General features: G+C 58.0%; 41 protein-coding genes and 1 riboswitch (1 of these 42 running past the window's edge). Of the genes, 20 read left to right on the top strand and 21 right to left on the bottom strand.

What is annotated here, in order from left to right; all coding sequences use genetic code 11:
- Positions 1-302: 302 nt before the first annotated feature.
- Together murI and btuB are read right to left on the bottom strand one after the other, a co-directional pair.
- Complete coding sequence (murI, locus tag ABLU95_RS24965; protein WP_044520945.1) at positions 303-1,154, bottom strand: glutamate racemase; 852 nt, start codon at positions 1,152-1,154, stop codon at positions 303-305.
- On the bottom strand, positions 1,099-2,937 hold the full coding sequence (gene btuB / locus ABLU95_RS24960; RefSeq protein WP_032454489.1) for a TonB-dependent vitamin B12 receptor BtuB: 1,839 nt from the start codon (positions 2,935-2,937) through the stop codon (positions 1,099-1,101). The genes murI and btuB overlap by 56 nt, the downstream gene beginning before the upstream one ends.
- A gap of 64 nt (positions 2,938-3,001) precedes the next feature.
- Positions 3,002-3,189, bottom strand: a riboswitch (cobalamin riboswitch).
- A 114-nt stretch (positions 3,190-3,303) separates the two neighbouring features.
- On the opposite strand from btuB, the gene trmA reads away from it, so the two are divergent.
- Entirely contained in the window at positions 3,304-4,404 is a 1,101-nt protein-coding gene (gene trmA, locus ABLU95_RS24955) for a tRNA (uridine(54)-C5)-methyltransferase TrmA (protein WP_348880461.1), read from the top strand.
- A 50-nt stretch (positions 4,405-4,454) separates the two neighbouring features.
- Here trmA and ABLU95_RS24950 read toward each other — a convergent pair whose 3' ends face one another.
- Positions 4,455-4,814 carry a YijD family membrane protein gene (locus tag ABLU95_RS24950; RefSeq protein ID WP_004203691.1) on the bottom strand — a complete coding sequence of 120 codons (360 nt, stop codon included), beginning with the start codon at positions 4,812-4,814 and terminating at the stop codon, positions 4,455-4,457.
- Positions 4,815-4,829: 15 nt separating this feature from the next.
- Positions 4,830-5,465: an HTH-type transcriptional repressor FabR gene (gene fabR / locus ABLU95_RS24945; RefSeq protein WP_004151856.1), complete on the bottom strand. Its 636-nt coding sequence runs from the start codon at positions 5,463-5,465 to the stop codon at positions 4,830-4,832.
- 196 nt (positions 5,466-5,661) lie between these two features.
- On the opposite strand from fabR, the gene sthA reads away from it, so the two are divergent.
- Positions 5,662-7,062 (top strand): Si-specific NAD(P)(+) transhydrogenase, encoded by a 1,401-nt coding sequence (gene sthA / locus ABLU95_RS24940; RefSeq protein ID WP_002883016.1) that lies wholly within the window; start codon positions 5,662-5,664, stop codon positions 7,060-7,062.
- On the opposite strand, the gene oxyR is transcribed toward sthA, so the two are convergent.
- The 4 genes from oxyR to argC all read right to left on the bottom strand — a co-directional run bounded on the left by oxyR (position 7,045) and on the right by argC (position 11,483).
- Entirely contained in the window at positions 7,045-7,962 is a 918-nt protein-coding gene (gene oxyR, locus ABLU95_RS24935; RefSeq protein ID WP_002883015.1) for a DNA-binding transcriptional regulator OxyR, read from the bottom strand. The two genes, sthA and oxyR, sit on opposite strands and share 18 nt — an antisense overlap.
- 259 nt (positions 7,963-8,221) lie before the next feature.
- On the bottom strand, positions 8,222-9,595 hold the full coding sequence (argH, locus tag ABLU95_RS24930; protein WP_044520936.1) for an argininosuccinate lyase: 1,374 nt from the start codon (positions 9,593-9,595) through the stop codon (positions 8,222-8,224).
- A 100-nt stretch (positions 9,596-9,695) separates the two neighbouring features.
- Complete coding sequence (gene argB / locus ABLU95_RS24925) at positions 9,696-10,472, bottom strand: acetylglutamate kinase (RefSeq protein ID WP_348880460.1); 777 nt, start codon at positions 10,470-10,472, stop codon at positions 9,696-9,698.
- Positions 10,473-10,478: 6 nt separating this feature from the next.
- Positions 10,479-11,483: an N-acetyl-gamma-glutamyl-phosphate reductase gene (argC, locus tag ABLU95_RS24920; protein ID WP_025710967.1), complete on the bottom strand. Its 1,005-nt coding sequence runs from the start codon at positions 11,481-11,483 to the stop codon at positions 10,479-10,481.
- A gap of 113 nt (positions 11,484-11,596) precedes the next feature.
- Between argC and argE the strand changes: the two genes are divergently transcribed.
- Together argE and ppc are read left to right on the top strand one after the other, a co-directional pair.
- The gene (gene argE, locus ABLU95_RS24915) at positions 11,597-12,748 is read left to right on the top strand and encodes an acetylornithine deacetylase (RefSeq protein WP_023291537.1); all 1,152 of its coding nucleotides are present in this window, start codon (positions 11,597-11,599) and stop codon (positions 12,746-12,748) included.
- 258 nt (positions 12,749-13,006) lie between these two features.
- Complete coding sequence (gene ppc / locus ABLU95_RS24910) at positions 13,007-15,658, top strand: phosphoenolpyruvate carboxylase (protein WP_023291536.1); 2,652 nt, start codon at positions 13,007-13,009, stop codon at positions 15,656-15,658.
- A gap of 47 nt (positions 15,659-15,705) precedes the next feature.
- On the opposite strand, the gene zinT is transcribed toward ppc, so the two are convergent.
- Positions 15,706-16,356, bottom strand: a complete 651-nt coding sequence (zinT, locus tag ABLU95_RS24905) for a metal-binding protein ZinT (RefSeq protein ID WP_023291535.1) — start codon at positions 16,354-16,356, stop codon at positions 15,706-15,708.
- Between the two features lie 69 nt (positions 16,357-16,425).
- Here zinT and ABLU95_RS24900 point away from each other — a divergent pair, with 69 nt between their 5' ends.
- The 3 genes from ABLU95_RS24900 (at position 16,426) to ABLU95_RS24890 (ending at position 19,393) form a co-directional block, all read left to right on the top strand.
- On the top strand, positions 16,426-17,367 hold the full coding sequence (locus ABLU95_RS24900) for an AraC family transcriptional regulator (RefSeq protein WP_241515741.1): 942 nt from the start codon (positions 16,426-16,428) through the stop codon (positions 17,365-17,367).
- A 205-nt stretch (positions 17,368-17,572) separates the two neighbouring features.
- A complete protein-coding gene (fsa, locus tag ABLU95_RS24895; protein WP_348880459.1) occupies positions 17,573-18,235 on the top strand; it encodes a fructose-6-phosphate aldolase in 663 nt (220 codons plus the stop codon).
- A gap of 54 nt (positions 18,236-18,289) precedes the next feature.
- The gene (locus tag ABLU95_RS24890) at positions 18,290-19,393 is read left to right on the top strand and encodes a glycerol dehydrogenase (protein WP_032454483.1); all 1,104 of its coding nucleotides are present in this window, start codon (positions 18,290-18,292) and stop codon (positions 19,391-19,393) included.
- 87 nt (positions 19,394-19,480) lie between these two features.
- Here the strand turns inward: ABLU95_RS24890 and metF are convergent, their stop codons facing one another.
- Both metF and ABLU95_RS24880 read right to left on the bottom strand, forming a co-directional pair.
- Positions 19,481-20,368: a methylenetetrahydrofolate reductase gene (gene metF, locus ABLU95_RS24885; protein ID WP_023291532.1), complete on the bottom strand. Its 888-nt coding sequence runs from the start codon at positions 20,366-20,368 to the stop codon at positions 19,481-19,483.
- 194 nt (positions 20,369-20,562) lie between these two features.
- Positions 20,563-21,504 carry a LysR family transcriptional regulator gene (locus ABLU95_RS24880; RefSeq protein WP_087849051.1) on the bottom strand — a complete coding sequence of 314 codons (942 nt, stop codon included), beginning with the start codon at positions 21,502-21,504 and terminating at the stop codon, positions 20,563-20,565.
- Between the two features lie 91 nt (positions 21,505-21,595).
- Here ABLU95_RS24880 and ABLU95_RS24875 point away from each other — a divergent pair, with 91 nt between their 5' ends.
- Entirely contained in the window at positions 21,596-21,967 is a 372-nt protein-coding gene (locus ABLU95_RS24875) for a carboxymuconolactone decarboxylase family protein (protein ID WP_023291530.1), read from the top strand.
- A gap of 38 nt (positions 21,968-22,005) precedes the next feature.
- Here the strand turns inward: ABLU95_RS24875 and ABLU95_RS24870 are convergent, their stop codons facing one another.
- Together ABLU95_RS24870 and metB are read right to left on the bottom strand one after the other, a co-directional pair.
- Positions 22,006-24,438 carry a bifunctional aspartate kinase/homoserine dehydrogenase II gene (locus tag ABLU95_RS24870; protein ID WP_241515732.1) on the bottom strand — a complete coding sequence of 811 codons (2,433 nt, stop codon included), beginning with the start codon at positions 24,436-24,438 and terminating at the stop codon, positions 22,006-22,008.
- Between the two features lie 2 nt (positions 24,439-24,440).
- A complete protein-coding gene (gene metB, locus ABLU95_RS24865) occupies positions 24,441-25,601 on the bottom strand; it encodes a cystathionine gamma-synthase (protein ID WP_004203678.1) in 1,161 nt (386 codons plus the stop codon).
- A 267-nt stretch (positions 25,602-25,868) separates the two neighbouring features.
- On the opposite strand from metB, the gene metJ reads away from it, so the two are divergent.
- Positions 25,869-26,186, top strand: a complete 318-nt coding sequence (gene metJ / locus ABLU95_RS24860; protein ID WP_002882924.1) for a met regulon transcriptional regulator MetJ — start codon at positions 25,869-25,871, stop codon at positions 26,184-26,186.
- Positions 26,187-26,287: 101 nt separating this feature from the next.
- On the opposite strand, the gene rpmE is transcribed toward metJ, so the two are convergent.
- The gene (gene rpmE / locus ABLU95_RS24855) at positions 26,288-26,500 is read right to left on the bottom strand and encodes a 50S ribosomal protein L31 (RefSeq protein WP_002882922.1); all 213 of its coding nucleotides are present in this window, start codon (positions 26,498-26,500) and stop codon (positions 26,288-26,290) included.
- 252 nt (positions 26,501-26,752) lie between these two features.
- On the opposite strand from rpmE, the gene priA reads away from it, so the two are divergent.
- The 7 genes from priA to rraA all read left to right on the top strand — a co-directional run bounded on the left by priA (position 26,753) and on the right by rraA (position 34,738).
- The gene (priA, locus tag ABLU95_RS24850; protein WP_065883459.1) at positions 26,753-28,948 is read left to right on the top strand and encodes a primosomal protein N'; all 2,196 of its coding nucleotides are present in this window, start codon (positions 26,753-26,755) and stop codon (positions 28,946-28,948) included.
- Between the two features lie 150 nt (positions 28,949-29,098).
- Complete coding sequence (gene cytR, locus ABLU95_RS24845; RefSeq protein ID WP_004203676.1) at positions 29,099-30,127, top strand: DNA-binding transcriptional regulator CytR; 1,029 nt, start codon at positions 29,099-29,101, stop codon at positions 30,125-30,127.
- Between the two features lie 93 nt (positions 30,128-30,220).
- A complete protein-coding gene (gene ftsN, locus ABLU95_RS24840; RefSeq protein ID WP_348880458.1) occupies positions 30,221-31,204 on the top strand; it encodes a cell division protein FtsN in 984 nt (327 codons plus the stop codon).
- A gap of 91 nt (positions 31,205-31,295) precedes the next feature.
- Positions 31,296-31,826 (top strand): ATP-dependent protease subunit HslV, encoded by a 531-nt coding sequence (hslV, locus tag ABLU95_RS24835; RefSeq protein ID WP_002882918.1) that lies wholly within the window; start codon positions 31,296-31,298, stop codon positions 31,824-31,826.
- A 9-nt stretch (positions 31,827-31,835) separates the two neighbouring features.
- Positions 31,836-33,170 (top strand): HslU--HslV peptidase ATPase subunit, encoded by a 1,335-nt coding sequence (gene hslU, locus ABLU95_RS24830; RefSeq protein ID WP_002882917.1) that lies wholly within the window; start codon positions 31,836-31,838, stop codon positions 33,168-33,170.
- Positions 33,171-33,239: 69 nt separating this feature from the next.
- Entirely contained in the window at positions 33,240-34,160 is a 921-nt protein-coding gene (gene menA, locus ABLU95_RS24825; protein WP_004203673.1) for a 1,4-dihydroxy-2-naphthoate polyprenyltransferase, read from the top strand.
- A 92-nt stretch (positions 34,161-34,252) separates the two neighbouring features.
- On the top strand, positions 34,253-34,738 hold the full coding sequence (gene rraA / locus ABLU95_RS24820; RefSeq protein WP_002882913.1) for a ribonuclease E activity regulator RraA: 486 nt from the start codon (positions 34,253-34,255) through the stop codon (positions 34,736-34,738).
- Positions 34,739-34,799: 61 nt separating this feature from the next.
- Here rraA and pfkA read toward each other — a convergent pair whose 3' ends face one another.
- From pfkA to cpxP, 3 genes are all read right to left on the bottom strand, one after another.
- Positions 34,800-35,762: a 6-phosphofructokinase gene (gene pfkA / locus ABLU95_RS24815; RefSeq protein ID WP_002882911.1), complete on the bottom strand. Its 963-nt coding sequence runs from the start codon at positions 35,760-35,762 to the stop codon at positions 34,800-34,802.
- 196 nt (positions 35,763-35,958) lie between these two features.
- Positions 35,959-36,861: a CDF family cation-efflux transporter FieF gene (gene fieF, locus ABLU95_RS24810; RefSeq protein WP_008807873.1), complete on the bottom strand. Its 903-nt coding sequence runs from the start codon at positions 36,859-36,861 to the stop codon at positions 35,959-35,961.
- 158 nt (positions 36,862-37,019) lie between these two features.
- Positions 37,020-37,523, bottom strand: coding sequence for a cell-envelope stress modulator CpxP (gene cpxP / locus ABLU95_RS24805; protein WP_023291526.1), 504 nt, complete (start codon positions 37,521-37,523; stop codon positions 37,020-37,022).
- Between the two features lie 149 nt (positions 37,524-37,672).
- Here cpxP and cpxR point away from each other — a divergent pair, with 149 nt between their 5' ends.
- Both cpxR and cpxA read left to right on the top strand, forming a co-directional pair.
- Positions 37,673-38,371 (top strand): envelope stress response regulator transcription factor CpxR, encoded by a 699-nt coding sequence (gene cpxR, locus ABLU95_RS24800; protein WP_004203671.1) that lies wholly within the window; start codon positions 37,673-37,675, stop codon positions 38,369-38,371.
- Positions 38,368-39,741 (top strand): envelope stress sensor histidine kinase CpxA, encoded by a 1,374-nt coding sequence (gene cpxA, locus ABLU95_RS24795; protein ID WP_008807874.1) that lies wholly within the window; start codon positions 38,368-38,370, stop codon positions 39,739-39,741. Before cpxR ends, cpxA begins: the two co-directional genes overlap by 4 nt.
- A 113-nt stretch (positions 39,742-39,854) precedes the next feature.
- On the opposite strand, the gene yiiM is transcribed toward cpxA, so the two are convergent.
- Together yiiM and sodA are read right to left on the bottom strand one after the other, a co-directional pair.
- Positions 39,855-40,529: a 6-hydroxyaminopurine reductase gene (gene yiiM, locus ABLU95_RS24790; protein WP_044520917.1), complete on the bottom strand. Its 675-nt coding sequence runs from the start codon at positions 40,527-40,529 to the stop codon at positions 39,855-39,857.
- A gap of 72 nt (positions 40,530-40,601) precedes the next feature.
- A complete protein-coding gene (gene sodA, locus ABLU95_RS24785; RefSeq protein ID WP_004203668.1) occupies positions 40,602-41,222 on the bottom strand; it encodes a superoxide dismutase [Mn] in 621 nt (206 codons plus the stop codon).
- A 289-nt stretch (positions 41,223-41,511) separates the two neighbouring features.
- Between sodA and rhaT the strand changes: the two genes are divergently transcribed.
- Positions 41,512-42,546, top strand: coding sequence for an L-rhamnose/proton symporter RhaT (gene rhaT, locus ABLU95_RS24780; RefSeq protein WP_023291524.1), 1,035 nt, complete (start codon positions 41,512-41,514; stop codon positions 42,544-42,546).
- A 32-nt stretch (positions 42,547-42,578) separates the two neighbouring features.
- Here rhaT and rhaR read toward each other — a convergent pair whose 3' ends face one another.
- Complete coding sequence (gene rhaR / locus ABLU95_RS24775) at positions 42,579-43,424, bottom strand: HTH-type transcriptional activator RhaR (protein ID WP_004203666.1); 846 nt, start codon at positions 43,422-43,424, stop codon at positions 42,579-42,581.
- Positions 43,425-43,497: 73 nt separating this feature from the next.
- Positions 43,498-44,334 (bottom strand): HTH-type transcriptional activator RhaS, encoded by an 837-nt coding sequence (gene rhaS / locus ABLU95_RS24770; protein ID WP_004203665.1) that lies wholly within the window; start codon positions 44,332-44,334, stop codon positions 43,498-43,500.
- A gap of 310 nt (positions 44,335-44,644) precedes the next feature.
- On the opposite strand from rhaS, the gene rhaB reads away from it, so the two are divergent.
- On the top strand, positions 44,645-44,836 hold the start of the coding sequence (gene rhaB / locus ABLU95_RS24765) for a rhamnulokinase (protein ID WP_032454471.1). It continues 1,275 nt past the right edge of the window; the window shows 192 of its 1,467 coding nt (coding positions 1-192); it begins with the start codon at positions 44,645-44,647; the stop codon falls past the right edge of the window.

The raw sequence follows: 44,836 nt of genomic DNA, 5'->3' as shown, positions 1-44,836 counted from the left end.
ATGTCACTTTGAGTGCCCACACAGATTGTCTGATAAATTGTTAAAGAGCAGTTGCAACGCGGCTTTCAGCTCACCGTTGCGAGGTCCCGTATAATACGTTTTCCTCATTCAGAGTCAAGCCCTTATTTTGCTTTTCTCTGTCGGTTTTCAGCGCTGAACTTCATCGCCGAAACCCTGCTGACCCGGCGGCTTGCTTGCCGTTGTTCCGTGTCAGTGGAGGCGCATTATAGGGAGTTCTGAGGCGTTGACAAGCCCTGTTTTCAAAAAATTATTCAACCGTCTCTTTTTTGTGCAAAACGCCGTTAAAGCGGTAATTTTTCCAGCGTCGAGAAGCCATAGCGATGCAAAACGGGTAAAAGTTGTTCCGTTTCTGCCGTCAACGCCATGCAGAATGCTTTATTCTCGTCGCTGGACTTCGCGTCCGGCGCTTCATGCTCTAACAGCCAGGCGGTGCGACGGGCAATCGCCGCGCCGGAATCGATCAGCCGCGTGCCCTCGGGCAGGACGCGCTGCAGCTCCTCCTGTAAAAGAGGAAAGTGGGTGCAGCCCAGCACCACCGTATCCGGCGGCTCCTGCATCCGCAGCCACGGGCGCAGGATACGGCGCAGTTCTTCTAACGGCACAGGCTCGCCGTGCAGCTTCGCTTCCGCCAGCTCCACCAGCTCCGCCGACCCCAGCATTTCAATCCGACATTCATTGGCAAAGCGGTCGATCAGCTCACGGGTATAAGGACGCTTTACGGTGCCGCGCGTCGCCAGCAGGCCGACAATGCCGTTCGCCGTTAAGCGGGCGGCGGGCTTGATCGCCGGCACCACGCCGACAACGGGGAAGGCGAACTTTTCACGCAGAGCAGGCAGGGAGACGGTACTGGCGGTATTGCAGGCGATCACCGCCAGCGCCAGGGGATAACGCTGCTGGACAGCGGTGACGATTTCCACAACGCGCTCAACGATAAACGCCTCGCTCTTCTCGCCATAGGGGAAGGCAACGTTATCGAAAGCATAGATGTAATGCAGATTCGGCAGCAGCTGCCGAATCTCATTATAAACCGACAACCCACCGACGCCGGAATCAAACACCAGCACGGTGGGACGTGGATCAGAAGGTGTAGCTGCCAGACAAGGTGTATTCCCGTCCTGCAGATTGGTAGCCATAAACTGTCTCGTAATCTTTATCGAACAGGTTGGCTATTTTACCACGAACTGTCAGGTGTGAGGTGACGGGATACGATAAACCGACATCCCAGAGGCTCAACCCACCCATATTGACGGTACGCGAGTTGTCGTAATCATAATCGTAGCGCTTGCCGATGTAGTGATACGTCACATCCCACCCCAGATCGTAGACCTGGCCGTTCAGCTCGTATTTCACCTGCTGCTTCGCCCGGCGATAGAGGATCTTGTTAGTTTCATCATCGCGAGGGTCAACATACTGCAGCGTCAGATGGTGCTCCACCGGCCCTGTGGTGACATTCCCCGTCCACTCCAGCCCCTTGATTGTCGCAGACTTGACGTTGTAATAGGCGTTGTTGTCGTAATCAATGAGGTTTTGAATCTCATAGCGATACGCGGAGAGACGCCAGTCGACCGGCCCCGTCAACCCTTCGAGGCCCGCTTCCCACTGCTTCGACTCCTCTGGCTTCAGGTTCGGGTTAGAGGCGATGCCAAAACGTTCTGCGCCGTACTGCTGTCCGAGGGAGGGGGCGAGGAATCCTGTACCGTACGAGAGCGTTGTCCGATAACCCTCGATAAATTCCCAGCCTGCCGCCGTCTGCCAGGTACCGTGCCAGCCAAACTGCTCGTCATGATCCTCACGGCCGGAAGCTTCCAGCGTCACGCTGTCAATCTGCTGCTGGCCCGTCAGATAAAGACCGGTGGTATCGCGCTTATACACGTCGGTACTGGTCGTTCCGCTGGATTTCAGCTTCTCCTGTTTCCAGTCTACGCCACCGCTCACTGCGCCATGGCCCACCACAACATTATTTCCCCATTGGATATAGCGTTGTTCCATATCATCCAGGGTGGTGCCCGCGGCATAGCGGCCAGCGTCGCTGCTGTAGTTGTAATCTTTAATACGCTGATAGTTCGCAATCAGCTGGGAGGAGTAAATTCCGGAATGGTAGTGCAGACCGGTGTCCCAGGATTGGGTATAGGACTGATCTTCATCGTTTCCACCTGCGTAGCCCCAGTTACCCTGGTCATAGTCAGCATTGGCGGAATAACCATAGCCGCGGAAGAACCCCGAGAAGTTGTCATCGAACTGATGCTGTACCCCGCCCCATAGCATTTTATTGCGGTAGCCGTCGCGATCGCTGTCGCCGCTATAAGAGGAGTTCGGCTGGACGTTAAACCCTTTGGTGGTCTGATAGGCGCCGGCAGCGGTAACCAGCGTATCGCCAAACCGCTTGTTAAAGGCGCCATCGTAGGACTGATAGCCGTTCGTTCCCGCGCCGGCGTTGATCTGCGAACGCTCAGCATCGGTCATGGTGATGATGTTCACCACCCCGCCGATCGCCCCGGAGCCGTACACCGCGGAGCGCGGGCCGCGAATGTATTCCACCCGCTGGACCAGAGAGATAGGGATCTGACTGATATCCACGCCGTTGGAGATCCCCGGACGCGCCATCGGCACGCCGTCGATCAGCACCAGCACGTGGCGAGCCTCCGTCCCCCGAACATACAGCGAAGCGCTCTGCCCCATGCCGCCGTTGCGGGCAATATCGACCCCGGGAAGACGACGCATGACATCGTTTAAATCTTTGGACTGCCAGCGGTCGATGTCATCGCGCGTCACTATATCGGTCGGCGCCAGCACGGTATTGACCGGCTGTTGAAAACGGTTTGCTGTCACCACCAACGTGTCTGAATTGCTGTCCTGCGCCCAGCCGGAAAATGCCGTGACGGATAAGGCCGTCATCAGCGAAGCTTTTTTAATCATTGTAAAAGCATCCGAAACAGAAAAAGGATGCCGCAGGTTTTATCAGTTGCTCGCGACGATAAAACCCAGTGCGACGTATTCCGGCAGGTCTTCGGGCTTGGAGGCTGTTTCAAGAAATAATGACTTCCCACGGCTAACCGCAGTGTCTGCACCGAGTGCGCTCATTTCTCACCTTCCTTACCGCTGCGCGTCAGCCCCAGATTTCCACTGGGTTCCCTTTTAACTCACAGGACCGGTAGGCGAATGCTACAATCAGAAACATATAGATGTCCAGACTGCTAATTATATTTCCCGCGGCATTCGAGGCTGGACATCCCCGGCGCTTTCCCTACAATCCCCGCGTACTTATTTTATTCAGGATACATCATGACCCCCGAACACCTTCCTACCGAACAATACGAAGCGCAGCTGGCAGAAAAAGTCGTCCGTTTGCAAACCATGATGGCGCCTTTCGCCGCGCCGGTTCCGGAAGTGTTTCGTTCGCCGGTCAGCCACTACCGTATGCGCGCCGAGTTCCGTCTGTGGCACGATGGCGACGACCTGTACCATATTATTTTCGATCAGCAGACCCGGTCGCGGATTCGCGTTGACAGCTTCCCGGCCGCCAGCGCGCTCATCAATCAGCTGATGACCGCCATGCTGGAGGGCGTGCGCAACAATCCCGTGCTGCGCCATAAGCTGTTCCAGATTGACTATCTGACCACCCTCAGCAACCAGGCGGTCGTCTCGCTGCTGTATCATAAAAAGCTCGATGATGCCTGGCGTGAGCAAGCGGAGGCGCTGCGTGATGCCCTGCGATCCCAGGGGCTCAATGTGCATCTGATTGGTCGGGCGACCAAAACTAAAATCGAGCTCGATCAGGATTATATAGATGAACGCCTGCCGGTTGGCGGTCGGGAGATGATCTACCGTCAGGTGGAAAACAGCTTTACCCAACCGAACGCGGCCATGAACATTCAGATGCTGGAGTGGGCGCTGGATGTCACCAAAGGGGCGACCGGCGACCTGCTGGAATTGTACTGCGGCAACGGTAACTTCTCGCTGGCGCTGGCGCGTAATTTCGATCGCGTACTGGCCACCGAAATCGCCAAACCGTCGGTGGCGGCGGCGCAGTACAACATCGCCGCCAACCATATCGACAACGTGCAGATTATCCGCATGGCGGCTGAAGAGTTTACTCAGGCGATGAACGGCGTGCGTGAGTTCAACCGGCTGCAGGGTATCGATCTGCAAAGCTATCAGTGCGAGACTATTTTCGTCGATCCGCCGCGTAGCGGGCTGGACAGTGAAACGGAGAAAATGGTGCAGGCCTATCCGCGCATAATGTACATTTCGTGCAACCCGGAAACGCTGTGCCGTAATCTGGAAACGCTAAGCCAGACGCACAACGTTACCCGGCTGGCGCTGTTCGACCAGTTCCCGTATACCCATCACATGGAGTGCGGCGTTCTGCTGACCCGGAAATAGGCCAAAAAAAACCGGCAACGTCATATTGCCGGTTTTTTATCACTGGCGGCTTATTCAGCGGCGGTATTTTTGCGGTTACGCATCTTGTAGCCGATCCAGAAGACCATCGCGACGGACAGAACGGCCGGGAAGAAGTTAGAGCCGATATCCGGGTACTCCGCACGCACGACGGTGCTGTACAACAGCACCCCGAGAATAAAAAAGGCGGCGGCCAGGCCCGGTAGCCCGACGGGCATACTGCGGTTCTGATAGCGCTGATGCAGACAGTAGACCGTCAGCAGCAGGGATAAGATGGGGAAGACGGAAAACGGAACTATCGAACTGAACAGCGCCGCAAAGGCGCCATTAATAGATAACCCGGCAATCAGCGCCAGCAGCAGCGTACCTTTATCTTGAACTGAGTGTTTCATTGCTCGTCCTTCACGTTATTCGGAATGATGTGACATTTTTTCTTGTTCACGGCGATACCAGTAATACGCGCCTTTAGAGATCATTCTAAGCTGCAGTACCAACCGTTCTTCCAGCTGTCGGCGCTGTTCAGGGCCGACATCCAGCGCTTCCGCGCCAGCGCTAAAAACGATGGTGACCATAGCTTCAGCCTGCGCTTCGGTAAAGGCGCGCGGCATATGGTTTTCGAGTTCTAAATAGTCGGCGAGTTCCGCAATAAAATGCTGGATTTCGCGTGCGACGGCGGCGCGAAACGCCGCAGACGTTCCCGAGCGCTCGCGCAGCAGCAGGCGGAAAGCGTTCGGGTTGTTACCGATAAACTCCATAAAGGTCGAGACCGAGGTGCGGATCACGCTGCCGCCTTTGGCAATCCGCTGGCGCGCCTGGCGCATCAGCTGGCGCAGCATCAGTCCGCTCTCATCGACCATCGTCAGGCCTAACTCATCGACATCGCGAAAATGACGATAAAAGGACGTCGGCGCGATCCCTGCTTCCCGCGCCACTTCACGCAAGCTCAGGCTGGCGAAACTCCGCTCAGCGCTAAGTTGGCTGAATGCCGCTTCCACCAGCGAACGGCGGGTTTTTTCTTTTTGTTGTGCTCTTACGCCCATCACGATGTATGAATCCTTCCAATAGCCCTGCTGGCACTATACCAGAGATTAAAACTAATCGGTTTGCCCTGGATTGTGAATGATTGTTTACGAGCCGTTTCTGCTTTTATGCCGCAAAAAAGCACAACGATAATTGGGTTAAAGCGCAGCGAATGTTATCATCGTGTTTATTTTATGTATAAAACAGGTGAGTAATGCCATGTCACACTCTTGGGATTATGATGCAATAGTGATTGGTTCCGGTCCTGGCGGCGAAGGCGCCGCCATGGGACTGGTGAAACAGGGAGCACGCGTTGCCGTCATCGAGCGCTACCATAATGTCGGCGGCGGTTGCACCCACTGGGGCACCATCCCGTCGAAAGCCCTCCGCCATGCCGTCAGCCGTATTATCGAGTTTAACCAAAACCCCCTCTACAGCGACCACTCCCGCCTTCTTCGCTCTTCTTTCGCCGACATCCTTAACCATGCCGACAGCGTCATCAACCAGCAGACTCATATGCGCCAGGGATTCTATGAGCGCAACCACTGTGAAATTCTGCAGGGCAATGCCCACTTCGTTGATGAGCATACTCTGGCGCTGGAGTGCCATGACGGCACGGTCGAGACGGTGACCGCGGAGAAATTCGTTATCGCCTGCGGATCTCGCCCCTATCATCCGGCGGATGTCGATTTCCACCACCCGCGCATCTATGACAGCGATTCGATTCTCAGCCTGCAGCATGAGCCGCGCCATGTGATCATTTACGGCGCCGGGGTAATCGGTTGTGAATATGCGTCGATCTTCCGCGGCATGGAGGTGAAGGTCGATCTGATCAACACCCGCGATCGTCTGCTGGCCTTCCTCGATCAGGAGATGTCAGATTCGCTCTCCTATCACTTCTGGAACAGCGGCGTGGTCATTCGCCACAACGAGGAGTACGAAAAGATTGAAGGCGTTGATGACGGCGTCATCATGCATCTGAAATCCGGGAAAAAGCTCAAAGCGGACTGCCTGCTGTACGCCAACGGCCGCACCGGCAATACCGACACTCTGGCGCTGGAAAACATCGGTCTGCAGACCGACAGTCGCGGCCAGCTGAAGGTCAACAGCATGTACCAGACCGCCCTTCCGCACATCTATGCGGTTGGGGATGTCATCGGCTATCCGAGCCTCGCCTCCGCGGCGTACGATCAAGGACGCATTGCCGCCCAGGCGCTGGTGAAAGGCGAAGCCTCAGCGCATCTGATTGAAGATATCCCGACCGGGATCTACACCATTCCGGAAATCAGCTCCGTCGGGAAAACCGAGCAGCAGCTGACGGCGATGAAAGTGCCGTATGAGGTGGGTCGCGCTCAGTTTAAACACCTGGCGCGGGCGCAAATCGTTGGCATGAGCGTGGGAACCCTGAAGATCCTGTTCCACCGGGAGACCAAGGAGATCCTCGGCATTCACTGCTTTGGCGAACGCGCAGCCGAAATCATTCACATCGGCCAGGCGATCATGGAGCAGAAAGGTGGTGGTAACACCATTGAGTACTTCGTCAACACCACCTTTAACTACCCGACCATGGCGGAAGCGTACCGGGTTGCCGCGCTGAACGGCTTAAACCGCCTGTTTTAACGCCTTGTCGAAATGGCCATCCATCGTGCCGCGGATGGCCTCAGCCAGATGTTCATAGCGGCTGCGCAGCGGTGAGCCCGGACGGTAAACCAGACCGATGGTGCGTCTTGGCTCTGGCTTAATGCACGGCAGGTAGACCACGCCATCGCGTTTTCTTTCCTGCGGCACTGCCAGCGCAGGCAGCAGGGTAATACCGCTGCCTGCCGCCACCATATTGCGCAGCGTTTCCAGGCTGGTCGCGCGGAAGTGGGTATCCTCATCCGCCCCCGCTTCAAAGCAGAAGCCCATCGCCTGATCGCGCAGGCAGTGGCCATCCTCCAGCATCAGCAGCTTTTCACCGGCCAGATCCGACATCGGCACCCGGTCGCGGTTTGCCCACGGATGATCTTCATAGATAGCCAGCATCATCGGCTCATCGAACAGCGGCACCTCGATAAAGGCCTCGCTCTCTTTGACCAGCGCCAGGATGGCGCAGTCGAGCTTACCGCTGTCGAGCTGAGCCAGCAGCTGATGGGTCTGCGCTTCGTGCAGATACATTTCCAGCTTCGGGAAGGTCTGATGCAGCATCGGAATGATGTGCGGTAGCAGGTACGGGCCAATTGTCGGGATCAAGCCGATATGCAGCGGCCCGGACATGGTTTCCCCTTGTTGGCTTGCCATCTCCTTGAGCACTTTTACTTCGCGTAACACGGTACGCGCCTGATCCACCAGCAACAGCCCCGCCTGGGTAAACAGAACCTTACGGCTGGTGCGCTCCAGCAGCATGACGCCAAGCTCATCCTCCAGCTTGCGGATCTGTCCGCTGAGCGTCGGTTGGCTCACATGGCATGAGTCAGCCGCCCGCCGGAAGTGGCGGTGTTCGGCGAGCGCTACCAGGTATTCAAGATCGCGAATATTCATTATTCATCCTCCATCGCCACGATAGTCCATGGCGATAGATAGCATAGCAACGAACGATTATCCCTATCAAGTTTTCTGTTCAATAATACGCCCATAAAGACGGTGAACCTGTGAAAACCACTGACCCGTCACACTGTTTCTCTACCCGAACAACTAAAGCCAACGTGAACTTTTGCGGACCTTGCGTCCGCTTTTTTTTTGCATAAAAAACCCGGCGTCGCTGGGCTCGGCCGGGTCAGGGAAGGCAGATATCTGTGGATTAACTCAGACGGGCCTTCGCCTCGTCGATAGCCTGCGCCACCTGCTGCGGCGAGACGCCGCCTTTTGCCGCGCGTTTATCAAGGCAGGACTGCAGCGACAGAATCGGATAAACATCGTCCGCAATCACCGGGCTGAATTTCTGCAGGTCGGCCAGGGCCAGCGCTTCCAGCGGTTTCCCTTGCGCAATGGCTTCCACCACCGCTTCACCGACAATATGGTGCGCCTCGCGGAACGGTACGCCTTTCGCCACCAGATAATCCGCCAGCTCAGTGGCGTTGGCATAGCCCTGCTGCGCCGCTTCCGCACAGCGCGGACGTTTCACCTGGATACCATCCAGCACCAGGGTCGCCATATGCAGGCAGTCGAGCCAAGTATCCAGAGCGTCGAAAAGTCCCTCTTTATCTTCCTGCATATCTTTGTTGTAGGCCAGCGGCAGCCCTTTCAGGGTCATCATCATGCCGGTCAGCGCGCCCTGCACGCGGCCGCATTTGCCACGGATAAGCTCCAGGGCGTCCGGGTTTTTCTTCTGCGGCATCAGCGAGGAGCCTGAGGTTACGCGGTCGGAAAGCTCGACGAAATTCGCTTCGCCGGAGTTAAAGAAAATCAGATCTTCCGCAAAGCGCGACAGATGGACCATGCCGATAGAGGCATCGGAAAGTAGCTCCAGAACATGGTCGCGGTCAGACACGCTGTCGAGGCTGTTGCGGGTGGCGGAGGCAAAGCCCAGCCAGCCGGCCAGCTGCTCGCGGTCGATTTCATACGCCGTCCCCGCCAGCGCGCCGCAGCCCAGCGGGCTAACGTCGAGGCGCTTCAGCGCGTCCTGCAGGCGGCTTTCATCGCGCGCCAGCATTTCGACATAGGCCAGACACCAGTGCGCGAACGTCACCGGTTGGGCGCGCTGCAGGTGGGTGTACCCCGGCATCACCGCGTCCTGGTTCTGCTGGGCCGTCTCCACCAGCGCGCTCTGCAGCTGGCGGTTCGCCGACAGCAGTTCGACAACGGTATCTTTGCACCACAGTTTAAGATCGGTAGCGACCTGGTCGTTACGGCTGCGGCCGGTATGCAGTTTCTTGCCCAACTGACCCACTTTGTCGATCAGTTTGCCTTCCACCCAGCTGTGAATATCTTCAGCATCGCTGGCGAGGATTTGCTGCGGATTGGCGCGCACCTCTTCCAGTAGCACGTTCAGCGCTTCTTCCAGCTGCTGTTGTTCATCGGCACTCAGTACGCCGACCGTTACCAGCGCTTTCGACCAGGCGACAGAGCCAACGATATCCTGCTCCGCCAGACGATAGTCGAAGCGCAACGAGTCGTTGAACTGTTTGAACCGTTGATCTGCTGCCTGTGTAAAACGCCCGCCCCAAAGTGCCATAACATGCTTCCTTTATTCGTTAGTTCCGCCGGTGGCGTTGTGCCTCCCCGGCCTACGGTCTTGTAAGCCCGGCAGACAACGCGCCGCCGGGCATGAAATCTTAAGCCAGAATACGTGTACCGATAGGCGTGCCGTTAAACAACGCCGGCAGCTGCTCGGCGTGACGCCAGGAGGCGATATCCACCGGACGGCCCAGAGCACGCGCCGCGTCGAGGGCCGCATTCACTTTGACAATCATGCCGTCAGTGATAATCCCCTGCTCGATCAGCTGCTCCGCTTTCTCGGCGGTCATCTCGGCAATACGCTGCCCTTTACCGTCGAGGATACCGCTGACGTCAGACAGCAGGATCAGATCCGCCCCCAGGGTAGCCGCCAGCGCCGTCGCCGCCTGGTCAGCATTGACGTTCATCAGCTGGCCCTCGTCGGTCACGCCGATAGAGCTCACCACCGGCAGGTAACCGCCCGCCTGCAGGGTGTTGATCAGCGTCGGAGAGCCCGGCTGCGCCAGCCCGACATGGCCCAGCTCAGCATCCAGCTGTGTCACCTTCACGCTATCGCCATCGCCGAGGAACAGGCCGACAGAGGCCAGACCGTGCTTTTTCGCCCACGCCAGCAGCGTCTTGTTGGCGGTTCCCGCCAGCGCGCCGGTGATGATGTCGATTTGCTCAGCCGGCGTCACCCGCAGACCATTTTTCTTCTGCACCGGCAGGTTGAGCTGCTTCATCAGCTCATCCACCACGCAGCCGCCGCCATGGACGATAATCAGCGGACGCTGGTGCGCTTCACGGTAATTGACCAGCGCGGTAAACAGACGCTCCAGCGCTTCTTCGCTATCGAGTAATACGCCGCCGAGTTTGATAATTAATGGGTTCATCATCACACCTTAAATAAGAGACTGCGTCTCAGCGAAGCCGAAACGAATATTCGCGCACTGCACCGCCTGCGCTGCGGCGCCTTTCAGCAGGTTATCTTCTGCCGCGACGACGATGAGATGGTCGTCCTGCACGGCAAAACCGATATCACAGAATGGCAGACCTTCGACGCTTTTCAATGCGGGCACGCCTTTATCATATAAACGTACCAGCGGTTTATCGGCGTAAGCCTGCTGGTAAACCGCCGCGATCTGCGCATGGCCAACGCCCGGCTTCAGGCGGCAGGTAATGGTTTCCAGAATGCCGCGCTTAAAATTACCCAGATGCGGGGTAAAAATCACCTTCGCTCCGAGGTGGCTGGCAATCTCCGGCTGATGACGATGGTTAAAGATGCCGTATGGCTGCAGGCTGACTTCACAGAAGCTGTTGCCGATCGCGGCTTTGCGTCCCGCGCCGCTCACCCCGCTGGTGGCGTTGATCACTGGCCACTGGTTGAGATCCAGCAGACTGGCATCAATCAGCGGCTTCAGCGACAGCTGCGCCGCCGTCGGGTAGCAGCCAGGCACCGCGATTAACTGCGCTTCTTTAAGCGCATCCGCGCTCCACTCCGCCAGACCATACACCGCCTGTTTGAGCAGGTCGGGATGCTGATGAGTGAAACCATAATATTTTTCGTAGAACGCCCCATCGTTAACGCGGAAGGCACCGGAGAGATCGAACACCACGCAGCCGGCGGCAAGGAACTGCGGCGCCAGATCGTGACTCACTTCGTGCGCGGTGGCGAGAAACACCACGTCCACGCCAGCGCTGAATTCGCTGATATCGGACATCGGCTGCAGCGGCATATCGACAATGCCTTTGAGCTGCGGATGCAGGTCGGAAATTAATTTTCCCGCATCATTGCTTTGCGCGGAGACCGTCAAAGCGGTTATGTTCATATGCGGATGACGATTGATATAGGTCACCAGCTCTGCGCCGGCATAACCACTGGCACCCACAATCAGCGTATTTAACATTGGAAGCGCATCTCCTTACATTCGATGGGTTTTCTTACGCTCAACGATATTGTATTTTTATTCACAATAAATGCATGAATATTGATACTATCACGACCCAAGGTGTGTCAACAATGAAAAACAATTTACCGCCCTTTATCGAGATTTACCGCGCGTTGATCGCCACACCGTCCATCAGCGCGACCGAAGAGGCTCTCGATCAGAGCAATGAGTCTTTAATCAATTTGCTGGCCGGCTGGTTCCGCGATCTCGGCTTTAATGTCGAGGTACAGCCGGTGCCGGATACGCGCCATAAATTCAACCTGCTGGCCAGCACCGGACACGGCGCCGGCGGCCTGCTTCTCGCCGGGCATACCGATACCGTGCCGTTCGATGACGGCCGCTGGACGCGCGATCCGTTCACCCTTACCGAACACGATAACAAGCTCTACGGCCTCGGCACGGCCGATATGAAAGGCTTCTTCGCCTTTATTCTCGACGCCCTGCGCGATGTCGACGTCACCACGCTGAAAAAACCGCTGTATATTCTGGCCACCGCCGACGAAGAGACCAGCATGGCCGGCGCGCGCTATTTTGCCGAAACCACCCGGCTGCGCCCCGACTGCGCCATCATCGGCGAGCCCACCTCCCTGCAGCCGATCCGCGCCCATAAAGGACATATGTCCAACGCGATCCGTATTCAGGGCCAGTCCGGCCACTCCAGCGATCCGGCGCGCGGGGTCAACGCGATCGAGCTGATGCACGACGCCATCGGTCGGATTATGCAGCTGCGCGATTTGCTAAAAGAGCGCTACCACTTCGAGGCGTTCACGGTCCCTTACCCGACCCTCAACCTCGGCGCCATCCATGGCGGCGATGCCTCAAACCGTATCTGCGCCTGCTGTGAACTGCATATGGACATCCGCCCGTTGCCGGGGATGACCCTCAACGACCTCAATGGTCTGCTGGACGAGGCGCTGGCCCCGGTCAGCGAACGCTGGCCGGGCCGCCTGACGGTCTCGGAGCTGCATCCGCCGATCCCCGGCTACGAGTGCCCGCCGGACCATAAGCTGGTGCAGGTGGTTGAGAAACTGCTTGGCGCCCAGACCGACGTGGTGAACTACTGTACCGAAGCGCCGTTTATCCAGACGCTGTGCCCAACGCTGGTTCTCGGCCCGGGCTCGATCAATCAGGCCCATCAGCCTGACGAGTTTCTGGAGACGCGCTTTATCAAGCCGACGCGGGAGCTGATTAGCCAGGTGGTTCACCACTTCTGCTGGCACTAAAATCGCCCTCTTTTTCCGCCCCGCTCTCCCGGGGCGGAACGGTGACGATCGTCACATTTCCATAAGCGATGCTTATCCAGCGCCCCCTGAGTTAAATTTCGCAAATTACGGGTATTTACTCGTTTGCTGAAGCGATTTCGCAGTAATTGACGTGGGGGTATTTACGTGGCTTTATAAAAGACGGGTTGCTTATCCGTTGCTCACGTTCCAGCGCAGCGGATATAACAAAATAAAATGAGATGGGGTGTCTGGGGTAACATGAACGAACAATATTCCGCATTGCGTAGTAATGTCAGTATGCTCGGCAAGGTGCTGGGCGATACCATCAAGGATGCATTGGGAGAAAATATTCTTGATCGTGTCGAAACTATCCGTAAGTTGTCCAAATCTTCACGCGCCGGCAACGAAGCTAACCGCCAGGAGCTGCTGACCACGCTGCAGAATTTGTCTAACGACGAACTGCTGCCGGTGGCCCGTGCCTTCAGCCAGTTCCTGAATCTGGCCAACACCGCTGAGCAGTACCACAGCATTTCGCCGAATGGCGAAGCGGCCAGCAATCCGGAAGTCATTGCGCGCACCCTGAGAAAGCTCAAAGACCAACCCAATCTCAACGAAGACACCATCAAAAAAGCGGTGGAATCTCTGTCCCTGGAGCTGGTGTTAACCGCCCACCCGACCGAGATCACCCGCCGGACGCTGATCCATAAAATGGTGGAAGTGAACAACTGCCTCAAGCAGCTGGATAACAAAGATATCGCGGACTACGAGCACCACCAGCTGATGCGCCGCCTGCGCCAGCTGATCGCCCAGTCCTGGCATACCGATGAAATTCGTAAGCACCGCCCTTCCCCGGTCGATGAAGCCAAATGGGGCTTCGCGGTGGTGGAAAACAGCCTGTGGGAAGGGGTGCCTAACTACCTGCGCGAGCTGAACGAACAGCTGGAAGCCAACCTCGGCTATCAGCTGCCGGTGGACTTTGTCCCGGTGCGTTTCACTTCGTGGATGGGCGGCGACCGCGACGGCAACCCGAACGTGACTGCCGATATCACCCGCCACGTGCTGCTGCTCAGCCGCTGGAAAGCGACCGATCTGTTCCTCAAAGATGTGCAGGTGCTGATCTCCGAGCTGTCGATGGTGGAGTGTACTGACGAATTGCGCGCCCTGGCCGGCGCCGAGGGCGCTCAGGAACCGTACCGTTACCTGATGAAAAAACTGCGTACTCAGCTGATGGAAACCCAGGCCTGGCTGGAAGCGCGTCTGAAAGGTCAGAAGCTGCCGAAACCGGCGGGACTGATCACTCAGAACGAGCAGCTGTGGGAGCCGCTATACGCCTGTTATAAATCGCTGCAGGCCTGCGGCATGGGCATTATCGCCAACGGCGAGCTGCTCGACACCCTGCGCCGCGTGAAGTCTTTCGGCGTACCGCTGGTGCGTATTGATATCCGTCAGGAAAGCACCCGCCACACCGAAGCGCTGGGCGAAATGACCCGTTACCTCGGGATCGGCGATTACGAAAGCTGGTCAGAAGCCGACAAACAGGCTTTCCTGATCCGCGAACTGAATTCCAAACGTCCGCTGCTGCCGCGCCAGTGGGAGCCAAGCGAAGAGACCCGCGAAGTTCTCGACACCTGTAGAGTGATCGCCGAGGCGCCGCGCGGATCGATCGCCGCCTACGTGATCTCGATGGCCAAAACGCCGTCCGACGTGCTGGCGGTTCATCTGCTGCTGAAGGAGGCCGGGATTGGCTTTGCCCTGCCGGTGGCCCCGCTGTTCGAAACGCTGGATGACCTGAACAACGCCAACGACGTCATGACCCAGCTGCTGAATATCGACTGGTACCGCGGCTTTATCCAGGGCAAACAGATGGTCATGATCGGCTACTCTGATTCCGCGAAAGACGCAGGCGTGATGGCCGCCTCCTGGGCGCAGTACCAGGCGCAGGACGCGTTGATCAAAACCTGTGAGAAAGCCGGGATCGAACTGACGCTGTTCCACGGTCGCGGCGGCTCCATTGGCCGCGGCGGCGCGCCGGCCCACGCCGCGCTCCTCTCACAGCCGCCGGGAAGCCTGAAGGGCGGCCTGCGCGTTACCGAGCAGGGTGAGATGATCCGCTTTAAGTACGGCCTGCCGGAAGTCACCATCAGCAGCCTGTCGCTCTATACCAGCGCGATCCTCGAAGCCAACCTGCTGCCGCCGCCGGAACCAAAACCGCAGTGGCGCGACATCATGGCCGAGCTGTCCGACGTGTCGTGCAAGATGTATCGCGGCTACGTGCGTGAAAACAAAGATTTCGTGCCTTATTTCCGCTCCGCCACTCCGGAGCAGGAGCTGGGCAAACTGCCGCTGGGTTCGCGTCCGGCAAAACGTCGTCCGACCGGCGGCGTCGAGTCGCTACGCGCCATTCCGTGGATCTTCGCCTGGACCCAGAACCGCCTGATGCTTCCAGCCTGGCTGGGCGCTGGCGCTGCGCTGCAGAAAGTGGTTGAAGGCGGAAAACAGAGTGAACTGGAAGCGATGTGTCGCGACTGGCCGTTCTTCTCCACCCGTCTCGGCATGCTGGAGATGGTTTACTCGAAGGCCGACCTGTGGCTGGCGGAGTACTACGATCAGCGCCTGGTGAAACCAGAGCTGTGGGCGTTGGGTACCGAGCTGCGCAAGCTGCTGGCTGCCGATATCAACGTCGTGCTGGCCATCGCCAACGACTCTCATCTGATGGCTGACCTGCCGTGGATCGCCGAGTCTATCCAGCTGCGTAATATCTATACCGACCCGCTGAACGTCCTGCAGGCGGAACTGCTGCACCGTTCGCGCCAGGCTGAAGAAGAGGGCAAAGACCCGGATCCGCGCGTTGAACAAGCGCTGATGGTCACCATCGCCGGCGTCGCCGCCGGTATGCGTAACACCGGCTAATCGCTGTCTTTCCCCCGGCCGCCCGGCCGGGGGATTTTTCACCCGTTCTAGTGGTGCAGCATCTCATCAACGATCTGCTCTTTATGCAGCGCATACGGATAATAGGTCGGCCAGTTATCCATCTCTTTCAGCAACGCTTCCTGTGATTCATTGCCCATGAAAATATGGAAATGCTGCGATTTACGCGGGCCAATGATGTGGTCGCTGAACTGGACATATTTTGGCGCGCTGGCATCGCCCTGCTGGCACTCGAACAGATAACGTACGCCCTTCTTACCGGAGGCGTAATGCAGGATTTTGTAGCCAGAATAGCGGTATTTGCAGCTGTTGACGGTCTCGCCAATGTGGAACTCAATCACGTCATCTTCAATGCCAATCTGTTCCACATCGGTGGCGTAGCCCTTCTTATAATAGGCGCGATACTCCTCCACGCTCTTGCCGCCGGGCTTTTTCGCCTTCTGCTCCAGCACCGGATCGAGATCGCCGTTGAGCAGATACGGGTTCACCGACTGCCAGACGCCCTCCCAGTCGCTCAGCGCGCGGTCCTGCACATCTTTATCCGCAAAAATGCCTTCGCTGGCCTGACGCTCCACTTCGGTTAGCGCCGGCCCATGGCTATGGTTGCCGTGGGCGAACGCCTGGGCGCTGGCTAGCGCCATGCCGAGTCCCAAGGCCAGCAGGGGGATCTTTCTGGTCATTACTCTCTCCTGAGTTTGCTATCAATGATGACAAATTGTTACGATATAACATCTCTTAAATGAGAAGCAATAGCGACAGGCTGGCGCTTTTACCGCTGGAATAATGTCCGGTATGATGAAAAGGGTGATGCGCGGGGCGGAACAATGATGGACAACGATATCAATCAACTTATTGATGCATTGCTAAAAAAGCAGACCAGCCTCGGACGGGTTTATTTCGCCGGCGAGACGCGCTCGCCTGCTGAACCGGTGGTGCAGGTTGATTTTCCCCGTCTGAATATCCTCCTCGATGGGCAGCTGCGCGACCAGGCGCTCGGCGATAACGCCCCGCTCCTGGAGGCCCATGACGTGCTCTATATTCCTGGCGATAGCTGGAACTGCCCACAGTGGCAGGCGCCCTGCCTGCTGTTAAGCATCCTGTTCGCTAAGCAGCAGCTGGAGTGCTCGCTGCAGCGTTGGAATGGCAAGACGATCGCCGTTGTTGAAAAGCTACAGGCGCTGCGTCGCGGGCCGCGCGTCGGTTCCTTCCTGCTGCAGGCCCTCAACGAGATCCGGATGCAGCCGCAGGAGCAGCAAACCGCCCGCAGCATCGTCATCAGCCTGCTCAGCCACTGCCATGATCTTCTCGGCAGCCAGGCGCAAACCTCCTCGCGCAGCCAGGCGTTGTTCGAGGCAATCCGTCAGTACATCGAGGTCCATTACGCGGAGCCGCTGAGCCGGGAATCGGTCGCCCAGGCGTTCTATCTCTCTCCCAACTATCTTTCCCATCTGTTCCAGAAATGTGGGCCAATGGGCTTCAATGAATATCTAAACCACATTCGTCTCGAACAGGCCCGTATGCTGCTGAAGGGCCACGATATGAAAGTGAAAGACATCGCCCACGCCTGCGGCTTCGCCGACAGCAACTACTTCTGCCGCCTGTTCCGCAAAACCACGGAACGCTCGCCGTCTGAATACCGCCGCCAGTACCATAGCCAGCTGATGGAAAAATCGTCGGCGGCAAAGAACTAGATTTTTGTGTGTTAAACCTGACTTTTGTGCGCGCTATAGTTTCCTGCCATCCCAGCCAGCATCGATAAATGTGATCTAAATCATCCTTAATCACGATGCGTACATTTATCCAGTTTTTGGCAAATTTGTCATCTGGCGATCCTTCGAACGAAAGCCGTATGCTTACCTCAACGACAGCACCGAATTAAGCATTGAGGAAAACGCTATGGAACTCTATCTGGATACCGCCAACGTCGCCGAAGTGGAACGCCTGGCCCGCATCTACCCGCTGGCCGGGGTGACCACCAACCCGAGCATTATCGCCGCCGGTAAAACCCCGGTGTGGGATGTACTGCCGCGCCTGCAAAAAGCCGTTGGCCCGGAAGGAATTCTGTTCGCGCAGACCATGAGCCGCGATGCGCAGGGCATGGTGGCAGAAGCCAAACGCCTGAGCAACGCCGTGCCGGGCATCGTGGTCAAAATCCCGGTCACCGCCGAAGGCCTCGCCGCTATCCAGCTGCTGAAGAATGAAGGCATCCCGACCCTTGGCACCGCCGTCTACAGCGCTTCACAGGGTCTGCTGGCCGCGCTGGCTGGCGCAAAGTACGTCGCGCCTTACGTTAACCGCGTCGACGCTCAGGGCGGAGACGGCATCCGCATGGTGCAGGAACTGCAATCCCTGCTGGAAATGCATGCGCCCGAAAGCAAAGTGCTGGCGGCAAGCTTCAAAACGCCCCGTCAGGCGCTGGATTGCCTGCTGGCTGGCTGCGAAGCAATCACCCTTCCACTAGATGTAGCGCAACAAATGCTCGGCACCCCTGCGGTAGAGTCAGCCATAGAGAAGTTTGAACAGGACTGGAATAACGCCTTTGGCACGCTGAACCTGTAACCGGACCCGCGCGCCGCCTGCGGGCGGCATCACGGTCATCGAGGAGGAATCGAAATGGATCGCATTATTCAATCACCAGGCAAATACATCCAGGGCGCAGGCGCCATCAAGCGCCTTGGCGACTACCTGAAACCGCTGGCCGAACGCTGGCTGGTCGTTGGCGATAAATTCGTGCTGGGATTCGCGGAAGAGATGCTACGCAAAAGCCTGGCTGACGCCGGCCTGGCGGCGGAAATCGCGCCGTTTGGCGGTGAATGTTCGCATAATGAAATCAATCGCCTGCGCGATATCGCCGGCAGTGCGAAATGCACCGCCGTGCTGGGGATCGGCGGTGGTAAAACCCTGGATACCGCGAAAGCGCTGGCCCATTTTATGAAGGTGCCGGTGGCGATCGCCCCCACCATCGCCTCCACCGATGCGCCGTGCAGCGCACTGTCGGTGATTTACACCGACGAAGGCGAGTTCGACAGCTATCTGATGCTGCCGCACAACCCTAACATGGTCATTGTCGATACGCAGATCGTTGCTGGCGCGCCGGCTCGCCTGCTGGCCGCCGGGATTGGCGATGCGCTGGCCACCTGGTTCGAAGCCCGCGCCTGCTCACGCAGCGGCGCCACCACCATGGCGGGCGGGAAATGCACCCAGGCGGCGCTGGCGCTGGCCGAGCTGTGCTACAACACCTTACTCGAAGAGGGTGAAAAAGCGATGCTGGCCGCCGAACAGCACGTGGTCACTCCGGCGCTGGAGCGGGTGGTGGAAGCCAACACCTATCTGAGCGGCGTCGGTTTTGAAAGCGGTGGCCTGGCGGCAGCCCACGCGATTCATAACGGCATGACGGCCATCCCTGACGCTCACCACTATTATCACGGTGAAAAAGTGGCGTTCGGCACCCTGACGCAGTTGGTGCTGGAAAACGCGCCGGTGGAAGAGATCGAGACTGTCGCCGCGCTATGTCACAGCGTTGGGCTGCCGATCACGCTGGCGCAGCTGGATATCAAAGGCGACATCCCGACCAAAATGCGCCTGGTGGCGGAAGCCGCCTGCGCTGAAGGAGAAACCATCCACAATATGCCGGGCGGCGTCGACGCCGACCAGGTCTACGCCGCGCTGCTGGTCGCCGACCAATATGGCCAGCGCTTCCTGCAGGAATGGGAATAATCCAGAGCAAAACAAAACACCCGGCGTCAGCCGGGTGTTTTTTTATGTTTATCAGCCGGACGCGCTGACGGCGGAAACGGCAAACACTCAGGCCGGACGCACGCCCAGCGTATGACAGATGGCGTAGCTCATTTCGGCGCGGTTAAGGGTGTAGAAGTGGAAATCTTTTACCCCTTCCCGACTTAAGATCTTCACCATGTCCATGGCGATATTCGCCCCCACCAGCTGACGGGTTTCGGCGTCATTATCCAGCCCTTCGAACATTTTCGACATCCACACCGGGATACGAACGTTGGTCATATCCGCAAACTTTTTCGCCTGTTTAAAGTTGGAAACCGGCAGGATACCCGGAATAATTTCCACGTCGATGCCCGCCGAGACGCAGCGATCGCGAAAACGCAGGTAGCTTTCCACATCGAAGAAGAACTGGGTGATCGCGCGGTTGGCGCCTGCCTCGACTTTGCGTTTCAGGTTGAGCAAATCCGCCTGCGCGCTTTTCGCTTCCGGATGCACTTCCGGATATGCGGCGACGGAGATATCAAAATCTCCCACCTCTTTCAGCAGAGTGACCAGATCGGCGGCGTACATCTCCGGTTTACCGCTGCCCGGCGGCAGGTCGCCGCGCAGAGCGACGATATGGCGGATGCCGTTGTTCCAGTAATCCTGGGCGATAGTGCGCAGCTCATCGCGAGTAGCATCGATACAGGTCAGGTGCGGCGCCGCTTCCAGACCGGTTCGCTCTTTAATACCTTTGATGATGCTGTGGGTGCGATCGCGCTCGCCGGAGTTCGCGCCATAGGTCACCGAGACAAACTTCGGTTTCAGACTGCTCAGGCGATCGATGGATTTCCACAGGGTCTGCTCCATTTCACTGGTGCGCGGCGGAAAGAATTCAAAGGACACATTAATCTGGCCCTGGACTTCCGCCAGGCTCTGATTCAGGGCTTCCCGCTGATTGGCGTGAAAAAAGCTCATACCTTACCTCATCAATCGCATGTAATGGCTGTTGTGTTGCGAACTTCTATACGTTTAGACGTCCAGATGTAAAAATGACGGAAAAGCGCCCGGGCGTCAATAGAAAAATCTGCGTAAAGAGTGAGGAAAAGGCTGCCAACATGAAAAAACTTCATCTACCGGCGCTTTGCCAGCCTAAAGAGCCCGCTCTGCGGTCAACATGGGGTAGAACGATATTCAGCATGAGACGAGCGAGTCGTCAGGTGATCATCCAGCAGTGAGAGCCATTGCTGCACGGCTCCTGCCTGGTGAGGCGCATAGATCACCCCAAGGCTTAACGGCATGCTGTCGCCTTCAGCGACAGGACAGAACACTACCCCCTGACGCTGGATCGCGGAAAAGGACGCCGGCAGGAGGATCATGCCTTCCCCACGCGCGATTCGCGCCAGCAGCACATCATGTTCGGCAGGCTCTTCCACATAAGCGGGGGTATAGCCAGCCCGGTCGAAAATGCGCCGCGTGTAGTCAAAGAAATCGGGGTTACGCTCGCGTTTAAACCAGAACAGCGGCCGATGATTGAGCGCGCTTAGCGTTAACGCTGGTATGACGGCTTCCGGCCAGGAGGCTGGCACTGCCGCGATGAGCGGCTCCTGATACGGCAATGGATGCAGGTGCAGCCCTTCAGTATTGAGCGGCAGCGCGACCAGCGCTGCATCGAGTTTGCCTTTGCGCACCTGCTGCGCCAGCGCCGGTGAGGCGTGGCGGGTGATATGCAACCCGCGGGTATGTTCGCTCAGCGCAGATTCAACAGCAGCGAAAATGCCTTGTTCGAAGGCGGTGGTCACGCCCAGACGCAGAGACGGCGGCGAGTGAACGGAGAGCTCACTCAATGCCGCCAGCGTGCGTTCCTGGAGCGCCAGCATGGGCCGAATGATCGCCAGCACCTCTCTGCCCGCGTCGGTAAGGATCAGGCCTTTGCTATGGCGCTGAAACAGCGTCACCCCCAGCTGCGCTTCCAGATAGCGCATATGGCGACTCAGCGGCGGCTGCGAGATAAATAACCGCTGCGCCGCCCGGCTGATGTTATTTTCCTCAGCTACCACGGCAAAGGCACGCAGCAGGCGGATATCGAGAGAATGTAATCGCGAAGTTGTCATACTGAAAAGGTATCACGAAAAGGGTATTACTCAAGTCCGGTAAACTTCCCTACCCTTCCTCTCAACGCATCATCACAGAGAGGAAAAAACGATGTCCAGCGAACGTTATACCACCGGTCAGGAAATGCTTCAGCGCGTGGACGGTAGCGGCGGGGAGGCCGTCGTCAACAGCCTGCGGGATATCGCCCCCGACTTCGCCCGCTATCTGATTGAGTTCCCCTTCGGCGATATTTACGCCCGGCCAGGGCTTGATTTGCGTAGCCGGGAAATCGCCACCATCGCCGCGCTCACCGCGCTGGGTAACGCCGAGCCGCAGCTGAAAGTGCATATTGCCGCGGGATTAAATGTCGGTCTGACGCAAGAGGAAATTACGGAAGTGATCATGCAGATGGCGGTCTACGCCGGATTCCCGGCGGCGCTAAACGGCCTGTTTGCCGCTAAAGCAGTTTTTGCGGCGCACTAACAAAAAAGACCAGGCCGCGCCTGGTCTTTTTCCCGGGACTACAGCAGCTGCGCCAGACGGTTAATATCCGACTGGATCGCCCCGGCGGTCACATCGCGCCCGGCGCCGGGCCCGCGGATCACCAGCGGATTATCGCGATACCAGCGGCTTTCGATAGCGAACACGTTATCGCACGGCAGCAGCGCCGCCAGCGGGTGCTCTTCGCGTACCGCCTCCACGCCGACGCGTGCTTTGCCGTTGGCATCAAAACGCGCCACGTAGCGGAGCACCAGCCCCATCTCGCGGGCCGCCTCCAGGCGCTGCAGCATCTGCTCGTTCAGCTCTTCGCCATTCTCAAAGAAGTGATCGACCGAACCCTCTTCACAGTGCGCCGGGACCAGTGATTCCACGCGCACCTGATCCGGCTCGATGTCGTAACCCGCTTCCCGCGCGAGGATCACCAGCTTGCGCATCACATCTTTACCGGACAGATCGACGCGCGGATCCGGCTCGGTCAGACCCTGCTGCCACGCCTGATCCACCAGGTCGGTGAACGGCACGGTGCCATCGAACTGCAGGAACAGCCAGGAGAGCGTTCCCGAGAAGATACCGCTCAGGCCGAGGATGGTATCGCCGCTGTCGATCAGGTCGCGCACCGTATGGTTCACCGGCAAGCCGGCGCCCACGGTGGCGTTATACAGCCAGTGGCGCCCCGTCTTCTCAAACGCGTCGTGGATCTGGCGATACTTATCGCTGCTGCTGGCCCCCGCCAGCTTGTTGGCGCTGATCACGTGGAAGCCATGGCTGGCGAAATCAAGATACTGGTCTGCCAGCTGCTCGCTGGCGGTGACGTCCAGCACCACTAAATCATCATACGGGTGCGCGCGCATCCACAGGAACAGCGACTCTTCGTCCTGCTCCACCGCTTCATCGTTGAAGAAAGCCAGCGCCCGGCTGGCGTCCAGCCCGTCGTAGTTCAGCAGACTGCGTTTACTGTCGACCACACCGGCGAGAATAAACTCAAAGCCGGTGCGCGCCGAGAGCGTGGTTTGTTCACGGGCGAACAGCTCCAGCCAGCGGGAACCGATGTTCCCTTTGCCGAACAGCATCAGGCCGATACGCTTTTCGGCACGAAACAAGGACTGGTGCAGCCCCTGGATCAGGCTTTCCGTCGGCCCGGCGCGCAGGACGGCCACCAGGCTGATCCCCTCTTCCGACTGCCAGGTGAACTCCACCGGCTGCCCTTTCAGCTGCTGCCAGAAACGGTGGCAGTGCAGTGGGTTGCGGGTGACGCCCGCGCCCACCATCGCCACCAGCGCCAGCTTCTGACGCAGTCGCAGCTCGCCCGGCAGACCTGCCTCATCGAGCAGCTTCAGCGCGCTGTCGGCCACCTCGGAGGTATAGCAGAACTGCAGCAGTTTGCGGTCGGCATGGACGCCAACGGCTAACGGGCGCAGCTGGGCGCGTTTGAGCAGGGCGTCCAGCTCTTTATGCGCCAGTTTGAAATCGTGACCGGCCGGCACCTGGAACTCCACCAGGCAGACATCGTCATGGCTGGTGACAATCCGGGCGCCAGTACCGGAGGCCAGCACGCGCTCAATGCGCGTGGAACCCTGTTCCGGCGTATAGCTGCAGCGTAACTGCAGATCGATATCGCTGGCGGAAACCGGCTGTAGCGTGCGGGCATGGAGCACCGGCGCGGCCAGACGCGCCAGCTCGCTGGCTTCGTCCAGACGCAGCAGCGGCAGCAGACAGGCGTCTTTCACCTTGCGCGGATCCGCGCTGTACACCCCGGCGACGTCGCTCCAGATAGTGACGCGGGAAGCGCCCGCCAGCGCGCCGATCTGGGTGGCAGAGTAGTCAGACCCGTTACGGCCCAGCAGGACGGTTTCACCGGCCTGGTTGCGGGAGATAAAGCCGGTCACCACCAGACGCTTGTTAGGATGCTGCGCCATCAGCTGCTGCAGCAGTGGATAGGATAATCCTTCATCCACCTGCGGCTGCGCGGCGCGTTCCGCGCGCAGGAACGCGCGCGCGTCCAGCCAGGCGGCTTCCATTCCCAGCTGGTTGAGAACCGCCGCCATCAGGCGCGCGGACCACACTTCCCCATGGCCGACCACTTCCGCATAGACCGCTTCGGAAACCCCGCCGTCCAGCAGACCAGCCAGACGCTCAAGGTCGTGGATAAAGGCGGCGATCAACGTATCCGCCGCCGCAGGCTCCACCAGACCGCTAATCAGCTCGGTGTGATAGCGGCGAAGCGACTGCTGAACCTGATGCGCAGCAAGGCGATCGCTCTGGCTAAGCTTAAGCCAGCTGATCAGCTGGTTGGTGGTGCTGCCAGCGGCGGAGACGACCATCATGTCCCCCGCCTGCGAATACTCCTTCATGATCCCCGCGACGCGCAGGTAACATTTCGCATCCGCTAAACTACTCCCACCAAATTTGTGCAGCTGACGACCCTTCGCCCCTGCCTGCGCAATCACACTCATCTTTATTCCTCGTTTGCTGCCCGGAAGCCATTTTCCAGGTCGGCAATTAAATCTTCACCATCTTCGATACCGGTCGAAATACGCAGGAGCGTTTCTGAAATTCCGGCGGCGGCACGCGCTTCAGGCGCCATGCCGGCATGCGTCATCGTTGCCGCATGGGAAATCAGGCTTTCAACGCCCCCCAGCGATTCCGCCAGTGTAAACAGCGACAGCCCGCTCAGGAAGCGGCGCAGCGTCTGCTCGTCACCATCCAGCTCGAAGCTTAACATTGCGCCAAAACCTTTTTGCTGACGCGCCGCAATTTCATGCCCCTGGTTTTCCGGCAGCGACGGATGATACAGCTTTTTCACCAGCGGCTGGGTTTTCAGATACTCGACGATCGCCAGGGCATTACGTTGCGCCACTTCCATGCGTGGAGAAAGCGTCCGCAGCCCGCGCAACAGCAGATAGCTGTCGAAGGCGCTGCCGGTGACGCCAATGTTATTCGCCCACCATGCCAGTTCGGTGACAGTCGCCGGATCGTTGGCAATCACCACCCCGGCCACCACATCAGAGTGACCATTAAGGTATTTAGTACAGGAGTGCAACACCAGATCGGCGCCCAGCGCCAGCGGGTTTTGCAGCGCCGGACTCAGGAAGGTGTTATCGACCACGCTGATCGCCCCGGCTTCGCGCGCCAGACCACAGATTTTCGCAATATCCACCACCCGCAGCAATGGATTACTTGGGCTTTCGACCAGCACCAGCTTCGGTTTTTCCGCCAGCGCCGCCCGCAGCGCCTGCTCATCGTTTTGATCGACGAACTGAACGCGATAGCAGCCGCGCTTCGCCAGGCTATCGAACAGACGGTAGCTGCCGCCGTAGCAGTCGTGCGGCGCCACCAGCAGATCGCCAGGCTTAAGGAACACCGTCGTCACCAGCAGGATCGCCGACATACCGGTATTGGTCAGCACCGCGCCAGCGCCGCCCTCCAGCTCCGCTAAAGCGCGCTGCACCACATCACGCGTCGGGTTGCCGCGGCGGGAATAGTCGTGAGCGCGAGGTTCATTAAAGTCGGTGAAGTTATAGGTACTGGAGAGGTGGATCGGCGGGACAACGCAACCGTACTGCTCGTCGTCATTTAAACCGCTACGCACTGCGATGGTGGCCTGTTTACGCGTCATGTTGGGAAGTTCCTGGGCTGAATCGGTGAAAAGTCAGGCTCCAGAGTAAACATTGTCACAATAGACGTCAATACATCTGGACATCTAAACTTCTTTGCGTATAGATTGAGCAAAGTGCAAATAGCCGTTAAAATTATATGCATTAGCGCACGTCGGCGGCGGCTTATCTCATGTCAGAAAGCCCGCGCATACGGTAAACTACGCGCGATTATAGCCCGGGCGGAATATTCTGGCCCTTCACTAATAAACAGAGGATTAAGGTATCTCATGGCTGAATGGAGCGGCGAATATATCAGCCCATACGCTGAGCACGGTAAGAAGAGTGAGCAAGTAAAGAAAATTACGGTTTCCATTCCTCTGAAGGTGTTAAAAATCCTCACCGATGAACGCACGCGTCGTCAGGTGAATAACCTGCGTCACGCGACCAACAGCGAACTGCTGTGCGAAGCGTTCCTGCATGCCTTTACCGGACAACCGTTGCCTAACGATGAAGACCTGCGTAAAGAGCGCAGCGATGAGATCCCGGAAGCGGCGAAAGCGATTATGCGTGAACTGGGTATCGACCCGGATACGTGGGAATACTGAGACGATAAAAAGGGCGGAAGCACGCTTCCGCCCTTTTTCTTTCCCGCCCAGGCAGGCGAGAGACACAAAAAAGCCGCCCTGAGGCGGCTTCTTCTGGCAACTTACTTGCTGCCCGGGATGCTGAAGCGCTTGTTGAAGCGGTCAACACGGCCACCGGTAGCAACATCACGCTGTTTGCCGGTGAAGAACGGGTGGCATTTGCCGCACACGTCGAGGTTCAGGTCGTGACCTACGGTGGAGCGGATTTTCATGACATTACCGCAAGAACAGGTAGCAGTAATTTCGTCGTAATTTGGGTGAATACCTTTTTTCATGGGAGAACCTCAGTTAAGGCCGCGTCGCTCTTCCAGCCCTAACGCCAGACACCACGCGATATTAGTAATTTCCCGTCGCCCTCTACGCTGTTGACAGCGTGAAGCACGCGGTAATGGTCAATCTTCAATGCGATATAAAGCGCATCAAAGGCGGCGAATCATACAGAATTTGACCAGCATATGCAAACTGATCCGCGCCGCCTTATCGTAATGTGTATACTATCCCGCCAGATTTCAAGTCAGGAAGATGACATGCCCGTCGCCCACGTTGCCCTACCCGTTCCGCTACCGCGCACTTTTGACTATCTGCTGCCTGAAGGCATGGCGGTCAAAGCGGGCTGTCGGGTGCGGGTGCCGTTCGGCAAACAGGAGCGGATCGGTATTGTCGCGGCGGTCAGCGAACGCAGCGAGCTGCAGCTGGACGAGCTAAAACCGGTCGCGGAAGCGCTGGACGACGAACCGGTCTTCTCCGGTACCATCTGGCGGCTGCTGATGTGGGCGGCTGAGTATTACCATCATCCGATTGGCGATGTGCTGTTCCATGCGCTGCCCATTCTGCTGCGCCAGGGCAAACCCGCCAGCGCGACTCCGCTGTGGTACTGGTTCGCCACCGAGCAGGGGCAGGCCGTCGACCTTAACGGTCTGAAACGCTCGCCGAAGCAGCAGCAGGCGCTGGCGGCGCTGCGCCAGGGAAAAATCTGGCGTCATCAGGTTGGCGAACTGGAATTTAATGAAGCGGCGCTGCAGGCGCTGCGCGGCAAAGGGCTGGCGGAGCTGGCCTGCGAAGCGCCCGCCCTCACCGACTGGCGCAGCGCGTATTCGGTTGCCGGCGAACGCCTGCGTCTTAATACCGAGCAAGCCACCGCCGTCGGGGCGATCCACAGCGCCGCCGATCGCTTCTCCGCCTGGCTGCTGGCGGGTATTACCGGCTCAGGGAAAACGGAAGTCTATTTGAGCGTGCTGGAGAACGTGCTGGCGCAGGGGCGCCAGGCGCTGGTGATGGTGCCGGAGATCGGTCTGACGCCGCAGACCATCGCCCGCTTCCGCCAGCGCTTTAACGCGCCGGTGGAAGTGCTGCACTCCGGACTCAATGACAGCGAACGTCTTTCGGCCTGGCTGAAGGCGAAAAACGGCGAAGCGGCCATTGTGATCGGCACCCGCTCCTCGCTGTTTACCCCGTTTAAAGACCTCGGCGTCATCGTTATCGACGAAGAGCATGACAGCTCCTACAAGCAGCAGGAGGGCTGGCGCTACCATGCCCGCGACCTGGCGGTATGGCGCGCCCACAGCGAACAGATCCCGATTATTCTCGGCTCGGCGACGCCGGCGCTGGAGACCCTGCATAACGTCCGCCAGGGCAAATACCGCCAGTTAACCTTAAGCAAACGCGCGGGCAATGCGCGCCCTGCCCAGCAGCACGTGCTCGATCTCAAAGGGCAACCGCTGCAGGCGGGTCTGTCTCCCGCGCTGATTAACCGTATGCGCCAGCATCTGCAGGCGGATAACCAGGTGATCCTGTTTCTTAACCGCCGCGGCTTTGCGCCAGCGCTGCTGTGCCACGACTGCGGCTGGATAGCGGAATGTCCGCGCTGCGACAGCTACTACACGTTGCACCAGGCGCAGCACCATCTGCGCTGCCACCATTGCGACAGTCAGCGCCCTATCCCGCGCCAATGTCCCTCCTGCGGCTCCACGCACCTGGTGCCGGTGGGTATCGGCACCGAACAGCTGGAGCAGGCCCTGGCGCCGCTGTTCCCTGACGTGCCTATCTCGCGTATCGACCGCGATACCACCAGCCGCAAAGGGGCGCTGGAGGAGCATCTCGCCGCCGTCCATCGCGGCGGGGCGCGTATTTTAATTGGCACCCAGATGCTGGCCAAAGGCCACCACTTCCCGGACGTCACCCTCGTCTCCCTGCTGGACGTCGACGGGGCGCTGTTTTCCGCGGATTTCCGCTCCGCCGAGCGTTTCGCTCAGCTCTATACCCAGGTCTCCGGGCGAGCGGGACGGGCAGGAAAACAGGGCGAAGTGATCCTGCAAACCCACCATCCTGAACACCCTCTGCTGCAGACCCTGCTGTATAAAGGCTACGACGCCTTCGCCGAACAGGCGCTGGCAGAGCGGCAGACAATGCAGCTACCGCCGTGGACCAGCCATGTGCTGATTCGTGCGGAAGACCATAACAACCAGCAGGCGCCGCTGTTTTTACAACAGCTGCGCAATCTGCTGCAGGCCAGTCCGCTGGCCGACGACAAGCTATGGGTGCTCGGTCCGGTTCCGGCGCTGGCGCCGAAGCGCGGCGGCCGCTGGCGGTGGCAGATATTGCTGCAGCATCCTTCGCGGGTACGCCTGCAGCATATCGTCAGCGGTACGCTGGCGCTGATCAATACGCTGCCGGAGGCGAAAAAAGTGAAGTGGGTGCTGGATGTCGATCCTATTGAAGGGTAAGCCTTCTCTTGCGAGCCGGATCGAAAAATTTAACAAGCATCACGTTTTTCATGAAAATTCTGTAACTCACTGCCGCGACTATCTGATAAAAATGATGCAGCAGTTAGCGCGCAAGGGAAATGCCAGCGCCATTCAGCGAGGAGAAACCAGGTGAAGCCCAAAAAACAAGTGGTTGCCGCCACCATGAAAGACGTCGCCTTAAAGGCAAACGTTTCCACGGCAACCGTGTCCCGAGCGTTGATGAACCCTGATAAGGTGTCGCAAGCCACCCGTAACCGGGTCGAGCAGGCGGCGCTGGAAGTCGGCTATTTACCGCAGTCGCTCGGACGCAATATGAAGCGCAACGAATCGCGGACGATCCTCGTGATCGTCCCGGATATCTGCGATCCCTTTTTTAGCGAAGTGATCCGCGGTATTGAAGTCACTGCCGCCGAGCACGGATATCTGGTGTTAATCGGCGATTGCGCCCACCAGAATCAGAAAGAAAAAACCTTTATCGACCTTATCATCACCAAGCAGATTGACGGCATGGTGCTGCTCAGCTCGCGCCTGCCGTTTGACGCCAGCGTGGAAGAGCAGCGTAATTTGCCGCCGATGGTCATGTCGAACGAGTTCGCGCCGGAGCTGGAGCTGCCCACCGTCCACATCGATAACCTGACGGCGGCTTTTAACGCGGTAAACTATCTTCACGAGCTGGGACACCAGCGTATCGGCTGCATCGCCGGCCCGGAAGATATGCCGCTGTGCCATTATCGCCTGCAGGGTTACGTGCAGGCGCTGCGCCGCAGCGGTATCACCGTTGATCCGCACTATATTGCTCGCGGCAACTTTACCTTCGAAGCTGGCGCCAATGCGCTGGAGCAGCTGCTGTCGCAGCCGGTACCGCCCACCGCGGTCTTTTGCCATAGCGATGTGATGGCGCTGGGCGCCTTATCGCTGGCGAAACGCCGCGGTCTGAAAGTGCCGGACGACCTGTCGATTGTCGGCTTCGATAACATCGCGTTGTCTGAATTTTGCGATCCGCCATTGACCACCGTGTCACAGCCGCGTTTTGATATCGGCCGTGAAGGAATGCTGCTATTACTTGAGCAAATGCAGGGTCATAACGTGAACAGCGGCTCGCGCCTGCTCGATTGCGAACTGATTGTTCGCGGCAGTACGCAAAAAATCAGACGATAACCATCAGGCTTTCGGGCCTGCTCTTCTGGTCAAAGGCCCGCCGCTTAAGTAACATGGCGGGCTGACGAACGAATATAAGACAGCGAAACGATAGTGGCACAACGAGATTATGTACGCCGCAGCCAACCGGCTTCTTCGCGGCGCAAAAAGAGCACTACCCGAAGCTCAAGGAATAAGCAAAGCAGCCTCCCGGCAATTTCACCGGCTATGGTGGCGATCGCGGCGGCTGTGCTGGTGGCCTTTATCGGTGGACTCTATTTCATTACGCACCATAAGAAAGAAGAAGCGGAAGCGATGCAAAATCGCCAGGCCGCCGGCAACGGCTTGCCGCCGAAACCGGAAGAGCGCTGGCGCTATATTAAAGAGCTGGAAAGCCGCCAGCCGGGCGTTCGCGCGCCGACTGAACCGACCGCCGGCGGCGAAGTGATGAAACCGGAGCAACTGACCGACGAACAGCGTCAGCTGCTGGCCCAGATGCAGGCCGATATGCGTCAACAGCCGACTCAGCTGACCGAAGTGCCGTGGAACGAACAAACGCCGGCCCAGCGCCAGCAGACGCTGCAGCGTCAGCGTTTAGCGCAGCAACAGCAACAGCAGCAGGCGCAACAGCAACAGTGGGCGCAAACTCAGCAGCAGACCGTGCAGCAGACCGTGCAGCAGCCGCCGCGCGTTCAGCAGCCGAAGCCGGTCCAGCAGCAACAGCCGAAGCAGACCGCGTCAAACCAGCAGCCGTACCAGGATCTGCTGCAGACGCCGGCGCACACTACGACTACGCAGCCGCGCGCGCAGGCCGCCGCGCCGGTGACTCGAGTGGAGGAAGCGCCGAAAACGACCGCCGAGAAAAAAGACGATCGTAGCTGGATGATCCAGTGCGGCTCCTTTAAAGGCGCCGAGCAGGCCGAAACCGTCCGCGCTCAGCTGGCTTTCGAAGGGTTTGCCTCGCACATCACCACCAACAACGGCTGGAACCGCGTGGTCATTGGCCCGCTGAAAGGCAAAGAAAGCGCCAACGAGATGATCACCCGCCTGAAGATGGCTGGACACGCGAACTGCATTCGTCTCGCCGCCAGGGGTTGAAACCCTCAAAATCCCCCCCATCTATAATTGCATTCGGCCCCGCGGACAGCGCGGGGCCCCTGTTCCGCTTTTGCAACCAAGGGGTCTGCTCGTGACTACAATTGTAAGTGTTCGCCGTAACGGCCATGTTGTTATTGCCGGTGATGGCCAGGCCACGCTGGGCAACACCGTAATGAAGGGCAACGTGAAAAAAGTGCGTCGTCTGTACAACGACAAAGTGATTGCCGGTTTCGCTGGCGGCACCGCCGATGCCTTCACGCTGTTCGAACTGTTTGAACGCAAACTGGAAATGCACCAGGGCCATCTGGTGAAGGCCGCCGTTGAGCTGGCTAAAGACTGGCGAACCGATCGGATGTTGCGCAAGCTGGAAGCGCTGCTGGCCGTCGCGGACGAAAACGCGTCGCTTATCATCACCGGTAACGGTGACGTGGTACAGCCGGAAAACGATTTGATTGCTATCGGCTCCGGCGGTCCTTACGCCCAGGCCGCGGCCCGCGCGCTGCTGGAAAACACCGATATGGGCGCGCGCGATATCGCCGAGAAAGCGTTGGATATTGCAGGTGATATCTGCATCTATACCAACCATTTCCACACCATCGAAGAATTACCTTCTAAAGCGTAAGGATCTCCCATGTCTGAAATGACCCCACGCGAAATTGTCAGCGAACTGGACAAACACATTATCGGCCAGGACGCCGCCAAGCGTTCTGTTGCTATCGCCCTGCGTAACCGCTGGCGCCGGATGCAGCTTAACGAAGAGCTGCGTCATGAAGTCACGCCGAAAAACATTCTGATGATCGGCCCAACCGGCGTCGGTAAAACCGAAATCGCTCGTCGTCTGGCGAAACTGGCCAACGCGCCGTTTATTAAAGTTGAAGCGACGAAGTTCACCGAAGTGGGCTATGTCGGTAAAGAAGTGGACTCTATCATCCGCGATCTGACCGATGCGGCGATCAAAATGGTTCGTATGCAGTCCATTGATAAGAACCGTTACCGCGCGGAAGAGCTGGCGGAAGAGCGCGTGCTTGACGTGCTGATACCGCCGGCGAAGAACAACTGGGGCCAGACTGAGCCGTCGCAGGAACCGTCTGCGGCGCGCCAGGCGTTCCGTAAGAAACTGCGTGAAGGCCAGCTGGACGATAAAGAGATTGAAATCGATCTCGCTGCGGCGCCGATGGGCGTTGAAATCATGTCCCCTCCGGGCATGGAAGAGATGACCAGCCAGCTGCAGTCCATGTTCCAGAACCTCGGCGGCCAGAAGCAGAAACCGCGTAAGCTGAAAATCAAAGACGCGATGAAGCTGCTGATTGAAGAAGAAGCGGCCAAACTGGTCAATCCGGAAGAGCTGAAGCAGGAAGCCATCGACGCTGTTGAGCAGCACGGTATCGTCTTTATCGACGAAATCGACAAAATCTGTAAGCGCGGCGGCAACACCTCCGGCCCGGACGTCTCCCGTGAAGGCGTACAGCGCGACCTGCTGCCGCTGGTGGAAGGCTGCACCGTCTCCACCAAGCACGGGATGGTCAAGACCGACCACATCCTGTTTATCGCCTCCGGCGCGTTCCAGGTGGCCAGCCCGTCCGATCTGATCCCGGAACTGCAGGGGCGTCTGCCGATCCGCGTTGAGCTGAAGGCGCTGACCACCCATGACTTCGAGCGCATCCTGACCGAACCGAACGCCTCCATCACCGTGCAGTACAAGGCGCTGATGGCGACCGAAGGGGTGAATATCGAATTCACCGAAGACGGTATCAAGCGTATCGCTCAGGCCGCATGGCAGGTAAACGAAACCACCGAGAACATCGGCGCGCGCCGTCTACACACCGTGCTGGAGCGCCTGGTGGAAGATATCTCCTATGATGCCAGCGAGATGAACGGCCAGACCGTCACTATCGATGCCGAATATGTGAGTAAGCACCTGGATGTTCTGGTGGCAGATGAAGATCTGAGCCGTTTTATCCTATAATCCGGTGCAATGCATTTTCATCACTGTTGATGGGGGCTATCGCCCCCATTTTTATTGGCTAAAATAACTATGACTGATATCAGCCGTTCTCAGGCGTGGCTGGAAAGCCTGCGTCCTAAAACGTTACCGCTGGCGTTTGCCGCGATTATTGTTGGCACCGTCCTTGCCTGGGAGCAGGGGCATTTTGATCCCTGGGTCGCCCTGCTGGCGCTGATCACCGCCGGCTTGCTGCAAATTCTTTCCAACCTCGCCAATGACTACGGCGACGCGGTCAAGGGGAGCGATAAACCGGACCGCATCGGGCCGCTGCGCGGGATGCAGAAAGGGGTGATTACCCCCCAGCAGATGAAGCGCGCCTTGATTGTCACCGTCGCGCTGATCTGTCTGTTTGGTCTGGCGCTACTGTGCGTCGCCTGGCAGAGCGTCGGCGATTTCATCGGTTTCCTCGCGCTGGGTGGCCTGTCGATCGTGGCCGCCATCACCTACACAGTGGGCACCCGCCCGTATGGTTATATTGGCCTCGGTGATATTTCGGTACTCGTTTTCTTCGGCTGGCTGAGCGTCCTCGGCAGCTGGTATCTGCAAGCCCACAATGTGGAAGCGGCCATTTTTCTGCCGGCAACGGCCTGCGGTCTGCTGGCGACCGCCGTACTGAACATCAATAACCTGCGTGATATCGACAGCGACCGGCAGAACGGGAAGAACACCCTCGCCGTGCGCCTGGGGCCGGTCAATGCCCGCCGCTATCATGCCTGCCTGCTGCTCGGCGCCCTGCTGTGTCTGGCGCTGTTTAACCTGCTGGCGCTGCATTCTGCGTGGGGCTGGCTGTTTATTCTCGCCACGCCGCTGCTGGTCAAACAGGCGCGTTACGTCCTGCGCGAATCCGATCCGCTGGCGATGCGGCCGATGCTCGAAAAGACGGTCAAAGGGGCTTTACTGACCAACCTGCTGTTTGTTATCGGGATTATTGCCAGTAAGCTGGCGGCTTAACTGACAAATATCAATTAACAATTGATGATTTTGCCAACAATGCGATTCGCGGGATATACTAAAAACTCTCGCAGCAACTGAACGTTAAGCCTATGAAATACGATACTTCCGAGCTTTGTGACATCTACCAGGAAGATGTCAACGTCGTGGAACCGCTGTTCTCTAACTTTGGAGGACGGTCGTCGTTTGGTGGACAGATCATTACGGTAAAATGTTTCGAGGATAACGGGTTGCTCTACGATCTGCTCGAGCAGAATGGCCGTGGTCATATTCTCCTGATCGACGGCGGCGGCTCAGTACGACGCGCGTTAATTGACGCTGACCTGGCGCGTCTGGCCGTACAGAATGAATGGGAAGGGTTGGTGGTCTATGGCGCGGTGCGCCAGGTTGACGACCTTGAGGAACTGGATATCGGCATCCAGGCGCTGGCGGCCATTCCGGTCGGCGCGGCTGGCGAAGGCATCGGCGAAAGCGACGTGCGCGTCAATTTCGGCGGCGTAACCTTCTTCAGCGGCGACCATCTGTATGCCGATAACACCGGGATGATTCTGTCGGAAGACCCGCTGGATATCGAATAAATCTTGCGCCATAAAAAAGGCCTTCTCCATGAGAAGGCCTTTTGTTTATCCGGCGCGTAACTTAGTACAGTTTCTTCGCGCAATCCAGCCAGTCGTTCTTGAACGGACGCTTCATGTTCTCGATGGCATCGATGATGTCGTGGTGCACCAGCTTCTCGTTCTGGATGCCGACACAACGGCCGCCATGGCCCTGCAGCAGCAGCTCAATCGCATAGGCGCCCATGCGGGAAGCCAGGATACGGTCGTAAGGAACCGGGGAACCGCCGCGCTGAATGTGGCCGAGGACGGTAGCACGGGTTTCACGGCCGGTCTCTTTCTCGATGTAGCTTGCCAGCTCGTCAACGTCGCACATGTGCTCGGTGATCGCCACGATAGCGTGTTTCTTCCCTTTCGCGATGCCGGCTTTGATTTCCGCTACCAGATCGTCACGGGTATATTCCACTTCCGGCACCATGATGAACTCACAGCCGCCGGCAATCGCCGCCGCCAGAGTCAAGTCGCCACAGTAACGGCCCATCACTTCCACCACGGAGATACGCTGGTGCGATGAGGAGGTGTCGCGCAGACGGTCAATCGCTTCCACCACGGTGCTCAGAGCGGTGAAGAAGCCGATGGTGTAGTCAGTGCCTTTGATATCGTTGTCGATAGTGCCCGGCAGGCCGATGCACGGGAAGCCCATCTCGGTCAGGCGCATCGCCCCCATATAGGACCCGTCACCACCGATAACCACCAGCGCGTCCAGGCCACGCTTCTTCATGTTTTCGATAGCCACTGCGCGGATGTGTTCTTCGCGGAATTCCGGGAAGCGAGCGGAGCCCAGGAAGGTGCCGCCGCGGTTGATCATGTCGGAAACGCTGTAACGGTCGAGCTGAACCATACGGTCTTCGTACAAGCCGAGGTAACCGTCATAGATTCCAAAAACTTCCAGACCTTCCGTTAATGCCGCGCGCACAACGCCACGAATTGCTGCGTTCATGCCCGGCGCATCACCGCCACTTGTCAACACACCGATTTTCTTAATCATGACTACCTCTGAACTTAGGAAGCAAAAAATAATTCTGTTGCCTGAAGCGCTCCCTCACCAGGAGTGCACGACGCTAATGACAATAGTATATCAAACGCCTCAAGCTGAATTGATTCAGGTCAGACCAAACGGCGGTAATTTATACAAAAAATGCCGAGCTGACCCACATTTTTACATCGAGTTTACAGACTATAACCTAACGCTCAAAAAAGCCCTGCTGCGCCGCCGGCACCACAGAACTGGGATCCTGATGGATAATGACATCGGAACCCGGGAAACGGCGCAGAATCGCCTGCTCCACCTGGTCTGCAATCACGTGGGCTTGCACCAGCGGGAGGTTATCTTCCATTTCCAAATGAATCTGAATAAAGCGGGTCGGCCCTGACTGCCGCGTTCGTAGATCGTGCGCCCCGCGGATGCCGGGCCATGCGGTCACGATGGTGATAATGTCCTGACGCTCCTCGTCAGGCAAAGCGCGGTCGAGTAACGACTGAACCGCCTCATAGCCCATCCGCAGCGCGCTATATAAAATATAGATGCCAATTCCTAAGGCAAACAACGCATCGGCGCGATGCCAGCCGTACCAGGAGAGGCCCAGCGCCACCAGAATGGCGCCGTTCATCATAACATCAGACTGATAATGAAGCATATCCGCCCGCACCGCCTGGCTTTGGGTTTTTCGCACCACCCAGCGCTGGAAGGTCACCAGCGCTAGCGTGCTGAACAGGGCAATCAACGTGACGACAACCCCGACGCCGGCGGCCTGTAGCGGCTCCGGACGCACCAGGTGCTGAATACCGGTAAGAAACAGAAACAGCGCCGAGCCGGAGATAAACATGCTTTGCGCCAGCGCCGCCAGCGACTCTGCTTTGCCGTGGCCAAAGGTATGTTCTTCATCAGCAGGCTGCAGCGAATAGCGCACCACCAGCAGGTTGGTCAGCGAGGCGGCAATATCCACCAGCGAATCCACCAGCGCGGCCAGAATACTGACTGAACCGGTATACCACCACGCAAAAATTTTGATCAAAAGTAACGCGGAGGCCATCGCCGTCGCAGCGATAGCGGCGCGGCTGACCAACCGGCCATAAGATTGATTCATATAGGCTCCTTCTCCTGCACTGCGCTTAGTATAACCTGAACTGGTGACGCTCAAGGGACAGGCGAAGAAGTTGATTTGCCGAAAAAAGGGCAAAAAAAACCCCCACATCATGTGGGGGAAGACAGGGATGGTGTCTATGGCAAGGAAAACAGGGTTTGTTACTGGGGTTGCAGGGTGTTGCTACTACTCGAAAGCATCATCGCTGAGCCTTTCTGCGTCCTTGCAACCTCACGCAACTGATCCATACGTTGCTGGTGCTTAGCATTTAAAACCGCTTGCTGCTCTGGCGTAAGCAGGTGGTACATCTGGTTGCGGACCTTAGCCATCTCGACCTGGCGAGCAACCTGTTCCTGCGCCATCTTTTCTGCCTGAGCGCGCACAGCGTTTTCATCAAAATTTTCTGCGGTGACAAGGCGATGCATTGTCTCCATTTCGCTAACATTAACGGGGAGCCTGTCGTGGCGTGCCCGTTGCATAAGATCCCGTAACTGCTGACGTTGCTGCTCGGTTAAACTTATGCCGTCAAACATATGGCTCTGGCTACCGCGCTGTCCCCCTTCGTCTCCGGGGAGCCAGTTAACGCTGGTAACGACTTCAGCGGCCTGGCTATATGCACTTAGCGCCAGCGTTGAGGCCATGACGGCAGCGATAACATTGCGCATCACATACTCCCAAAACGTTTGTGTCGCGATTCAACGAGAGACAGTCTACGATTCAGGCTGCAAACATGCGTCAGGGGGTGTAAAACAACGTAAAGTCATGGATTAGCGGGCCTTGATGACGTAATTTCTGCCTCGGAGGTATTTAAACAATGAATAAAATCCTGTTAGTTGATGATGACCGGGAGCTCACCTCCCTGTTAAAAGAGCTGCTCGATATGGAAGGTTTTAACGTGCTGGTGGCCCATGATGGGGAACAGGCGCTGGCCCTTCTGGACGACAGCATTGATTTATTGCTGCTCGACGTAATGATGCCGAAGAAAAACGGTATCGATACGCTTAAAGAGCTGCGTCAGACACACCAGACTCCGGTTATCATGCTAACAGCGCGCGGGAGCGAGCTGGATCGCGTTCTCGGCCTCGAGCTGGGCGCAGATGACTATTTGCCTAAGCCGTTCAACGATCGCGAACTGGTGGCGCGTATACGCGCGATTCTGCGCCGTTCCCACTGGAGCGAACAGCAGCAGACGACCGAAGCCGGCTCGCCGACCCTGGAAGTGGATGCCTTAAGCCTCAATCCGGGCCGTCAGGAAGCCAATTTCGATGGCCAGACGCTGGAGCTCACGGGCACCGAGTTCACCCTGCTCTATCTGTTAGCGCAGCATCTCGGCCAGGTGGTGTCACGCGAACATTTAAGCCAGGAAGTGTTAGGCAAGCGCCTGACGCCGTTCGACCGCGCCATCGATATGCATATTTCCAACCTGCGGCGTAAGCTGCCGGAGCGCAAAGATGGCCATCCGTGGTTTAAAACGCTGCGTGGCCGCGGGTATCTGATGGTTTCCGCTTCATGATTGGAAGTTTGACTGCACGCATCTTCGCCATCTTCTGGCTCACGCTGGCGCTGGTGTTGATGCTGGTGCTGATGCTGCCCAAACTGGACTCCCGGCAGATGACCGAGCTGCTGGAAAGCGAGCAGCGTCAAGGCATCATGATCGAACAGCACGTCGAGGCCGAGCTGGCCAACGATCCGCCAAACGACCTGATGTGGTGGCGTCGTCTGTTTCGCGCCATCGATAAATGGGCGCCTCCGGGTCAGCGCCTGCTGCTGGTCACCAGCGAAGGCCGCGTGATCGGCGCAGAACGCAACGAGATGCAGATCATTCGCAACTTTATCGGCCAGGCCGATAACGCCGATCATCCGCAGAAAAAACGCTATGGCCGCCTGGAAATGGTGGGCCCGTTCTCCGTCAGGGATGGGGAGGATAACTATCAGCTGTATCTGATCCGTCCCGCCAGCACCTCACAATCCGACTTTATCAACCTGCTGTTTGACCGGCCGCTGCTGCTGCTGATCGTCACAATGCTGGTTAGCGCCCCGCTGCTGCTGTGGCTGGCGTGGAGCCTGGCGAAACCGGCGCGTAAGCTGAAAAATGCCGCTGACGAGGTCGCCCAGGGCAACCTGCGGCAGCATCCGGAGCTGGAGGCCGGACCGCAGGAGTTTTTAGCCGCTGGCGCCAGCTTTAACCAGATGGTGACGGCCCTGGAGCGGATGATGACCAGCCAGCAACGGCTGCTGTCCGATATCTCGCACGAGCTGCGCACGCCGCTCACGCGCCTGCAGCTGGGCACCGCCCTGCTGCGCCGCCGCAGCGGTGAGAGCAAAGAGCTGGAGCGTATCGAAACTGAAGCGCACCGACTGGACAGCATGATCAACGACCTGCTGGTGATGTCGCGCAATCAGGCGAAAAACGCCCTGGTGAGCGAGACGGTCAAAGCCAATCAGCTGTGGGGCGAAGTGCTGGACAACGCGGCGTTTGAAGCCGAGCAGATGGGTAAATCGTTCACCGTTGAGTATCCGCCGGGTCCGTGGCCGCTGTACGGTAACCCCAATGCGCTGGAAAGCGCGCTGGAGAATATCGTCCGCAACGCCCTGCGCTACTCGCACACCAAGATTTCCGTCAGCTTCTCAGTGGATAAAGACGGGATTACGGTTAACGTCGATGACGACGGCCCGGGAGTCAGCCCGGAGGATCGCGAGCAGATTTTCCGGCCATTCTACCGGACCGACGAGGCGCGCGACCGCGAGTCCGGCGGCACCGGCCTGGGGCTGGCGATTGTCGAAACCGCTATTCAGCAGCACCGTGGCTGGGTGAAGGCCGACGACAGCCCGCTGGGCGGTCTGCGCTTAACCCTCTGGCTGCCGCTGTATAAGCGGACCTGACGCTGACCCGGCCTGCGCTGCGCCGGGTTACCGCCAGGAACGGTCAGGTCGCCCGGGTAAGGCGCTTGCGCCGCTACCCGGGAGACGCTGCGGAAAGCGCCAATATGGGGGAATTATTTCCCCCACAATCGCCGTGAATTATCCTCGATCTTGCCGCTTAAACGGCGCTTCTGCATGGTTCGACTCCAGCTTACCGACAGGCCCGCGGCCGACAATAAGCGGTGGTACTGATCGTCATCAAACGGCATCTGCCAGGCAATCGCCCCGGCCTCATGGACGCTGACATCGCTCAGGCGAGAGACCAGTTCGAGCGGCGCATCGCTGGAGACTTGCCCCCCGGCGATCACCCGGTACAACCAGCCGGTCTTCCCGCTGTTTTGCATCAGCTGCGCCATATCACCGATCGCAAAATGAAAGTTGAGCTTGAAGCACGGAGAGCGCGGCTGGGTGACCTGGATCAGCGCCTCGCCCCAGCGAAAGATATCGCCAATGTAGACGTTTTGTTCGGTGAGGCCGGTAGTGGAGAGGTTTTCGCCGAACGCCGGGGCGCAGAACCGATCGGCCTGCTGGGGGAATTCACGGATCCAGTCGGCATAGTGTTCGCGCGGATAGTGACACAGCGCGCGGTCCGGCCCGCCGTGTATTTTCTTCTCCGCCTGCTCATCCCCTTCGAGACCGAGATCGCCGAGCTGCAACTCGCCGTCAACCTGGATTTTGCCGATCGCGCTGGGACGACTGCCCGTGTAGTCCCTGATTTTGCCGACAAAGACATTCACCGGATAATGCATGTCTGCTCTCCTTGCTACCGATATAAAAAAAGCGAGCCATCAGACTCGCTTCTCTCTTAGCACATTGCAACCTTATTTTTTGGCGGCAAAACGCGCTGCAGCTTCGTCCCAGTTCACCACGTCCCAGAAGGCTTTGATGTAGTCCGGGCGACGGTTCTGGAATTTCAGGTAGTAAGCGTGTTCCCACACGTCCAGACCCAGGATCGGGAAGCCGGAAGCGCCGGAAATGGCTTCGCCCATCAGCGGGGAATCCTGGTTTGCGGTGGAGACAACGGCCAGTTTGTCACCTTTCAGGACCAGCCACGCCCAGCCGGAACCGAAACGGGTCGCAGCGGCTTTTTCGAATTCCGCTTTGAAGTTGTCCACAGAGCCGAAATCGCGCTCGATAGCCGCTTTCAGGTCGCCCTGCAGGGTGGTACCGGTTTTCAGGCCTTTCCAGAACAGGCTGTGGTTCGCGTGGCCGCCGGCGTTGTTACGCAGTACGGTTTTTTTGTCAGCCGGCAGCTGATCCAGCTTGGTGATCAGCTCTTCAGCGGACAGGTTAGCGAACTCCGGCAGGCTTTCCAGCGCGGCGTTGGCATTGTTCACGTAGGTCTGGTGGTGTTTGGTGTGATGGATCTCCATCGTCTGCTTGTCGAAGTGCGGTTCCAGAGCATCGTAAGCGTACGGCAGGGATGGCAGGGTATAGCTCATAATCATCTCCATTATTGTCGAGCGGCTCAAGTGTTAACGCCGCGTAAGCAGTTTGTCCATTATAGTTAATTAAATGGTATTGAAAATGCTTATCAATGCCGTATTTTTCATATGGATATAACCAGAAGAAATACCCGTCGTTTTGTGATGTAGAACAACTAATTAAGCCCATGGTTGCCAGAGTTCGCCATCCTGTGGCAACGTCCTGAAGGCGGCCAAAGCGGCTAATTTTTACACTCATCGCATCGGAAGCCGCCGTCTCCGATAAAAAAAGATGAGGATAAAATCAATGAACCACGCGATTACGATGGGTATTTTTTGGCATTTGATAGGGGCCGCCAGTGCCGCCTGTTTCTATGCCCCGTTCAAGAAAGTAAAACACTGGTCGTGGGAAACCATGTGGTCGGTCGGGGGGATCGTCTCCTGGCTGATCCTGCCCTGGGCCATCAGCGCCACCCTGTTACCCGATTTCTGGGCCTACTACCGCTCCTTTAACGCCTCCACGCTGCTGCCGGTCTTTCTGTTCGGCGCCATGTGGGGCATCGGTAATATCAACTATGGCCTGACCATGCGCTATCTCGGCATGTCGATGGGGATTGGCATCGCCATTGGCATCACGCTGATTGTCGGTACGCTGATGACGCCGATTATTAACGGTCAGTTTTCGGTGCTGATGCACACCCAGGGCGGTCAAATGACGCTGCTCGGCGTGCTGGTGGCGGTGGTTGGCGTTGGCATCGTCACCCGCGCGGGCCAGCTGAAAGAGCGCAAAATGGGCATCAAAGCCGAAGAGTTCAATCTGAAGAAAGGGCTTCTGCTGGCGGTGATGTGCGGTATCTTCTCGGCAGGGATGTCGTTCGCGATGAACGCCGCCAAACCGATGCATGATGCCGCCGCGGCGCTCGGCGTCGACCCGTTATATGCGGCGCTGCCAAGCTACGTGGTGATTATGGGCGGCGGGGCGCTGGTCAACCTTGGCTTCTGCTTTATTCGTCTGGCGAAAGTGAAGACTCTGTCAGTCAAAGCCGATTTCTCACTGGCCAAACCGCTCATCATCAGCAACCTACTGCTTTCCGCCCTCGGCGGCCTGATGTGGTATCTCCAGTTCTTCTTCTATGCCTGGGGCCACGCCAGCATTCCGGCGCAGTATGACTATATGAGCTGGATGCTGCACATGAGTTTCTACGTACTGTGCGGCGGTCTGGTGGGTCTGGTGCTGAAAGAGTGGAACAACGCCGGTCGTCGTCCGGTGAGCGTCCTGAGCCTCGGCTGCGTGGTGATCATCATCGCCGCCAACATCGTCGGTCTGGGAATGGCCAGTTAAGCACCGGATCATCTGCCTGACAAAGACGCTCTTCAGGCGGCGGCGCGACTGCGCTGCCGCCACTGCCCCGGCGACATGCCGATTTCCCGGCTGAACACCACCGAAAAGTAGTTACTGTCCTCAAAGCCGCACTGCATGGCGATATCGCCGATTAAGCGCTCGGTATGCTGCAACAGATACTGCGCATGGCAGATCCGTAGCTGGCGTAAATAGTGATTGATGGTCATGCCGGTTTGCTGGCGAAATTGCTGCCGTAGCGCCCGCTCGCTGCCGCCCTCCTGCTCGCAGAAACGCTCCAGGACAAAGGGTCGGCTCAGGCTGGCCGCCAGCGCGGCCAGCAGTTTGTCCAACAGCGCTTCGCGCTGCGTCGCCGCCAGATTATCCGTCGCGTAGCGATGGCGCTGGAGGGTCAGCGCCAGCTGAGCAAACAGCAGCTCGGCCATCGCATTCCCCTGCGCATCGTGCCGGGAACACTCATGCTCAAGCTGGCTAATTACCTGGCGCGCCTGCGCCATACCGGTGCTGCCCATACGCCAGTGGGGCTTCCACGGCGTGCCGAAGAGGCCAGGGATCGCCCCCGCCCAGTCGAAATTGAGCTGCAGCCGCTCCGGGCAATAGATGATGTTCTGCAGAACCAGATCGTTAACGGAAGCATAGGAGTGTTTATCTTCGGCGCGAATATAGAAGAGATCGCCGCGGGTAATGCGCCAGGGACGGTCGTTGAGAACGTGCAGCCCGTTGCCCCGCCACACCAGCACCAGCTCGCAGAACTCATGAGTGTGTTCAGCGAAGACGTTTTGCGGGTAGCGGTCGGCCACCGCCACCGCCTGCGTGGCGGAAGGGAAAAACTCCTCTTTACGTAGAATCAAACCGGCCACGGCTCACACTCCCAACGCGGATAACGGCGCATTATTCGCGTTTTTGGTCCGCAATACGTTGACTCCTCTCGCGTTACTGAAGAATAGCGTCGCGCCCCTGGCGGATATCGCGCGGCGACCAGGAAAACTCGCGGCGAAAAAGCGTCGAAAAGTGGTTACTGTCGCCGAATCCGCAGCGATAGGCGATATCAGTCACGCTTTCATCGCTGTGGCGCAGCAGGTGGCGGGCTTTCATCAGGCGCACCCGATTGAGATAGCGCTGCGGCGTCAGGCCGGTCTGCTGCTTCAGCTGGCGGTGTAGAGTACGCAGCGACAGCGAAAACTGCGCCGCCACCTCCTCCCAGCAGATCTCCTGCGCAAAATGGTCTTCCAGCCAGGCCAGCAGCTGATTCAGCCGCGCATCGTTGTTGGTGGCCTCTTCCGCAAGGCTGCTTTTCCGCAGCAGCACCAGCAGCTGCATAAACAGGATCTCACGGCTGGCGACGGCATGGGTATCCGTTTCGCTCCCCATGGCCTCCATCTGCGCCACGATATGCCGCACCTGCTGCAGGACCGTCTGGTTCACCCGCCAGTGCGATGGGTAGTTGCCCTCCTGCTCCTGGGGCAGCAGCTGGCTGACCCCGGCGAGAAAACGAAACGCATCCGGCGCGCGATAGAGCACGTTGGTCAGACACAGATTGTCCGTGTGCTCGTAAAGATGCCGGTCGTGATCGCGAATAAAGCAGACCGAGCCGCCGCCGATGGTATAAGGCTGGCCATTGAAGACGTGAATGCCCGTGCCCTGCTCCACGATGACAATTTCATGGAAATCATGGTGATGCTCCGGAAAGGCCGACTGAGGGAGGCGGGGTTCAATAGCCACCGTCGAGATCCCGGCCTTAAAGAAATCCGTACTGTGCAATATGGTCATGATGCCACCCTCGTAATGAGAAAAATTATCAGTCACCGGCTGATAGTAATGAAGGGTTGGCTATCCGGCCTTCAATTTTTGACCGCGAAATTCGTAAATCCTGCCGCTTTTTCAAGAATCAGCCGGAAAGATGCGGAACTGCGGACCCCATCACATCCTCCTTACCACCGCCCAAAACCGCAATTTGTGATTTTCCTCACGGTCACCTTTGCTTTCTTGCCAGCGGCCAGTTTCGGCTGTCCGTAGCGAGAAGGTGTTAGTCAGCGCCCTTTTTTAGACTGCGGACAATGATTTTAAGAAGGGTCGTTCCATGAGTATTCGTCATTGTGTCGCCGTCGATTTAGGCGCCTCCAGCGGGCGGGTCATGCTCGCCAGCTATCAGTCCGGGCCGCGCGCCCTGACGCTGCGTGAAATTCATCGCTTCACCAACAGCCTGCAGAAGGTGGATGGCTTCGACTGCTGGGATCTCGATAGCCTCGAAGGCGAGATCCGCCGCGGGCTG

The organism is Klebsiella sp. GG_Kp146 (assembly GCF_040061975.1).
GTDB lineage: Bacteria > Pseudomonadota > Gammaproteobacteria > Enterobacterales > Enterobacteriaceae > Klebsiella > Klebsiella quasipneumoniae.
Note: the sequence above shows the minus strand (reverse complement) of the source record. Positions and strands in the feature narration are given on the sequence as shown.

Excerpts from the sequence above, each read along its gene's own strand:
- metB (WP_004203678.1), bottom strand. The coding sequence starts at position 25,601 with ATGACGCGTAAACAGGCCACCATCGCAGTGCGTAGCGGTTTAAATGAC.
- rhaT (WP_023291524.1), top strand. The coding sequence starts at position 41,512 with ATGAACCACGCGATTACGATGGGTATTTTTTGGCATTTGATAGGGGCC.
- menA (WP_004203673.1), top strand. The coding sequence starts at position 33,240 with ATGACTGATATCAGCCGTTCTCAGGCGTGGCTGGAAAGCCTGCGTCCT.
- btuB (WP_032454489.1), bottom strand. The coding sequence starts at position 2,937 with ATGATTAAAAAAGCTTCGCTGATGACGGCCTTATCCGTCACGGCATTT.
- rhaS (WP_004203665.1), bottom strand. The coding sequence starts at position 44,334 with ATGACCATATTGCACAGTACGGATTTCTTTAAGGCCGGGATCTCGACG.
- oxyR (WP_002883015.1), bottom strand. The coding sequence starts at position 7,962 with ATGAATATTCGCGATCTTGAATACCTGGTAGCGCTCGCCGAACACCGC.
- cpxR (WP_004203671.1), top strand. The coding sequence starts at position 37,673 with ATGAATAAAATCCTGTTAGTTGATGATGACCGGGAGCTCACCTCCCTG.
- ABLU95_RS24950 (WP_004203691.1), bottom strand. The coding sequence starts at position 4,814 with ATGAAACACTCAGTTCAAGATAAAGGTACGCTGCTGCTGGCGCTGATT.
- metJ (WP_002882924.1), top strand. The coding sequence starts at position 25,869 with ATGGCTGAATGGAGCGGCGAATATATCAGCCCATACGCTGAGCACGGT.
- zinT (WP_023291535.1), bottom strand. The coding sequence starts at position 16,356 with ATGACCAGAAAGATCCCCCTGCTGGCCTTGGGACTCGGCATGGCGCTA.
- fieF (WP_008807873.1), bottom strand. The coding sequence starts at position 36,861 with ATGAATCAATCTTATGGCCGGTTGGTCAGCCGCGCCGCTATCGCTGCG.
- argH (WP_044520936.1), bottom strand. The coding sequence starts at position 9,595 with ATGGCACTTTGGGGCGGGCGTTTTACACAGGCAGCAGATCAACGGTTC.
- metF (WP_023291532.1), bottom strand. The coding sequence starts at position 20,368 with ATGAGCTTTTTTCACGCCAATCAGCGGGAAGCCCTGAATCAGAGCCTG.
- ABLU95_RS24875 (WP_023291530.1), top strand. The coding sequence starts at position 21,596 with ATGTCCAGCGAACGTTATACCACCGGTCAGGAAATGCTTCAGCGCGTG.
- argB (WP_348880460.1), bottom strand. The coding sequence starts at position 10,472 with ATGATGAACCCATTAATTATCAAACTCGGCGGCGTATTACTCGATAGC.
- pfkA (WP_002882911.1), bottom strand. The coding sequence starts at position 35,762 with ATGATTAAGAAAATCGGTGTGTTGACAAGTGGCGGTGATGCGCCGGGC.
- cpxP (WP_023291526.1), bottom strand. The coding sequence starts at position 37,523 with ATGCGCAATGTTATCGCTGCCGTCATGGCCTCAACGCTGGCGCTAAGT.
- murI (WP_044520945.1), bottom strand. The coding sequence starts at position 1,154 with ATGGCTACCAATCTGCAGGACGGGAATACACCTTGTCTGGCAGCTACA.
- ppc (WP_023291536.1), top strand. The coding sequence starts at position 13,007 with ATGAACGAACAATATTCCGCATTGCGTAGTAATGTCAGTATGCTCGGC.
- fsa (WP_348880459.1), top strand. The coding sequence starts at position 17,573 with ATGGAACTCTATCTGGATACCGCCAACGTCGCCGAAGTGGAACGCCTG.
- rpmE (WP_002882922.1), bottom strand. The coding sequence starts at position 26,500 with ATGAAAAAAGGTATTCACCCAAATTACGACGAAATTACTGCTACCTGT.
- sthA (WP_002883016.1), top strand. The coding sequence starts at position 5,662 with ATGTCACACTCTTGGGATTATGATGCAATAGTGATTGGTTCCGGTCCT.
- rraA (WP_002882913.1), top strand. The coding sequence starts at position 34,253 with ATGAAATACGATACTTCCGAGCTTTGTGACATCTACCAGGAAGATGTC.
- ABLU95_RS24870 (WP_241515732.1), bottom strand. The coding sequence starts at position 24,438 with ATGAGTGTGATTGCGCAGGCAGGGGCGAAGGGTCGTCAGCTGCACAAA.
- ABLU95_RS24880 (WP_087849051.1), bottom strand. The coding sequence starts at position 21,504 with ATGACAACTTCGCGATTACATTCTCTCGATATCCGCCTGCTGCGTGCC.
- argC (WP_025710967.1), bottom strand. The coding sequence starts at position 11,483 with ATGTTAAATACGCTGATTGTGGGTGCCAGTGGTTATGCCGGCGCAGAG.
- hslU (WP_002882917.1), top strand. The coding sequence starts at position 31,836 with ATGTCTGAAATGACCCCACGCGAAATTGTCAGCGAACTGGACAAACAC.
- trmA (WP_348880461.1), top strand. The coding sequence starts at position 3,304 with ATGACCCCCGAACACCTTCCTACCGAACAATACGAAGCGCAGCTGGCA.
- yiiM (WP_044520917.1), bottom strand. The coding sequence starts at position 40,529 with ATGCATTATCCGGTGAATGTCTTTGTCGGCAAAATCAGGGACTACACG.
- cpxA (WP_008807874.1), top strand. The coding sequence starts at position 38,368 with ATGATTGGAAGTTTGACTGCACGCATCTTCGCCATCTTCTGGCTCACG.
- priA (WP_065883459.1), top strand. The coding sequence starts at position 26,753 with ATGCCCGTCGCCCACGTTGCCCTACCCGTTCCGCTACCGCGCACTTTT.
- argE (WP_023291537.1), top strand. The coding sequence starts at position 11,597 with ATGAAAAACAATTTACCGCCCTTTATCGAGATTTACCGCGCGTTGATC.
- ABLU95_RS24890 (WP_032454483.1), top strand. The coding sequence starts at position 18,290 with ATGGATCGCATTATTCAATCACCAGGCAAATACATCCAGGGCGCAGGC.
- sodA (WP_004203668.1), bottom strand. The coding sequence starts at position 41,222 with ATGAGCTATACCCTGCCATCCCTGCCGTACGCTTACGATGCTCTGGAA.